Source organism: Methylotuvimicrobium alcaliphilum 20Z (genome assembly GCF_000968535.2).
GTDB lineage: Bacteria > Pseudomonadota > Gammaproteobacteria > Methylococcales > Methylomonadaceae > Methylotuvimicrobium > Methylotuvimicrobium alcaliphilum.
Window position 1 is genome coordinate 519,045 of sequence record NC_016112.1, and the last position, 57,671, is coordinate 576,715.

A 57,671-nucleotide genomic window follows, 5' to 3' on the forward strand; every position below is an offset into this window, starting at 1 on the left:
ATTTTCATCAAATCGCGGTGATGTTGCGTAGCGGTATCAGTTTATTGGAAGCACTGGAGTTGACGTTGGCGCATGCGCGGTTCGGCACCCGCAAGACTTGGCGCAAGCTGCGCGATCGGATTCAAGAAGGCAGTTCGTTTACCGAGGCGTTGGCGGAACATTCGATTTTTAGCCAGTTTACGATTCAGTTAGTGCGCGTCGGCGAGCAAACCGGTCATCTGGGGACGGTGCTGGATCAGGCGGCGCATGAGGTGAAAGCGAGCCGCAAGTTGAAAAAACAGATTATTTCGGCATTGAAATACCCGCTGTTTACGTTGTTGTTTGCGATCGGTTTGGTCGTTTTTATGTTGACCAGTCTCGTGCCGGAGATCAAAAAATTGCTGCAGATTACCGGCAAGCCGATGCCGCCGATTACGCAGGCGCTGATCGATGTGTCCGATTGGTTTTTGGCGAACGGTGTGTTTATCGGAATCGGTTTGGTATCGGCGGCGGCCTGTTTTATCGCGTTTTATAGTTGGCCGACGAGTCGTTGGTGGATAGACCGGTACGCGCTGCGGGTGCCGGTGTTCGGCTATGTTTTTCGTTTGTCCGGTACGGTGATGTTTTCGCGGGCGATGGGCTTATTGCTGCGTAGCGGCGTGGTGATCGTCGAAGCGTTGGAAACGATGGAAAAGCTGCATGTCAATCAATATATGGCTAGCTGCGTTGGTCATGCGCGAGACAGTATTTTGCACGGCGTCGCGCTGGGCGATGCGCTATCGCCGCGATCGGGTTATATGCCGTTGATGTTGCAAATGGTCCGTGTCGGCGAAAGTTCGGGCACATTGGATCAGCTCTTGCAGGAGATGGCCGATTATCACGATGAGCTGTTGCAAAAGGCCATCGCGACCTTGACCGGGATGATCGCGCCGGCGATGACGATTATCGTCGGCGGTGTGGTCGGTTTTGTGTATGCCGCTTTTTTGGTGGCGATGTTTTCGGCCGCCGGAGGCAGTCCGTCATGAGGTTTTGGTTAGGAGTGTCGATGCTGGCTGCGATATGCGGTTCGGCTTTCGGCGAAGTCGCCGGTGACGATCGGGCGCCGCAAGCGGATGTTGTGCGCAGCAAGGCGTTGACGCGAGGCAATATTGCCGAAGCGACCGAGGTTTTGCGCGACCCGACGCAAATGAGCGGTAATTTTCGTCAAGCGGTGAAAAATATGGCGCCGGCTCAAGCCCCCTCATCAAGCGCCGGAGCCGCCCGGCAAAATTTTCCGACGATAGAGTTGGTCGCCAAGGCGATGCGCACCGAAAAGGCGGGCAAGGTTGTGTTACGCGTCGGCAATAGCTTGCTGCATATGCGGTTGGATAATAGCGTGTCGATCATGCACAACGGCGCGCTGTTGACCTTGCGCATCGATGAAATAACGGCCGAGCATGTTCAAGTTCATCTACTTGAATTCAATCAAACGTTGATTTTGCAGTGATGCCCGGTGTTTAAAAGTATGCGAAGTAACGCTAGCGCTTGCCGTTATACAAAAGAAGAACCGGTAAGCTTGCTGAACAAAGGGTATCGAATATTTGGGAACTGGGCTGTTTGATAAAATTTCGGATATTAAAAGTCAGTGGCTTCGATAGTCGCGACGAAGGCGTCGCTCCCAGTGCGCCCAGGAGGGCACAAAATCAGCAGGGTGTAAGTCCCTGTCGGCGTAAGCCATAACGTCGTAGCTGAAAGTAACTGCGTCACCGCGAGGTGGGGTGGAGAGCAACTGGAGGCAAAAGAGCAGTCCGCAGTAAAGCGAATCCGATTCGGCAGGGTAAGGCGGCGAGTCCCCTGGGAGTCGACGAAGCCTGAAAACCATCATTTACGTTGTTGTGGCAGATAAAACGATAAATGGGCCTACCTTGTGGTTGGGAGTGGAATGTTCAGAAGGTATTGTGAAGAAACTGGGGAGACCTGTTACGGAGGTGACCGTGGCAGGAGTCAGAACCCTTATATTACCGTAAGTCGAGGAAGCTCAAGGCAAGGCGAGGATAGTGTGGCACCGCTGGGAAACCAGGCGGAAACAGAGAAAACAAACACGAGCCTAAACCGAGAGGGGAAAAGATGGTAAAAGCCGGCTAGCAAAACCGGCCATAGGAAAGAAGGGTAGGAAGGTGGAAACGAGGTAGCGTTCGGTGTCACGGCCATTAAGCCAACCTCAGGTAAAAGGCTTAAAGAGGCTCAGCCGTTGAAGGGAGCCGAAGGTAACGAATCAAACCGAGTTTGCGGGCTGACGTGGTAACGCGGAGTAATGGGGTTCACCAATTAATAACACCATTGCTCACCAGCTTGTCCCGATGAGGAAACCACCGACTGGAGAGCCGTGTGCGGGAGAACCGCATGCACGGTTCGGAGGGAGGGGAGAGAAATCTTCCCTACCCCTATCAGTGGGGCGGCGGGTGGCCTGTGGGAGCGATCCCCTGATCGCGATTTCGAAGTCGGGTACGTTAGGTAACAATAAATGGTATCGAAGTCACATTAGCTAAGATTTATCGTTCTCACGCTCCAGCGTCTCGTGCCGTTGGGGCGGTACTCAAGCGTTCTCACGCAGAACGGGGGAACGATAAAAGTGCGGGCGCGTTGGGGGAGGGTGCGGTCACTCGCCCGACAGGACGCCGTGAATACGTCCCTGTAGGCTCGACGGCGGCTTTCCCTGCCGCCGACGCCTGCCGGTCGAGCAACCGCACCCTCCTCGGAGCCGGCATTTCTGTCGTTCTCACGCAGAGCGTGGGAACGATAAAGTTCATCTGATTGAGTTTAATCAATCGTTGATTTTGCAGTGATGCTCGGTGTTTAGGTTTTTTTCGGATTTAAGAATGCTCAGGATTTTTCGTTTTTGCGTATTGTTGGCCGGTTTGTTTATCGTTCCCACGCTCCAGCGTGGGAACGAATACCGAGACGCTCCAGCGTCTCGTGCCGTTGGGGCGGTACTCAAGCGTTCTCACGCAGAACGGGGGAACGATAAAAGTGCGGGCGCGTTGGGGGAGGGTGCGGTCACTCGCCCGACAGGACGCCGTGAATACGTCCATGTAGGCTCGACGGCGGCTTTCCCTGCCGCCGACGCCTGCCGGTCGAGCAACCGCACCCTCCTCGGAACCGGCATTTCTATCGTTCTCACGCAGAGCGTGGGAACGATAAAGTTCATCTGGTTGAATTCAATCAGTCTTTGATTTTGCAGTGATGCTCGGTGTTTAGGTTTTTTTCGGATTTAAAAATGCTCAGGATTTTTCGTTTTTGCGTGTTATTGGCCGGTTTGTGGGCCGGGCTTTGCTTTCATTCTTCGGCGCATGCGCTAAGGAGTCCGGAGCAGAAAATCGCGCAATTGGATTTTCGCGATATCTCTGTCGGCGATGCGCTGAAAGTCCTGTCGGATCAATCCGGCTTGAATGTGATCGCTTCGCAGGAAGCGGCGCAGATTCACATCACGATGTATTTGCAAGACATTACGCCGATGGAGGTGATCGATGCACTCTCCAAAACCTACAATTTGTGGTATCAGCACGACGGCAGCGCCAACATCATTCGTATTTACACGATCAAGGAATATCGGATGGAGCAGGTGGAGTTTAAAAGGGAAGAAACCGAAATCTTCACGATGAAGAACGCAAAGAACGCGCTGGATTTGGCCGAAACGATACAGAATTTGTTCATGGAGCGGGTGCGCTTGAGCTACGGGCGCAACCAAAACGAACTGATGATGGATTTGAGTCAGCGTTTTCAACGCTTCAATATGTTGGATAGCCAGACGACGCTGGGCTCCGGCGGGTCGCGCGGTGGCGGTGGCGGCGGCGGAATGGGCGGAATGAGCGGCGGCATGGGAGGAATGGGCGGCGGCATGGGCGGCGGTATGGGAGGCATGGGCGGCAGTATGGGAGGTATGGGCGGCCAACAAAACATGCGCTCCAATCGTCAAGTCGAAATGGACGAACAAATGCGTCTCCAGACCGAGTTGATGCGTAAATATGCGGACGACCCGCAAACCTTTCTGGCGGGCGATTCCGAACGCGGACGTACGTTGTTGAGAGAAAGCGTGCAATTGCAGGCGCCGATCTATGTCGGCGTTATCAAGCACCAGAACCGTGTTTTGGTTCGCACGCGCGATTTCGATGCGATGCAGGAAATACGTCAGTTGTACAAAACACTGGATACCGAGAGTTCCATGTTGTTGATGGAGGTCAAGATCCTGTCTCTGGATTTGTCGGACGGTTACGACTCTTTGTTCGATTTCAAGATTCGTCAGGGCGATGCCAATATTTCGACCTTGAATGCGACCAGCGCGCTCAATAGCGCCATCAATACCGCGGCCGCCGTGTTCGATCCGAGTTTGCTGGCGACCGTGATCAGCGAAAAGTTCGAGATGCGTTTGCAGTTATTGGAAAAGGAAGGCCGCGTGACCGAGTTGGCGACGCCGATGTTGATGACCACCAACCAGGAAGTCAGCCGCGTGTTCGTCGGCGAGGAACGGCCGATCGTCAGCGGTTATTCGGCATCGAGCACGCCGGGCGGAACCGGTACCGTCCAGCAAATCGTTCAACCGATTCTGGTGCCGGAAACCGATACCCGCGCGATCGGCACGACTTTGTTGTTGACGCCGAATATCAATGCCGACCGCACCGTGACCATTCAATTGTTGGTCGAGCAATCCACGATCGCCAACGATCAAGCGACGATTCCGGTACAGGTGGCTAATGCGCTGGTCGAGGCGCGTATTGATTTGGTCCAGGAACGGACTTTCAGCGGCACGGTTGTCGCCAATGACGGTTCGTCGATCGCGGTCGGCGGCTTGATCGAGGAAGGCGCGCGCAGCCGGGAAAACAAGGTGCCTATCTTGGGCGATTTGCCCCTATTGGGTTTTTTCTTTCGCGAAGAGGCGCAGGCGCGCGAGCGGCGCGAACTGGTCATCGTCATCAAGCCGCATATCATCGGCACGCCGGCCGAAGCGCAAGACGTGAGCCGAGCCATGGCCGAGAAAAACAGCGTGCATCCGAACGCGCCGATGATGGACAACATGGATGTCTACAGCAATCCGGACCGGCGGCATAAAGGTTATGTGCTCGAACAGCCTTATAAGCAATACATGAAGCAAGATGCGACCGATAAGTATCGGGGGCGCGGGGATTCCAGAGAATTTCCTGGACGATCCGGCGCTTCGCGCTCGGAATCGACTTCGGCGCAGCAAACTTATATGGACTTGACGCGCTATGCGGCCGAATCGATTCGGGTATTGCCGGAACAGCGCCAACCCCATGCCAAAATTCAACCGGCCGCATTGCAACAACAAACACCGCTGGCATTGTTGCCGAACGAGTCGATTCGGATATTGCCGTTTGAAAGTTGGCGGCAAGGCGGGGTTTATGTCACGGCGCTGGAGGTTCGCAATGCGTCGCCGCAACCGGTCGCGATCGATCAAAGGCAGCTCAAGGGGCGCTGGCTGGCGGCGACTTTGGAGGGCGATCATCTTGCCGCGCAAGGCGATTTTGGCGATTCTACCTATTTGTATCTGATCTCCGCCGAACCGTTCGACGATATCATCGCCCATTTGCCGGTAGGCGGAGGTTAGGAATATGCACAAAATAACTTCGCGAAACAGTCAGATTTGTGGAGGTTCGGTAACTCGCTTGACAGGCCGCCGTGATTACATCCTTGTAGGCTTGACGGCGTCTGTCCCTGCCGCCGACACCTGTCAAGCGAGCCACCGAACCCCCTTCCTGCATTTGAAGAAGTTATTTCATGCTCGCTCTTTAATCGTAACAGGACCGGACAACATTCGACGGAGCCTTTTGGAAAAGCGGTGTCGGTTTCTTGCGCTAGTGGGATTGGTTTCCGTTTCGGCTTGGGGGCAAGTGCCCGAGCTTAACATGCATGTCTTCGAGACGCCGCCCGCGCCGATTTCGGTAACGAATATAACGGCCGGACTCGATCAAGATGAAATGACGTCCTTTCAAATGGTCATTTTCGACCCGGAGGCCGAAGCCGAAACCTTGGATGAATATCCCCGGCATCGGCGGCAGGTGGTCGACGATTTTAGCGTTTTGGTCGCCGGCGATATCGGTTATCAACGGGAAAGCCTGGCGTGGAGCGTCGCTTCGGCGGATGGTGCGATAGACCCGATTACGCGTGTCGAATGGCAAGACCTCGACACCTGGAAGTTAAAAGGCCGCATGGATATCGTTTCGCCGAGCGGCATTACGCTACGCGGCGATGCCGGTTACGCCTGGGTTTTGAACGGCAGCGGACAGGAAGCCGGCTTCGACGGCGCACCGAATTCCCAGAATGCCGGTGACGGTTATAGTTGGGATGTCTCGGTCGGACTAGGTTACCGCCTACAGGTCGGCGACACCGAATCGGTTGCCTTCGCCGCGACGCCTTTGGCGGGTTATGCCTGGCGTCGGCAACGTTATGTAATGCAAGGCGTGGAAGAAAACCGCTATGCCGCGAGTTGGCAAGGGCCTTGGGTCGGCCTGGATACGTCTTTGACCTGGCTCGACTATCACCAGTTGTTTGTTTCCGCGCAGTATCATTGGGCCGATTACGAGGCATCCGGCGACTGGCGGCAGTTGGCCGATGTGCGTCATCCCGATAGTTTCGAGCATGAAGCCGATGCAACCGGTTATCTGGGATCGTTGGGATACCGTTATATGCGTCCCGAGGGCTGGGGCTTGAGTCTGAGTTTCGATTATCAAAAATGGCAGGGCGATCCAGGGCAGGAGCGGTTTTATTTTGCCAACGGCGAGGTCGTGGAGTCGCGATTCAAAGACCTGTCGCGCGAGTCGGTCGGCGTGAATTTAGGCATTAATTTACAATTTTGAACCTGATTAGCAAGTTCCTTCAGCTAAAGCCCAAAAACCAGCATGTCCCTAGCAGGACGGGGTTTGCAACCCCGTCCCGCAGAAGTGGCTACGACTGGTCACTGCTCGGACAATTGGCTTCAGCAAGCTGAAGCATCTTGCTAATCAGGATTTTGAATGCGTATGTTGGGAGCGATCCGGCTCCTTGTGGGAGCGACGCCTTCGTCGCGAATTCGAAGCGCTGCAGGATGGTTTTCCGCTTCGCTGCTACCCATCCTGCAAGGCGGCTCTTGCGTAGGATGGGTAGAGGCGAAAGCCGAAACCCATCGTTGTTCGCGCCGCCGACGGATATTTTGCCGGATAGAGGTCATAAACTCGTCCGAAACGTTTTAATGGTCCCCACGCTCTGCGTGGTAACCCAGGCGGGGACGCTCCAGCGCCCCCGAACCGCGGAGCGGTTCGGGCTGCATTCCCACGCCGGAGCGTGGGAACGATGGCATGTTGGGAGCGATCCGGCTCCTTGTGGGAGCGACGCCTTCGTCGCGAATTCGAAGCGCTGCAGGATGGGTTTCCGCTTCGCTGCTACCCATCCTACAAGGCGGCTCTTGCGTAGGATGGGTAGAGGCGGAAGCCGAAACCCATCGTTGTTCGCGCCGCCGACGGATATTTTGCCGGTTAGAGGTCATAAACTCGTCCGAAACGTTTTAATGGTTCCCACGCTCTGCGTGGGAACCCAGGCGGGGACGCTCCAGCGCCCCGAACCGCGGAGCGGTTCGGGCTGCATTCCCACGCCGGAGCGTGGGAACGATGACATGTTGGGAGCGACACGGCTCCTTGTGGGAGCGACGCCTTCGTCGCGAATTCGAAGCGCTGCAGGATGGGTTTCCGCTTCGCTGCTACCCATGCTACAAGGCGGCGCTTGCGTAGGATGGGTAGAGGCGGAAGCCGAAACCCATCGTTTCACTTAAATTTGAATGCTTATGATGAATCGATACCGTTTAGTGTTTTTATTGATGGTCTGTTGCGGCGTGTCGGCACAGGGCGCGGACATACGCTTGAGCAGTCATCTGCAACGCTTGCAAGCCGAATTCCGTCAGCATAGCGCTGCCGGCAAATCCGTTCAGAGTTTCGTTTCCGCCGACCGAACGCTGTCGGTGATCGATCATCGCTATGTCGTGATCGACATTTCGGCAGCCGATTCGGCACAGGCCGAAACGCTGCTCGAACACTTGCAATCAATCGGCATGATGCACGCGGTCCGCTATAAACAACTCGTTTCCGGCGTGTTTCCGATTGAAAGCTTGCATGAGCTCGAAGGATTGTCCGGCGTCAATTGGGTGCAAGCATCGAGCGCATCCCGCCATGCGCTGGGACCGCCCGGCGGCTTGGCCTACAACGCGGCCGATGCGGCGATGTTCACCGATGTCGTGCGCAAACGCTATAACGTCGACGGAAGCGGCGTGACGATCGGCGTCTTGTCCGATAGCTACAACTGTTTGGATGGCGCGGCGGACGACGTGCTAAGCGGCGATCTGCCGGACGATGTCGTCGTGTTGCAGGACTATCCGTTTTGCGATGAGGGTTTAAGCGACGAAGGCCGGGCGATGATGCAATTGGTTTACGACATCGCTCCGGGGGCGAAACAGATGTTTTATACCGCATGGATGGGCGCGGCCGGCTTTGCCCAAGGCATTCAGCGTTTGGCCGATGCCGGCGCCGATATCATCGTCGACGACATCGCATACCTGACCATGCCGATGTTTCAGGACGGCCCGATCGCGCAATCGGTCGACGAAGTCAAGGCGCGCGGCGTCGCTTATTTTTCTTCGGCGGGGAACATGGCCCGCTTGTCTTACGAAAACGATTTCGTGTCGGGCCGCGAGCCCTTGTCGTCCGATACTGCGCATGATTTCGGCAAGGCGGCGGGGCAGGCTTCCGATTTTTATCAGAAAATCACAATACCTCAAAACACGGGTGTGCGCATCGTGTTGCAATGGGACGACCCGGCTGAAATCGCCGGCGGAGCAGGCGCGAAAACCGATCTGGATTTGTTTTTATTGGATCATAGCAAACGGCGCATCGTGACCAGCAGCCAGGACAGCAATATCGGACACAATCCGGTCGAGATTCTTGGCATCGAACACTCGATGGAAACGACCGAGTTTTATTTATATATCAGCCATCGGGCCGGGCCCGCGCCCAAGCATGTTAAATATGTAATGTTCGGCCCGCCCGCGCCTTGGCCGGACGATGAAAGTGGCGTTGATAACGAAAATGTTGGGGCGATCGGTATCGATACCTACCCCACCCACAGCGGCACCGTTTACGGTCATGCCAACGCGGCCGGCGCAATGGCGGTCGGCGCGATTCCCTACGAGGAAACGCCGTGGTTCGGAACGCCGATTACAGACAGCAAAATTCAGTATTTTTCATCGGCGGGCGGCACGCCGATTTATTTCAATCGGAACGGGATCAGGCACAATCAGGCCGAACAGCGCCTTAAACCCGATATCGTCGCGCCCGATAATAGCGACACGACATTTTTTGGCAATGACAACGACGGCAGCGGCTTTCCCAATTTTACCGGCACCTCGGCGGCAGCCCCGAATGCCGCCGCCTTGGCCGGCTTATTGAAACAGGCGTTTCCGTTTTTAAGCCCCGATCAAGTTCATCTGGCGATGCGTAAAGGCAGCCTGCCGCTACACGATCCCGCAGGCAATGTTTCACAACCGGCTCCACCCAATCCGGACTGTGAATTCGCGGACGACTTCAACTGGGGGACCGGTTGCGGTCTGGTAAAGGCGGACCGGATTTTTAGCGAAGCCGGTAATGCGGCCGACTCCGTGTATTTAACCCTAAAGGCAATCGAGCCTCTCGTCATTGCCGGCCGCGAATTCGCCTATCGCTTCGAAGTGCACAATTTCAGCGGACAAACCTTGACCAATTTACAGGTAAGCGCCAAGCGTCTGCCGAAATTCCTCCGCTATCGCTACGTCGACGGCTGCCCGAGCTTCAACAGAAAGAAAGTCGAATGCAAACTCCCCGACTTGCCTTCCGGCGGCACGGCGGCTTTTAGCATCGGCGTGATGCCGAGAAACAACCCGACCCGGCGCTTACTGCTCGAAGCGGAAGTGTCGACCGACGCGCCGGTCGATTTAAGCGGCGCGCAAGCCGTGCTGGATATCGAACTACTGGCGGTGCCCGGCGATATCAACGGAGACGGCTGCGTGGACAAAGCCGATTGGCGCCGCCTGTTCAGCGCCTATCGACGGGGCGATCATAAACCGGCCTACGACTTGGACGGCGACGGCCTGGTCGGACAAAGCGATTTGCAGATATTGAAAACGCTCTACTCCAGACCAGGAGGTAGACGATGCCGTTGATAGCGACCGACAGAATCGACCGAATGCCCGCCCCGAAACGCCGCCAGCGAGGACTCACCCTAGTCGAACTGACCGTAACGCTGTTGATACTAACCGTACTGGCAACCATCGCGATACGCTCGACCAACGACCTAGGCTTTCAAGTGCGTTACGAACAAACCAAAGAACGCCTGGAAATGATCCGAAACGCAATCCTCGGCAATCCGAGGTTGATTATTAACGGCCAGCAAGCGATTAGCGGGTTTGTGGCGGATATGGGGCGGTTGCCGGTTAATATTCGGGAGTTGATTCAAAGGAAAGGAGATTGTGATGTTGATGCCGGTGATGTTAGTGAAACAGAATGTTTGGGGCTTAGTGGCACATGGAATCCCGATGCCTGGAATAGTAATCCGGTGACTAGGATTCATTCTACTGGTCTTAGATATGGCTGGAATGGGCCGTATTTGAATATTTCCGGCAATCCGGCAGATGAATATGCGTTCACCGATGGCTGGGGGCGAGAAGCGAAAGGTTACTGCGAAACGTCTATCGATACAGATCAAGGTGCATGCGACGTTTCGGACTGGATTGGCGTAGCAAATGATCACAACTATGGGTGGTATTTCAATCAGCTTCCATTGGAAGAAAAAACTCTAACCATTTTGAGTTACGGCAAAGATCAAATTAGCGGCGACGGTGATGATTATTACGATGCCGATTATCCTAGCCCGGCTTCCCAGCCTGTAGTGCGAGGCAATGATTGGTTAGTAAATATATCGGGGGGTATAAGCGTAAGTTTTTTAAAGCCGGGCGTTGAATATTTATCAATGTTTTCACGATGCTCCGACCCTCAGAAAACCTCAAGGGACGAATGCGAAGAGCCCAATCTTTGGTACGGTGGATGCGATATCGCAGGATTTTACAACAAATCGAGTTGCGAAGCCCATACAACGGGAAGCTGGTCCAATTGTTCCGATGACACAGATAAAAACAAAGAAGACTGTCACAGTGCGGGATTTACCTATTACGGACAGGGCTATGGTTGTTCCGACCAATTCAAAACAACAAAAACGGATTGCGAGAGTCCCGCAGTCTGGCGAAACTGCAGTGATGACGGAACGATTGACAATGAAAGCGATTGCTTGAGCGCCAATGAAGTCTGGTTTGGTGATTTGATTTTCGCGCCGAAGAGTAAATCGATTTGTATGAAAATTTATTACAGAAATCTCAACTCACTGATCGGAACATTGGTTAGCGATGCAAAAACGATTTCGGCCGAAAGCGGTTTGAAAACGATCCGATTTACTCATTTCAGAGACGAGGATGACGAGGATACTGAAATTGTAGATAAAATCCCGCTCGGAACGATTGCGATCGGTATTTATAAGCATAATGGTTCAGTTTGCACGAACGATCTATACCCAGTAGGGCGGCAACCGGTAGCCGTAAATCTTTATTCGAAGGCACATTTGCCTGTAATTAATTGGTAATTGTAACGATGGGTTTCGGCTTCCGCCTCTACCCATCCTACGCAAGAGCGACCTTCCATCGTTCCCACGCAGAGCGTGGGAACCATTAAAACGTTTCGGACGGGGTTATGATCTCTAGCCGGCAAAATATCCGTCGGCAAGGCGAAAAACGATGGGTTTCGGCTTCCGCCTCTACCCATCCTACGCAAGAGCGGCCTTCCATCGTTCCCACGCAGAGCGTGGGAACCATTAAAACGTTTCGGACGGGTTTATGATCTCTATCCGGCAAAATATCCGTCGGTGGGGTGCAAAACGATGGGTTTCGGCTTCCGCCTCTACCCATCCTACGCAAGAGCGACCTTGTAGGATGGGTAGCAGCGAAGCGGAAACCCATCACGGGTACCCGCAAACGGCAAAAAAACATTGCGACCGGATTGATAACACCCGTCCGGCGGGAAAACCGGCGGCGAGGCGAAAAACGATGGGTTTCGGCTTCCGCCTCTACCCATCCTACGCATGAGCGACCTTGTAGGATGGGTAGCAGCGAAGCGGAAACCCATCATGGGTACCCGCAAACGGTAGGCAAGCCGTCCGGTGGCGGTGTCTCGTTCGATCGATGAGTGGAGATGAATATGGCTAATTATCGGCGTTATCGGGTTAAAGGCGGAACGTATTTTTTTACGGTGGCTATATACAATCGGCGACAGGCGTTATTGGTCGATTATATCGATGCGCTGCGGGACGCTTTTGCAGAAGTCAAACGTGCGCATCCGTTCCATATCGATGCCATTGTGATCTTGCCGGAGCATATGCATTGTATTTGGACCTTGCCGGAGGGCGACGATGCTTTTTCGATGCGTTGGCGGCAAATCAAGTCTGCGTTTACCGAGCAGTTGCCGGATGTCGAGCCGCGTTCGGCAAGTCGAAAACGGAAGGGTGAACGGGGTATTTGGCATCGGCGATTTTGGGATCATGTCATTCGGGACGATAACGATTTTGCTCGGCATGTGGATTACATTCATTTTAATCCGGTTAAGCATGGTTGGGTCAAGCAAGTAGCGGATTGGCCTTATTCGACATTTTTTCGTTATGTCGAACGAGGGGTTTATCCCTTGTCTTGGGGGAGCGATTACAGCGATGACCTAGAGGTGGCGGGAGAGTGACGGTAGAAACGATGGGTTTCGGCTTCCGCCTCTACCCATCCTACGCAAGAGCGGCCTTGTAGGATGGGTAGCAGCGAAGTGGAAACCCATCCTGCAGCGCTTCGAAATCGCGACGAAGGCGTCGCTCCCACAGAGGGCTGCGGACGCTCTGTGGGAGCGATCCCCTGATCGCGATCTCGAGGCCGAGAGTGTTAAGTAGCAATAAATGGCATCAAGGTCTCATTGGCTAAGATAGCAAGATGGTAATAAACAACTTATGTATAACGATGAGCGCAGAGCGTGGGAACCATTAAAACGTTTCGGACGGGTTTATGACCTCTATCCGGCAAAATATACGTCGGCGGGGTGCAAAACGATGGGTTTCGGCTTCCGCCTCTACCCATCCTACGCAAGAGCCACCTTGTAAGATGGGTAGCAGCGAAGCGGAAACCCATCATGGGTTCCCGCAAACGTCAGGAAACCCGTTCGGCAGCATGTATTTTGAGGATTTGAGCGAATGAAACGATGTTCTTGTTTTTTGCAACGCGGTTTGACGTTGTTGGAGTTGAGTGTTGTCTTGCTGGTGTTGATTGCGCTGGCCGGGTTGATGGTGCCTTATGTCGTCGGCACCGGGCAAATGGCGATGTGCCGGGCGACCGATGCGTCGATGACGGTTGTGAAAGAGGCAATCATGGGTGGTTCTGCGGGGCCGGGTTATTACATGGATACTTTGGGCCATTATCCTTCACCAAAAGACAATCCCGATCATAAATATGGCTTGCATTATTTATTCGTGGCTGGAGGTCGGGATAAATATAATCCCAAGACCGCAGTCGGTTTGCGAGATCCGTATTTATCGACCGGTGGCAGATCAACTGATCAATATCATGCCAGCTTCGGCGCTGTTTTTGATTCGTCGAGCAATCCAAACGGTACGGTGCATATCGATCACAATGATCTGGACCTAGATTTGTATCATGTATTCGACGCCTGGGGCAGACCGATTGTTCTACAAGTTCCAATCGATACCAGCGACTCAGAAGATCCCTTTAAATACGCGCGGTTGGTTTCGGCGGGACCTGGGCATGGGCTTGGGCCAAAAGACGCCGCAATTGATACCACGATTAGCAATCTAGATGCCTCCGACCGCAACGACGACCGGGTGCTTTATCTACGCATGCCCGATCCCGGTCGTAATGAGCCTTGCGATAACTATTAACACTGTTGCGGGTTCTGACGGCACTGACCTGCGCGACATTATTTTCGACCGAGAAGGATTGACAGTATGGAACATGACTTAGAAGCGTTAATTAACCAAGCGAATCAAATTATTCTGGGTAAGGATCGGCAAATTCGATTGGCGGTGTGTTGTTTGCTGGCCAAAGGGCATTTGTTGATCGAGGATTTACCCGGCGTGGGGAAGACGACTTTGTCGCATGCGCTGGCTAAATTATTCGGTATGGATTATCAGCGTTTGCAATTTACCAGCGATCTGTTGCCGGCGGATATTATCGGTTCGTCGGTGTTTATGGCGAATGAGCATGCGTTTAAGTTTCATCCCGGCCCGATTTTCAGGCAAATGATCTTGGCCGATGAAATCAATCGGGCTTCGCCGAAGGCGCAAAGCGCTTTGCTCGAGGCGATGGAGGAGCGGCAAGTAACGGTAGACGGCGAAACGTATGCTTTGCCCGAGTTGTTTTTTGTGATCGCCACGCAAAACCCGAATCATCATGTGGGTACGTTTTCTTTGCCCGAGTCGCAATTAGACCGGTTTTTGATGCGGATCGAGCTGGGTTATCCGGATCATCGCGCCGAGTTGTCGTTGTTGTCCGGCGAGGCGCGCTATCGCTTGCTTGAGGATTTGCCGGTGATGATGCCGGCAGAGCGTTTGTTGCAGTTGCAGGATCAAGTGGCGCGCGTGTATGCCTCGCCGGCTTTGTTGAATTATGTATTGGCGGTCGTGACGTTTACTCGGCAATCCGATCAGTATCATTGCGGTTTATCGCCTCGGGCCGGTTTGGCTTTGCTGAACGCGGCTAAGGCTTGGGCGTTGTTGGCCAATCGCGACGCGGTGTTGCCCGAAGATGTGCAAGCGGTATTGCCGGCGGTTGCGGGGCACCGGATTCGTTCCGGGGTGGGGAATTCGGAGGCTATCGTGGCGCCGATTTTACAAAACGTGCCGGTGGTTTGAGTGCGGTCTTTTCCTGCCGCCGACGCTCCGGTAAATGAAAGTTTGAGACGTGGGGGAGGGTGCGGTCACTCGCCCGACAGGACGCCGTGAATACGTCCATGTAGGCTCGACGGCGGCTTTCCCTGCCGCCGACGCCTGTCGGTCGAGCAACCGCACCCTCTTCGGAACCGGTATCTGAGCAGGACGGGGTTTAAACCCCGTCCTAAACGTTTCGCCCGTGGCCAAAGTAAACCGAAAGTAACTATTCAGTCCCCCGGAAATTATCGTTCCCACGCCGGAGCGTGGGAACGATAGGGGCTGTGAATAATTACAACCGAAATGTTTGGAGCAAATCGAAACGTTCGGAGCGGGTTGAATAACCCGCCCCGCGCTCATCGTTATACATAAATTGTAGGGTACGCTGCGCGTACCAAAGCCGTGCCCTGACGGTTCGGCTGGCACATGAACATCGAGGGGTTACCATGGTACGCACAGCGTACTCTACGCGGATCAACGAGCGTTAGGTGTGGGATATCCAAGGGTGTTAAGTGACAATAAATGGAATCGACGTCTCATTGGTTAAGATTGCGAAAGGTATATTTTGAAACGAATTACGGTTAGAGGTGTGGGATGAACGCAGATCTAGCGTCATTGAAACAAGGTTTCGGGTTCGGGCGTTTTTTCAGGCGGGACGAGTCTGCGAGCGGTCCGTTGGAGTTGACGCGGCGGCGGGTTTTTATTTTGCCGACGCAGCGGGGGCTGAGCTTGGTTTATACCATTGTGTTATTGTTGTTGGTCGCTCTGATTTATAACAATAATTTGGTGTACGGCTTGGCGTTTTTTCTGGCTAGCCTATTTTTTGTGTCGATTTTGCATACCTATCGGGCGCTGGCCGGGTTGGTGGTAAAAACCGGTTATGCGGCCCCGGTTTTTGCCGGCGAATCGGCGGGTTTGTCATTGACGGTGAGTAATCCGACGGACACTCGACGCCATGCTTTGTCGGCGCATCTGGAAAACGAGTCGGTTTTCGATTTGGAGGCTCGGCAAAGTAAAACGCTCACCTTATATATGCGTACTCAACAACGCGGTTGGCATTCGATTGGCGCGATAACGCTGGCCAGTCATTATCCGTTGGGTCTTTTCCGGGCCTGGTCGCCGCTGCGCTTTAGCGATCGGATTTTGGTTTATCCGAAGCCGGCTCGGGATGTCGTGCCTTTTCCAGACGCAAGCGGGTCTGACGCAGCCGGGCAGAGCGTTAGCGACCGCGGCGGGCAAGACGATTTTATCGGCACTCGCGAATATCAGGCGGGAGATTTGTTGCGCCAGATTCATTGGAAGGCTTATGCCAAGGGTCAAGGCTTGTTGTCTAAACAATATGCCGGCGAGTCGGTCGGCACCGAGTTGTGGTTGGATTATGGGCAGGCTTTCGGGGAGCGAACCGAAGATCGTTTGAGCCGTTTATGCCGCTGGATTTTGGATGCCGATACGGCCGGTTTGCGTTATGGCTTGCGTTTGCCGGGCTGCCGTATTCCGCCGGATCACGGTGCTTCGCATCGAGCCCGCTGCTTGAAGGCTTTGGCTCTTTTTGAGGGCGAGCGATCATGAATGCAGGTATCTTGCGAGGCTTGTTATTTGCGGTCGCTTTGATCGTGCTGCCTCACGTCGGTCATATTCCGCCGCTTTTATCCGTATTTTTTGGGGTGTTGTGGGTTTGGCGTTTTTGCGGTATTCGTTATCCGAATTGTCTGCCTAAGGGTATGGCCGCTTCGGTGTTGATGTTGGTCGGTATTGGTTTGCTGGTCGCTCATCATCAAGGCGAATGGGGGATCGGTAGCGGTACGGCCTTGTTTGTGACGGCCTTGGGCTTGAAGTTGTTGGAGTTGAATAAGCCGCGCGATGTTTATTTGATTGCTTATTTGGGCTTTATCGTCATTGCCGCTCAGTTTTTGTATTGGCAAAACATCGTTGCCGCCGTTTATGGTTTGTCGGTCAGTTTGTTGTTGTTGGCCTGTTTGGTCGCCGTGAATCAGCATGGCCGTCTGTTTCGCGTCGATGTATTGCGCAGGATTTCGTATTTGTTTTTGCAGGCCCTGCCGATGACGGCAATTTTATTCATGGTGTTCCCTCGGGTGCAGGCGCCTGCCTGGGCATTTTTGAATGACGAAAAGCATCGGGCGCAGTCGGGCCTCGGCGATATTTTGGAGCCGGGCGCTTTCGATCAATTGGCTTTGTCGCCCAAACTGGCGTTCCGGGTCAAGTTTGACGGTGCGATGCCGCCTAAGGATCAATTGTATTGGCGCGGCCCGGTGTTTAGTTTTACCGACGGTGTTCGGTGGCGCAGGTCTACTAATGCTCATGCCAAGTATTATCAAGAACCCTTGCAGGTATCCGGTCAATCGTATGCCTATCGCTTGTTGCTGGAACCGCAAGCTCACTCATGGGTGTATGGGCTGGAGATGCCCGTCGAATACGATGATTCGTTGCGGCGCGATGCCAATTATCAGTTGCTTAGTCGGGTTCGGAGCGAGGAGGCCGCCGAATTTAAGCTGGTGTCTTATTCGCACTATAACACCGGTCGCATTACGCGTTCGGAGTATGCGGAAAACCGGCAATTACCCGGCGAGCCTTCCGTTGAAGTCGAGTCTTTGGTTCGGCAGTTACACGGTTTTGACGAGGCGCCCGAGCGGTATTTGAATAATGTGTTGGCGTGGTTTCGGCGGCAGGGTTTTCAATACAGTCTGACACCGCCTTTGATGCCGGATCGTCCGATTGAAACATTTTTGTTCGAGGCCAAAACGGGTTTTTGTAATCACTATGCGACGGCGTTTGTTTATTTATTGAGGGTCGCCGATATTCCGGCCCGTGTGGTTACGGGTTATCAGGGCGGCGAGTTCAATAAAATCGGCCGGTTTTTAGAAGTCCGGCAATCGGATGCGCATGCCTGGGCTGAGGTTTGGCTGGACGGCAAGGGTTGGGTTCGGGTCGATCCTACGAGTGCCGTTATGCCGGTTCAGACCTCGCAAGATTCGCTTAGGGATGAGCGTTCGGACTTCGGAGAGGCGGGCTCGGCGCCCATTGACCGGGAAATTCGAGATTCCTGGTCCGATTTGAAGCCGGTCGAGCAGTTTTGGAATAGTTTGGAATATTACTGGCAGCGCTGGATCGTGAGTTATGGCAGCGGGACGCGTAGCGATCTGTTGAATCGCCTTCATCTGAAGCATTGGCAAGAGGTGTTGTTCGGCTTGCTGGCCGTATGGCTTGCGGTGATGTTGATTTTGGCGGGTATGTTGTTGAGGCCTTGGGGCAAGCGTGACGATCCGGTGGTGAAATTGTATCGGAATTTTTGCCGGAAAATGACCCGGTTGGGCGTGGAGAGAGCAAGCAGCGAAGGACCGATCGATTTTGCGCAAAGAGCAAAGGTGCATTGTCCGGAATTGGCGCGCGATATCGATGAGATTACCGAGATATTCGTTAGATTGAAATATCAGCGTGCGGATTCGGACGGCGATTTTAGGCGCTTGAGAAGGAAGGTTTCGGGGTTGCGATGTTGAATTCGGAAGGGCCGATGGGTTTCGGCTTCCGCCTCTACCCATCCTACGCAAGAGCCACCTTGTAGGATGGGTAGCAGCGAAGCGGAAACCCATCACGGGTACCCGCAAGCGGCAAAAAACATTACGGTCGGATTGATAATACCCGTCCGGCGGGAAAACCGGCGGCGGAGAAAAACGATGGGTTTCGGCTTCCGCCTCTACCCATCCTACGCAAGAGCGACCCTGTAGGATGGGTAGCAGCGAAGCGGAAACCCGCAAACGGCAAAAAAGCATTGCGACCGGATTGATAACACCCGTCCGGCAGGAAAACCGGCGGCGGCGAAAAACGATGGGTTTCGGCTTCCGCCTCTACCCATCCTACGCAAGAGCCACCTTGTAGGATCGGTAGCAGCGAAGCGGAAACCCATCACGGGTACCCGCAAACGGCAAAAAAGCATTGCGACCGGATTGATAACACCCGTCCGGCAGGAAAACCGGCGGCGGCGAAAAACGATGGGTTTCGGCTTCCGCCTCTACCCATCCTACGCAAGAGCCACCTTGTAGGATGGGTAGGAGCGAAGCGGAAACCCATCATGGTCTCCCGCAAACGGCAGGAAATGTTACGGACGAGTTTATAATATCTGTCCGGCGGGAGAATCGGCGATGGGGAGAAAAGCGATGGGTTTCGGCTTCCGCCTCTACCCATCCTACGCAAGAGCGACCCTGTTGGATGGATTGTTACCTACCGACTTCATGCCAAATAAATCCTCTCCAATGCACTGCGCGAGACATTGCCGCGTGAGTCTTCGGCTTCGATGTAGTAGCGCACATTGCCTGCCCCGACCGGTAAGGACGCGGTGCAATAATCGGCCGATACCGAGGCGCCGGTGTGGCTTGGATATGGGCCGTGATTGTTGAGATCTAGGCGTTTCTCGCCGGAAGCTGTGCGCAGTACGAGTGTCGAGCGCTTCAGGCCCGATAGATCGTGGATGAAAGTATGCAACGTGGCTTCTCTCGGCGCGGCTTTAAGGCAACCCTGTCCCCAGCAATCGCCGCCTGGGTTTTCCGGCGTAACCCAGGGGGCGAAAATGGTAGGTCCGGTGCTGTCGCCGACTTGTTTAACGGCGCTGCCGAGTAATTGCCAGCCTTTATTGGCCGCTTCGGTGACTTGTTTATCCCAGACGTCCTGACCGGTCCAATACCAGTAACAGCTGGTTTCGGCCGTGAGCATCAAGCGCGAGGCTTCTTGCAGCGCGGCATGTTCCGGCGCGCTGTCTTCGATCGTATGCACGAGGTTTTGCAGTGCCGTTAGAACGGCCCAGGAGTTGAGGTCCGGTGAGTAGGGTTGGTCGTAGCGGCTGAACCATTTCATGAACTGCGGATCGCCGTTATCGGCGCCGCTCCAGGAGCCGGGTTCGATATGCACGGCCTGAGCTGGGTCGGGCGGGAAACGCTGCAAATAATCCTCGCTGGTGGTCAGTTCGAAGCGCGGGTCTTGATGCAGCCAGCGCACCAGTTCGCCGGTGTTGTGATGATAATAGCTGTCGGCGCCGCCGCCGTGGTTATCGCCGTCGGAATGCAGCAGAAAAAATGGCGGATGTTTCGGATCGAAACTGCCGGTTTCGACGATTCTGTCGTAAACCTGACCGAGTACGTCGGGATATTGCAAGGCGCCGAAGCCGCCCCGGGCATCTTCGTTGCCGATGTAGCGCTCGGCCGGAATGCCGATGATTTTATGAATCTTGCCGTCAGGGTCTTCGTAGGCGATATATTCGGGCCGCATCAGGCTTGGAGAAATTTTCGAGCCGGCCCAGATGTTGTGCAGTTGCAGCCAATCGTCGACCGGCGGGTTGACTTGTTCCGCGGGGTTGGGCGGCAGCATGCCTTCGTTGATACCGGCGTAAGGATAGTCGCGGCAGGCGCGGTAGCGGTGGATGGAATCGTAGATCACCGCCTCGATGCCTGCCTCCTTCAGTGCCGGAATCATGCGTACATGGAAGGCGGTCTCCGGGGGAAACAAGACTTTGGAGGCTTCGGCTCCGAAGTGGGCGCGTATGGCGTCTTGGTGCCACTGAATGTGGCGCACGATGTTGCGCTCCGGGATCAGCGCCATCAGCGGATGAAAGTAGCCGAACGCGGAAAAAGCCATGCGGGGATTGCCGAGTGCGGTTTTGGCGCCGGCGATGCCGCGCAACTCGTTTTTCCAGCCAGAGAAACGGCCGCCGCACAAGCCTTGCGCTTCGCAGCGATCGAGTTGTTCGATCAGCGAACCGCTCCAGCTGGTGGATAGGCCGGCATGCGGCAAGTTTCCTTCGTCATATTGGCGTACCGCGGCCGGTAGGAAACCGGTGTAATTGCCGACCCGAGATCCGAAGATCTCGTCTTTTTCGCCATCCCAATAATCGGGGTCGGCCGCGCGGTAATAGGGTTGGTGCATGTGTTTGTGAATGCCGAAGTACACCTTGACGCCGTCTGCAATCTCTATTTTTCGTGCGGCGCGGGGAGGAGCTTCTAGCCGGAGATCTCGGTAGACTTTGATCCAGTCGTCTCCGCCGGCCCGGCTCAAGTCGGCCTGGCGGCAACCTTCGATCTGTATATGGATATGGTTTGCGGCAAATAAACCGGCCGGTATCTTTGCGGTATAAATATAGCCGCCTTTGTCGTCGGCCCGGCTGTCGATCGCCTCATCCTTTATGATTTTTTGCCGGCCTTCGCCATGCAATATCACTTGCGGAAACGGGATTATGCCGTCGGCGCGAAAGCTGATCTCGAATGATGGATTTTTTCCCGAGGCATCGCAAGCAAGCGATTCGGGGCAATTGATATCCGATAGTTTGGAAAAAATACTCATCTTTATGTCCTATGATTTCAACGACCGAGAATGATAAAAGTGTAGGTCTTCTTAATCAATCTGTCGACTGTGTCGGGGGCTTTAGGGTTCCTAATTAGCAAGATGCTTCAGCTTGCCGAAGCCAACTGTCCGGGCAGGGGCTAGTCGTAGCCACTTCTGCGGGACGGGTTATTTAACCCGTCCCCAACGTTTCGGTTTGCCCTAAACAATTCGGTTGACTTCGGCCAAAGTCAAAACGTTTAGGACGGGGTTGCAAACCCCGTCCTGCTAGGGATACGCTGGTTTTTGGGCTTTAGCTGAAGAAACTTGCTAATCAGGTTATATTCTTAGACGGTTTTTCAATCAAAAGGGAGTAATGTATGGTCTGTTATTAAAGGGTTTTTTAAAATTTAACGGGGGCGGGGTATGAGTGAAGATATTCGAATGGGTCCGGTACGTTTGATTCAAGGTATTGAAGTCCCAAGTTTCTTTTATGGGACGGCCTGGAAGGAAGAACGGACCGAGGCATTGGTTTTGGCCGCGATCGAAGCCGGTTTTCGGGCCGTCGATACCGCGAATCAGCGGCGGCATTATTACGAAGAGGGCGTCGGACATGCGCTAAGCAAGGTGCTGGGGGAGGGCCGACTTAAACGCGGCGAGCTGTTTCTGCAAAGCAAGTTTACCTATGCGGCGAGTCAAGATCATCGGCTTCCTTACGATCCCGATGCGGATTACGCCACGCAGGTCGAGCAGTCGTTCAGCCGCACGCTAAAGCATTTGGGCACCGATTATCTGGATTCCTTCATTTTGCATGGGCCTTCGCTAGGCCAAGGTCTGGCCGAAGCGGATCGCGAAGTATGGCGAGCGATGGAAAGTCTCTGCAAATCCGGTTCGGTTCGATTGATCGGCGTTTCGAATATCAGTGAGGATCAATTAAGGCTCTTGATTGAATTTGCCGAGATTAAGCCGGCATTCGTGCAAAACCGATGTTTTGCTCGGACGCAATGGGATTCCGAGGTTAGAAAGCAATGTCGCGATCATGGCATCGTTTACCAAGGCTTTTCGTTGTTGACGGCGAACGTTTCCGAATTGAACCGCCCTATCATGGATCAGGTTACAAAGCGTCACGGCTGTACCAAGGCGCAGGCCGTGTTTCGTTTCGCGTTGCAACTCGGTATGATTCCGTTGACCGGCACGAGCGATCCGGAGCACATGAAACAAGACTTGTCGGTATATGACTTCGCGTTCAATGCAGATGAAATAGCTATGATTGAAAATGTTGCGGCTTGAATCGATGATTCGAGTCATTGTTCAATGATCCTCGTTCCCGCATGCCGGCAGTGGTGATGAGTTTCCGCTTCCGCCTCTACCCATTCTAGGCGAGAGCCATTTGATAGGGGCGGCTCGGCGTCGGGGGTAGCAGGGTAGTAGGATGGGTAGTAGCGAAGCGGAAACCCATCATGGGGAGCGGCAAGCGCTAGGCGATGCAGCTTGCACCGCTCCCCGTCTGGGAATGCATACTGATCTTGTCTCGGTAGCCAAGGTAGGGATTCCCACGGAGGACCGCGCGAAGTATATATAAGTTATAAATTATCCTTATGCAATCTTAGCTAATGAGGCCTCGATACCATTTTATGTCACTTAACATTGTCGGCCTCGAAATCGCGATCAGGGGATCGCTCCCAGTGCGCCCAGGAGGGCACAAAATCAGCAGGGTGTAAGTCCCTGTCGGCGTAAGCCATAACGTCGTAGCTGAAAGTAACTGCGTCACCGCGAGGTGGGGTGGAGAGCAACTGGAGGCAAAAGAGCAGTCCGCAGTAAAGCGAATCCGATTCGGCGGGGTAAGGCGGCGAGTCCCCTGGGAGTCGACGAAGCCTGAAAACCATCATTTACGTTGTTGTGGCAGATAAAACGATAAATGGGCCTACCTTGTGGTTGGGAGTGGAATGTTCAGAAGGTATTGTGAAGAAACTGGGGAGACCTGTTACGGAGGTGACCGTGGCAGGAGTCAGAACCCTTATATTACCGTAAGTCGAGGAAGCTCAAGGCAAGGCGAGGACAGTGTGGCACCGCTGGGAAACCAGGCGGAAACAGAGAAAACAAACACGAGCCTAAACCGAGAGGGGAAAAGATGGTAAAAGCCGGCTAGCAAAACCGGCCATAGGAAAGAAGGGTAGGAAGGTGGAAACGAGGTAGCGTTCGGTGTCACGGCCATTAAGCCAACCTCAGGTAAAAGGCTTAAAGAGGCTCAGCCGTTGAAGGGAGCCGAAGGTAACGAATCAAACCGAGTTTGCGGGCTGACGTGGTAACGCGGAGTAATGGGGTTCACCAATTAATAACACCATTGCTCACCAGCTTGTCCCGATGAGGAAACCACCGACTGGAGAGCCGTGTGCGGGAGAACCGCATGCACGGTTCGGAGGGAGGGGAGAGAAATCTTCCCTACCCCTATCAGCGCTTGCAATCCTCTGTGGGAGCGACGCCTTCGTCGCGACTATCGAAGCCACCGATACTCGGCAGCCGGGGATTTTATCGAAGCTCCCGATGTCACTTGCCGGACGGGTTTTATAAACCCGTTCGTAACGTTTTATCACCCTAAGATGGGTTTTCGCTTCGCCTCTACCCATCCTACTGCTTTTTTTCCTGGTTCTCACGGTCCTCCGTGGGAACCCATACACATTTAGGGATGTTATTTTTTACCGTATCTTAAGAGGAATTTGCGATGCCTTATTTAAAACTCAATACCAATACGCCCATCACCGATGAAAAATCTTCGCCATTACTGGCTGAAATGTCGCAACTGATGGCCAAAGAGACCGGTAAGTCGGAGCGCTATGTCATGGTCGAGCTGGCTTCCGGCAAGCCGATGTTGTTCGGCGGGAGCGATAAGCCATTGGCTTATCTCGAATGTAAAAGTATCGGCTTGAGCGGCGCTCAGGCGCGTTCGTTGTCGACGTCATTAAGCCGCTTGCTGGAAAAGGAATTGTCGATACCGCCCGATCGCGTTTATATCGAATTCAGCAATTGCCCGGCGGAATTATGGGGATGGAACGGTTCAACATTCGGATGAGCGAGTGATAGGTTGCGCGGCGACTGTGCAGATTTGCCCTGCGATTCAGCCTTCGATAATTGTGATCACCTAACGTACATGAAGGTGCTATTATCACTCCGGCAAATGAAGGCTCGACGGCGGAATCTGATTGCCATGGATGGCGTGAATGCCGATTTTGCATGGAGCAAAAATCGGCCCTGCCGCCGACGCGCTTGTCGATCGAGCAACCGCACTCTCTTCGGAGCCGGCATTTTCGTTGCTGAGTTTTTGTATATCGAAAATTAGATAAAGAGTCTAAATCTACGAACTTTCACAGTAAGGAGAAAGGAGGTTTTATGTTATTTAAATTGATTATGGTCTTTGTCGATGAGGACAAGGTTGAAGACGTTATGGACGCGTCGAGAAACGCCGGTGCGACTGGTGCGACGATCATCAGCAAGGCTCGTGGGCAAGGTCTCGAAAAAGTCGTCGGTATTTTGGGTTTCGAAATATTGAGCCCGCGTGCGGTCGTGCTGATACTGGCCGAGGCGAGGCGGGCCGAACGTATTTTGGAGGCGGTTACCGAAGCCGGCAATCTCGATGAAAGTCTCGGCACCGGCATCGCGATTCAGCTCGATGTCGACAAGGCCTTGGGGCTCAGCGAGCATGTCAAAGAACTGGAAAAAAAGAAGCCGTTCGTATGAGCGACTGCCGTTGCTTTGAGTTATTTAACATTTTATTCGAAAACAAGCGCACCAACCGATGATAGAACAAGCCTTTGTGCAGATATTATTGATGCTCGGCACGTCCGTGGCTGCCGTCATCCTGTTTCAGAAACTGCACATTCCCTCAAGTCTCGGCTATCTGATGGTCGGGGTGCTGTTCGGCGCGCATACGCCGGGGCCGGTCATCGACGTTCAACAGATTCGGGAAGTTGCCGAATTCGGTATCGTGTTTTTGCTGTTCACGATCGGTCTGAGTTTTTCGTTGCCACAGATCCATGCCTTGCGCGGTCAAGTTTTGAGTCTCGGCACCGGGCAAGTCGTTTTGACGACAGCGTTGATCGGCACGGGCTGTTGGTTGCTCGGTTTGCCGCCGGCGACCTCGTTCGTGATCGGCGCGGTGTTCGCACAATCGTCGACGACGATCATCAGCAAACAACTCGCCGAGCAGGGGGAGGAAAATAGCCGGCACGGCCGATTGGGTGTTGCGATGTCAGTGTTTCAGGACGTGACAGCCGTGCCTTTGATTGTTGTCATTCCGGTGCTCGGCGTGCTTGATGACGATGCCGGCGTGTTGTTCGAATCGCTCGGCTGGGCAATGGCCAAGGCTATTGTCGCATTTTTGCTGGTTTTCATGCTGGGCAGATGGTTGCTTCGCCCGTTGTTTCATAGCGTCGCGGCAAGGCGTTCCACCGAGCTGTTCACGCTGACGGTGCTGTTCGTATCGCTGTTGGCTGCGTGGACGACCAGCCAGCTCGGTTTGTCGATGGCGTTTGGCGCGTTTCTGGTCGGCATGATGCTCGGTGAAACTGAATTTCGGCATCAGGTTGAATCGACGATCAGGCCGTTTCGCGATGTCTTGATCGGTTTGTTCTTCGTCAGCATCGGCATGCTGTTCGATCCTGCAGCGATTCCTCAGAATTGGCAATGGGCAACGATCGGCACCATCGCGATGCTCGTGTCGAAAACGGTCTTGGTCGCGCTGATCGTGCGCTGGTCGGGTCTCGACGGTCTGACTGCATGGCGTACCGGGTTCTTGCTCGCGGTCGGCGGAGAGTTCGGCTTTGCGTTGCTTGCGATCGCGCTCGACGTCAATGCCATTGCCAATCAATATTCACAGATCGTCTTTACTTCGGTATTGTTTTCAATGATAGTGGCGCCTTTTCTGATTCGCTATAACCATGTTCTGGCCGGCTTGTTGGTACGACGGTCGGTAAGGCGTCAAAATGATCCCGAAACGTTGCCGGTTAGTGCCGATGCGACGCAACATCTACACGATCATGCGATCATTTGCGGCTACGGTCGTATCGGACAGAGTGTCGGTCATTTTCTCGAAGAGGAAAAAATTCCTTATGTCGCGGTCGATCTCGATTCGGCGCGTATCAAAGAGGCTCATGTCGCTGGTGAACCGGTCTATTACGGCGACTCGTCGGAGCGCGACATTCTCGAGGCCTTGGGCATCGATAGCGCCAAATTGCTCGTGATCAGTTACGACGATGTGTTGTTGGCGAAAAAGATTTTGCATCACGTTCGCGCATTGCGTCCGGATTTGCCGGTCATGGTGCGAACGCGCGACGAGGCCCATGTCGATGAATTGCGGCAAGCCGGCGCGACCGAAGTCGTGCCCGAGGTGCTCGAAGCTGGACTGATGATTGCGTCTCATGCGTTGTTGTTGCTAAACGTGCCGTTCAAGCGTGTCGTGCGCAGGATGCAGCAGCAGCGGGCCGGCCGTTACCGGCTGCTGCGCGAATTGTATCGCGGCGAGGATGTGTTTTCGGATAATCCGAATATTCTGACGGAGGACGGGCTGCGCAGCGTTTTGATGTTGCCGGGTAGTCGGGGAATCGGCAAAAAACTTTCCGAGTTTGCTTTCGACGGCGTGACGGTTTCGTCTTTGGTCAGGCAAGGGAGCAGAGAGGAGGATCCGCTCGATGTGTTCATCGTCGAAGGTGATGTCGTCGTGCTGTTCGGAGCGCCCGGCACTTTGGACCGGGCCGAGCGGCTTTTGCTCGGTTGATGGCGCAAGCCTTGTTAGCCGAACGTTTTGCCGCGGCTAATATCTGACAGAAAATTGGACACTCCGATATAATAGCGCGCTTTTAGGCTAAATCTGCCGGAACTTCGCTCGGCTTTCTCATTTTTGATATGCAATTCGATTTACTCAATACGGACGGCCTTGCGCGGCGCGGCCGCCTGACCTTTGCGCGCGGCGTTGTTGAAACGCCCGTTTTTATGCCTGTCGGCACTTATGGTTCAGTCAAGGCGATGACGCCGGAAGAATTGAACGATGTCGGTGCGCAAATCATTCTTGGCAATACCTTTCATTTGATGTTGAGGCCGGGTGTCGAGGTCATGAACGCGCACGGCGATTTGCACGATTTCATGCATTGGGATAAGCCGATTTTGACCGATTCCGGCGGCTTTCAGGTGTTCAGTCTCGGCGCCTTGCGCAAGATCACCGAGCAGGGCGTGACCTTCAAATCGCCGATCAACGGCAGCTCGATTTTCATGGGGCCGGAAGAATCGATGTCTGTGCAACGGCATTTAGGCTCGGATATCGTGATGATTTTCGACGAATGCACGCCTTATCCGGCTTCGGTCGATCAGGCCGCCGATTCGATGCGTCTGTCTTTGCGCTGGGCCGAACGCAGTAAAAAAGCGCATGGCGATAATCCTTCGGCCTTGTTCGGTATTGTGCAGGGCGGCATGTATGAACACTTAAGGCGAGAATCGTTGGCGGGTTTGGTCGATATCGGTTTCGACGGTTATGCGATCGGAGGGCTATCGGTCGGCGAGCCGAAAGAGGAAATGCTGGCGATGCTCGATGCCGTGCAGCCGATGATGCCGTCCGATAAACCGCGATATTTGATGGGCGTCGGCACGCCCGAAGATTTGGTCGAAGCGGTCCGGCGCGGCGTCGATATGTTCGATTGCGTGATGCCGACTCGTAACGCGCGCAACGGCCATTTGTTCACGCGGAGCGGCGTCATTAAAATCCGCAACAGTCGTTACCAGTTCGATACCGGGCCGCTCGATGAAAATTGCGGCTGTTATACCTGCCGGCATTATTCGCGCTCTTATCTAAGGCATTTAGACAAGTGCGGCGAAATGCTCGGCTCGCGGCTCAATACGATTCATAACCTTTATTATTATTTGCAATTGATGCAGGAACTTCGGCAGGCGATCGAAACTCGGAGCTTGGATGATTATGTCAAGCAGTTTTATCAACAACGAGGTAAAAACGTTCCCGATGTGGCATAATGGCGGCCTTTTTGTATAACAACTACTATAAAAGAGGATAACAATGAGTTTCTTAATTTCCGATGCCATGGCGCAAGCCGCGCCGGCGGCTCAGCAACCCGGTTTTGAAGGATTGCTGTTTCCGCTAGGAATTCTGGTGTTTTTCTATTTTTTGTTTCTGCGGCCGCAATCTAAACGCAATAAAGAACACAAGCAGATGATCGCGTCGTTGACTAAAGGCGTCGAAGTCGTGACGAATGGCGGTGTTTTAGGTAAGGTCGCGGATTTAGACGATAACTTTGTCAAGCTTGAAATTAGCGAGAATGTCTTTATTCAGGTTCAGCGCCATGCCATTGGCAGCTTAATGCCGAAAGGCACCTATAAAGCAGTCGCCAAAAAACCGAAAGTTTGATAGCGGGTTAAAAGTCGGAATAATAAAATGCAAAATCGTTTCCCACTCTGGAAAAATCTATTAATCCTGATCGTCTTTTTGATTGGGCTTATTTATGCCTTACCCAATCTTTTCGGCGACGATCCGTCGGTTCAGGTGTCCTTCTCGAATGCCACTACGGTCGAGACCGCCCAGGTTCAGCAGATAGAAGAATTGGTCAAGCAAGCCGGAATGATCATTAAAGAAGTTGAAACCGGTAATGGAAATGTCTTGGTTCGTTTCAACGATACCAACGACCAATTGAAAGCGGCGGATTTGCTGAGGGATAGACTGGGAAACGATGCTACTGTCGCGCTTAACTTGGCGCCCGCGACGCCGGGTTGGCTGCGGGCGCTTGGTGCAAGCCCTATGTATCTAGGTCTTGATTTGCGCGGCGGCGTGCATTTTATGCTTGAAGTCGATATGGATGCCGCGGTTAAGCAAGCCGAAGAGCGTTATAACGATGACGTTCGTTCCGCCTTGCGCGATGCCAAAATCCGTTACCAGTCTGTGTCGCAAGAGACCGGCTATATCCGTGTTAAGTTGAGAAGTGAAGAAGACACCAATGCCGCGGTTGCGGTGCTGGACAAGGATTTTTCGACACTGAATATCGAACGCCCGAATGTCGAGAACGAGCTTTGGCTCAGGATTACCGACGCCGAGCAAAAAGAAGTCAAAAAATTCGCGCTGGCGCAAAATATCACGACCTTGCGTAACCGGGTCAACGAGTTAGGTGTCGCCGAACCGGTCATCCAACAGCAAGGCAACAACCGTATCGTTGTGCAATTGCCCGGTATTCAAGACACGACCCGAGCCAAGGATATTCTAGGTACGACGGCGACATTAGAATATCGCTTGGTCGACGTCGAGCATGACGTGCAAAAAGCATTGAAAGGACGCCCGCCGGTCGGCAGCCGCATCTATTACGAGAAAAACGGTAATCCGATTCTATTAGATAGACGCATCATCGTGACCGGCGATCAGATCGTCGACGCTTCGTCCGGTTTGGATCAAAACAGTTCGCCTGCAGTATTCGTGACTTTGAACGGTATCGGCGCGAAGAAAATGGGTAAGGTGACCAGCGAGAATATCGGTCGGCCAATGGCGGTCGTGTTCGTCGAATATAAAGTAAAAACGCGTGAAGTTAACGGCGAAAAAGTTAGGACCAAGGAAAAGGTTGAAAAAGTGATCAGCATCGCGACGATTCGCGATGCGTTTAGTAAGCGTTTCCAAACCACCGGTCTCGATAGCACTACGGAAGCCCGTAATTTGGCTTTATTGCTTAGAGCAGGCGCCTTGGCAGCTCCGGTCGATATCGTCGAAGAGCGCACTGTCGGTCCGAGCCTCGGTCAAGATAATATCGATCAAGGGATGAGGTCGGTTATGGTCGGTTTTGTTCTGGTGTTGTTATTCATGGCGGCTTATTACCGCGTGTTCGGTCTGGTCGCGAATCTGGCGCTGGGTTTCAATCTGGTTCTGGTTGTCGCGGTGCTTTCGATGTTGCAGGCCACGCTGACTATGCCGGGCATTGCCGGGATCGTGCTGACCATCGGTATGGCGGTCGATGCGAACGTGCTGATTTTTGAGCGCATTCGCGAGGAAATCAAAAACGGCAACACGCCGCAATCGAGTATCTTTGCCGGTTACGAAAAAGCCTTCGGGACGATTTTCGATGCCAATATCACGACGCTTTTGGTGGCCTTGGTCTTGTTCGGATTCGGCACGGGGCCGGTCAAAGGTTTCGCGGTGACACTGTCGATCGGGATTTTATCGTCGATGTTCACGGCCATTTTAGGCACTCGCATGGTAATTAACTGGATTTACGGCAGTCGCCGTGTCGAGAAATTGTCGATTTAGGCGCATTTCGGATTAAGAAGACTGATTATGAATAATAAAACGATAGATTTTTTGGGAAAGCGTCAGTGGGCCTATATTTTTTCCGCGTTGCTGCTGCTGGTTTCGATCGGGTCGCTGGCGGTTCAAGGCTTAAAGATGGGCATCGACTTTACCGGCGGTACGTTGGTTGAAGTCGCTTATCAAGATGCGGCCGATTTGACGGTGATGCGCGCGGCGCTTGCCGATGAAGGGTTTGGAGAAGCAATGGTGCAGCATTTCGGTAGCGCCAGGGATGTCTTGATTCGTTTGAAGCCCGATGAGGCTGTGTCGAGTGCCGAGCTCAGCGCGCGCGTGGTTGCAGCGATCAATAAAAAAACGGCGGAACCAGCCGAGTTGCGCCGTGTCGAATTCGTCGGGCCGCAAGTCGGCGATGAATTGGCCGAAGACGGCGGTTTGGCGATGCTGTATTCGATGTTCGGGGTGCTGATCTATATCGCGTGGCGCTTCGAATATAAATTTGCGTTGGGGTCGGTTGCGGCCTTGATTCACGATGTCATTATAACGCTTGGCTTTTTTTCGCTGTTCGGGCTTGAATTCGACTTGACGGTATTGGCTGCCGTTTTAGCGGTCATCGGTTATTCGCTAAACGATACGATCGTCGTATTCGATCGAATTCGCGACAATTTTAGGATTTTAAGGCAAGTCGGTTCCGAGGAAGTGATGAATACTTCCTTGAATGAAACTTTGAGCCGTACTCTGATGACCTCGTTCACGACGATTTTAGTGTTGATCGCATTGGCTGTACTCGGCGGCGAAATTATTCATAATTTTTCAGTGGCTTTGTTGGTCGGTATTTTGATAGGGACGTATTCTTCTATCTATGTTGCGAGCCCAATCGTGCTGGCCTTAGGGATTACGCAAAAAGATTTGATGGTGCCGATCAAGGAAGGTACCGATGTCGATGATTTGCCTTAGCATTGTTAGCAGTTAGCAGTTAGCAGTTAGCAGTTAGCAGTGAATAGTGAATTGGTCCTTGCTTAGAAAAGGCTATGTTTTGTCTCGTTCCCAAGCTCCAGCTTGGGAACGCCTACCTTCAAGCTCTGCTTGACGAAGCTCGTAGGATGCGGTGAGGCACGAACCGCATCGATCGCGACCTGTGCGGTGCACGTTGTTTAACGCATCCTGCACGCCTTCACAGGCTCTTTGGTTTGGGAAACTTTTTAGTTAAGCTCTTGCTTACCGGTTTCGAGAAGCTGGAGCTTGGGAACGAGTGAAACAGCGGTATATGTCAATGATTTTGAGACACCCATAATAAAAAATTAGTGTAGATTGTGAGTTTAGTTTTCCTGGTCGAGAGCCTCATTTGCCGTCCGTGAAGGGGGCGGGTTAATCCAAGCGGCTTCAGGTACGGCTTGGGCATGGGGTTGGCGGTTTTTGAAGCGTTCCGGATTGCGCTCGAATGCGGCATGCAGGACTTGCGTGCGCTGCGTAACTATCTCGACGGCTTGGCCGCTGTGAACGCTGGCCGGGGTTAACAGTGCAATGCCGGAGTGATAGTGGTCATGGTTGTACCAGTCGAAGAACGTTCCGCAAAAGCTTCTGGCATCTTCGATAGCGCCGAATTGAGCCGGAAAGCCCGGTCGGTATTTCAAGGTCTTGAACTGCGCCTCGGAATACGGGTTGTCGTTGGAGACATGGGGCCGTGAATGGGTTTTGGTCACGCCCAGGTCAGCCAGCAGTTGCTCGACGCCTTTGGAGGTCATACTGCTGCCGCGGTCGGCGTGAATAGTCAATTGGCCTTCACGGATAGTTTGCCGAGTACAGCTTTCGCCAATCAGTCGCTTAGCCAGCTCGGTGGATTCGCGGTGCGCTACCATCCAGCCGACCACGCAGCGGCTGAAAATGTCGATAATGACGTAGAGGTAGAAATACGTCCATTTGGCCGGGCCTTTGAGTTTGGTGATATCCCATGACCATACTTGGTTGGGCGCAGTGGCGAGTAACTCGGGCTTGGTGTAGTTGGGACGACGAAGCTGGTTGCGGCGCTCGCGCACTTCCTGGTGGCGCACCAGGATGCGATAGAGGGTGCTGATGGAGCACAGGTAAACGCCCTCGTCGAGCAGCGCCGCATAGACCTGATAAGGCGAGCAATCCATGAAACGCTCGCTGTGCAGATGCGCCAGGACGTGTAGCTCTTCGTCCGTACTCAGTGCCAGCGGCGGGCGCGGACGTTCGACCGGCCACGAAGAGCGATCTTGTTGTGCGCGATAAAACGAGGCACGGTTGAAGTTGAGCGCCTCGCAGGCGGCCTTAACGCCAACCTCACGGCTGAGTTCAAGCGTGGCCTTCATGATGCTCTCCCGGTGTGGGCTGGAATCTCGCACAAGCCCAGCAGTTGCGAAAGTTTTTTTTGGACATCGATGATAGCCTCCGCCTGTGTTAGGCATGCCTGCAAACGCTGAATTTCGGCTTGCAGACGAGCATTTTCAGCGGCTAACGGATTCTTGTCCGAAGGTTTGCGGCCACGCGGCTTGGATAGACCGGCGCGGATGGCCTGCTCACGTTCGCTGCGCCATTTGCTGAGATGTGAGGAATATAATCCCTCTGTGCGCAGCAACTTGCCGATGCAGCCCGGTTCGCTACACGCATCAGCCTGGGTCAAGATGCGCTCTTTGTATTCGGCGGTAAACGTCCGGCGGGCGGCCTTTTCAAGCACTTCGCTGGTGATGCGGGAAGGTTCCGCGGCGAACGCGGAGGACACTTCAGCCGCCCTACGGGCGTCTTGCGTGTCCTCCGCGTTCGCCGCGGCATGAGGAATAGCTTGTACGGTTGTGTCAGTCATGAGATTTTCTCCGAAAATGTTCCCTAATTAATGCATGGGGCGGTGTCTCAGGTATATTGACACAGAGGGAACGATAGAAAAGCGATCACACTATCGGATAGTTATTCGTTAGTTTAATTTTTTTTAATACAATTTGGAGTTATTTAAGAATGGCAATAGAACGTACTTTTTCAATCATTAAGCCTGATGCAGTTGCGAAAAACGTCATTGGCGAAATTTACAGCCGTTTCGAAAAAAACGGTTTGCAAATTATTGCCGCGAAAATGCTGCACATGACCCGTGAGCAGGCCGAAGGTTTTTATGCCGTTCATAAAGAGCGTCCTTTCTTTAAAGACTTGGTCGATTTTATGATTACGGGTCCTGTTATGATGCAGGTTTTGGAAGGCGAAGATGCGATTGCGAAAAACCGCGATTTAATGGGCGCGACCAATCCTAAAGAAGCGGCGCCCGGAACGATTCGCGCCGATTTCGCCGACAGCATCGACGCTAATGCCGTACACGGTTCCGATGCTCCTGAAACCGCTCAGCAAGAAATCGCTTTCTTTTTTACAGAAAATGAACTTTGTCCTCGCACCCGCTAAGCTGAATAGAACCAATTTGCTCGATTTCGATAGAAAGGGCCTAGAAGCCTTTTTTGTCGAGATCGGCGAAAAGCCTTTTCGCGCGACCCAGTTGCTCAAATGGGTTTACCAGGAAGGCGTCGAGGATTTTTCGCAAATGAGCAATCTGAGTAAGGCTTTGCGCACGCAGCTAGCCGAACAATGCTCGCTCGATACGCCCGAAATCGTGCTCGAACAAATCGCTTCGGACGGCACATGTAAATGGGTCTTGGAGACTTCTTGCGGAAATCGGATCGAGACGGTATTTATACCGGAAGAAGGACGGGGTACCTTGTGCGTATCGTCGCAAATCGGCTGCGCATTGGCGTGTACCTTTTGTTCGACCGCCCAGCAAGGGTTTAATAGAAACCTGACGACGGCCGAGATTATCGGGCAGTTGTTCGCCGCGCAAAAGCGCTTGGGTTCGGCGCAAAAAATCACCAATGTCGTAATGATGGGCATGGGCGAGCCCTTGCTTAATTTCGACAATGTCGTGGCCGCAATGAATCTGATGATGGACGATTTCGCCTATGGTTTGTCGAAGCGGCGCGTGACGATCAGTACATCCGGCATCGTACCGGCGATGTATCGTTTGACCGAAGTTTGCGATGTTAGTCTAGCGGTGTCTTTACATGCCGTGACCGACGAGCTTCGTAACGAATTAGTGCCGATCAATAAGAAATACCCATTAAAGGAATTATTGGCGGCTTGCCGCGACAATGTTATACGTTCCCCGCGTCGTAGGATTACTTTCGAATATGTGATGCTCGATGGCATTAATGATTCAGTGCAGGATGCAAAGGCAATGGTCAAGCTTTTGAAAACCGTGCCGTCGAAAATCAATTTAATTCCTTTCAATCCTTTTCCGAATTCGTCCTATCGTTGTTCGAGCAGCGATGCGATCGATCGTTTTCGTGCGGTTTTGCATAATGCCGGCATGGTCACGACGATCAGAAAGACGCGCGGCGATGATATCGATGCCGCCTGCGGGCAGTTGGTCGGCAAAGTTCAGGATAAAAGCCGCCGGCACTTGAAATTACAGTTGGTGGAATCTGAACGTGCCGCATAGGATGTCGCTGTTTTGTCGTTTGGCTGCGGTAGCAAGTTTGTTGCTTTCACTACAGGGATGTTCCTTGTTCGGTTCTCGAGCGGACAACGTAGAAGCCGCCGATACTCAATTGCAATTGGGGGTCCGCTATATGAGCATGGATAAGCTGGCCATTGCTAAGGAGCATTTGGAGCGATCTATCGATTTAAATTCAAAAAATGTCGAGGCATATAATGCCTTGGCATTTTTATATGAAAAGATTAATGAAGAAGAGTCGGCCCGGGAAAATTACGAGTATGCCTTGAAATTGAATGCCGAGGATTTGAGCGTATTGAACAATTTAGGGCGCTTTCTTTGCGAACGCGGCGAGTACGAGGAAGGCATGGCTTATTTGGATAAGGCGGTGCGCAGTCCTTTGAATAACCGCCAGTGGCTTGCGGCCACGAATGCAGGGCGTTGTGCATTGGCGCAAAAGAAGTCTATGAAAGGCGAAGCCTATCTGAGGCAGGCCTTACAGCGGCAACCCGATTATGCGCCGGCGCTTCAAACGATGCAAAAGCTCAGCTATCAAAATGGCGACTATTGGGCGGCAAAGGGTTTTTATGAGCGCTATAGTAGCGTTTCCCGGCAAACTGCCGAAGCGCTGTGGTATGCCTACCAAACCGAACGGGCGCTCGGTAATAAAGAGGCCGCCGAGCGATACAAAAAACAATTGATGGAATCATTTCCGTTGGCGGAAGAAACCAAACGGATTTATTCAACGCAAGAAAAATTAAAACATGGCAAATAATATTCAGGCAATCCGTGGAATGCATGACATTCTGCCGGATCAATCGCCGCTTTGGCAGTATGCCGAACGGATAATTTCGGAAGTGCTAGGATCCTACGGCTACAGCGAAATAAGGCTGCCGATTGTCGAAAAAACCGAGTTATTCAAGCGCTCGATCGGCGAGGTGACCGATATCGTCGAAAAAGAAATGTATACCTTCGACGACCGTAACGGCGATTCGTTGACACTACGTCCCGAAGGCACGGCAGGTTGTTTGAGAGCCTCGCTCGAACATGGCTTATTGCATAATCAAATGCATCGGTTATGGTATTACGGGCCGATGTTTCGGCATGAACGTCCGCAGAAAGGCCGTTACCGCCAGTTTTACCAATTGGGCGTCGAAGCTTACGGTATGTCGGGGCCCGATATCGATGCGGAATTGATTTTGCTGAGCCATCGTTTTTGGCAGCGCTTAGGGATTGCCGATAAAGTCGAATTGCAGCTCAATACGCTCGGCACAATTGAAGAAAGGCTGGTTTACCGCGAGAAGTTGGTCGATTATTTCAGCGAGTATCTTGAATTACTCGACGAAGATAGTCGCCGGCGTTTGCACACGAATCCGCTACGGATTCTTGACAGTAAGAATGAAGGGATGCGCGAGCTGATCGCTAATGCGCCCGAATTGAGCGACTTTTTAGGCAGCGATAGTCAAGCGCATTTCAAGTCGTTAACCGAGACTTTGAAGGTATTGGGTATCGATTTTGTTCTGAATACTCGTTTGGTGCGAGGCCTCGATTATTACAGTAAGACCGTTTTCGAATGGGTGACGGCTGAATTAGGCGCGCAAGGCACGATCTGTGCAGGCGGTCGTTACGACGGTTTAATCGAGCAATTGGGCGGAAAAGCCAATCACGCGGTCGGTTTTGCGATGGGCATGGAGCGTATTTTGGCTTTGATGGAAACTTTGCCGAATTTGCCGATCAAACCGGTAGTTGACGTTTATATGATTCGAGTCGGCGAACAAGCAGAGCAAATTAGCATGGAATGGGCCGAGACTATTCGCAACGAGTTGCCCGGATTAAGACTGCAAATTAATTGCGGCGGCGGCAGTTTTAAAAGCCAATTCAAGAAAGCCGATAAAAGCGGCGCCGAATATGCTTTGATCATTGGTGACGATGAAGCGATGCGAGGCGAAGTGGGTATTAAAGCGCTGCGTCAGAATCAGGATCAGCAAAATCTGCCGCTACAGCAAGCTTTGGAATTTTTAAAAAGTCGTTTTTGAATTGCTGGTAAGGCAGTAATCGGATAAGACAAAGTTTACGGATCGGGTCCGTTGTCTCGTTCCCAAGCTCCAGCTTAGGAATGCCTACCTTCAAGCTCTGCTTGACGAGGCTTGCAAGATGCGGTGAGGCGCGAACCGCATTGAACGCGACCGATGCGGCGCACGTTGTTTACCGCATCCTACGCGCTTTCACAGGCTCTCTGGTTTGGGGAATCCTTTAGGAATATGCACAAAATAACTTATACAAGTAGTAGGCTTTGTGGCGGTTTGGTGACTCGCTTGACAGGACGCCGTGAACCCAGCACCTAAATTATGCGAGATAGTTATCATAGCTAAAGGGCTATGGAATTTAGGTGCTGGGTGAATACGTCCCTGTAGGCTTGACGGCGGAATCTGATTGCCATGGATGGCATGAATGCAGATTTTGCAGGAGCAAAAATCTGCCCTGCCGCCGACACCTGTCAATCGAGCCACCAAACACCCTTCCGACAGTTGTCTAAGTTATTTCATGCTCGTTCCTTAGTTAAGCTCTTGCTTACCGTTTTCGAGAAGCTGGAGCTTCTTGTACTGCATTCCCAAGCAAGGGCTTGGGAACGAGTGAATCTGAATAATCACTAATTTTTAGCAAAAGCACGATAGAGTATTTATGGCAATTTACGAAACAGAAGAAGAACAGGTCGAAGCCCTTAAGCGTTGGTGGAAAGAAAATGGACGCTCTACGATTACCGGCGTGATTGTCGGTATTGTGATTATCGTCGGCTGGAATATCTGGCAGAATTATAAGGAAAACCAGGCATTGCAAGCATCGGCTTTGTATGCGCAATTATTGAATGCGCAAAACGAAGGTAATTTGGAGTCTGCCGAAAAAATCGCCGAACGGATACAGGACCAATTCGGTGGTACTGCTTACAGCGATTACGCCGGTCTATTCGATGCGAAAATCAGGGTGCAGCAAGGTGATTTAGCCGCTGCGCAACAGAGTCTCGAAGCCGTTGCAAAAAAGGGCAGCGACGAAATTGCTCAAGTTGCAAGGCTCGGTTTGATTCGTATTTTGCTGGCAAAGGGCGAGTATGAACAAGGTTTACAAATGATTGCCGAAGCAAAATACAGTGAGGGATTCTCCGGGGCTTATGAAGAGCTGAAAGGCGATTTGTATGTTGCGCTCGATCGCTTGGGAGAAGCGCGTACGGCTTATCAAGCCGCATTGCGTAGCGGACATAAATCGCCGTTGTTGCAATTTAAGCTGGATGACATAACCGAAGCTGAAATCATTGTTAATCAATAAATGAGACTATTACTTGCCGTTCTGTTGGCTTTGAGCGTGGCGGGGTGTACTGCCCTGGAATCGTTAAGCGGGATTACCGATTATTTTTTAGGCGGTGAGGACAACACCGACCCGCCGAGCGAACTGACCCAGTATGAGTCTGAAATTGAAGTGGAGTATCTCTGGAAAGAGTCGGTCGGTTCGGGTGCCGGCGAGAAATTTTTAAAGTTGATTCCGGCTGTTCATGACGGAAAAATTATTGCCGCCGATACGAAAGGACTGGCATTGGCATTGGATTTGAAAACCGGCGACGAGATTTGGGAAGCCGATACCAAGGCTAAATTTGCCGGCGGCCCAGGCGTTTCCGATTCGACCGTCGTGCTCGGTACCAGCGACGGCAATGTTGTGGCGCTGAATATGTCCAATGGTTCGGAACGCTGGACCGTTCCGGTGTCGAGCGAAGTGATTTCGGTTCCGGTCATCTCTCAAGGCGTTATCGTCGTCAGAACTACGGACGGCAGAGTGATGGCTTTGAATGAAGCCGATGGCGCCACGCTTTGGGAATACGAGCTGAGCGTCCCGGCGTTGAGTATCCGCGGCACCGGCGCGCCAATCGTGCTCAATGAAAATGTCATCTGCGGTTTTGCGAACGGAAAATTATTGTCGTTGAGGCTAACCGACGGTAAGCATATTTGGGAAACCAGTATTGCAATTCCGGGCGGGCGAACCGAAATTGAAAGATTGGTCGATTTAGTTGTCGACCCGGTCGCAACCGATGGCGTGATTTTTATTGCCAGTTATCGCGGTGGAACGAGTGCGGTGCTGGAGCAAAATGGCGATGTTATTTGGCGTAATGCCGATGTTTCGTCTTATACCGGTATGAGTCATGATTGGCGTTATCTTTATGTTAGCGATGTGAGCAGCGATGTATGGCAACTCGATCAGCGTAACGGCGCTTCATTATGGAAGCAAAGCGATTTACATCAACGAAAGCTAACGGCGCCGGTAGCCTACGATAATTATGTCGTGGTCGGCGATTTCGAAGGTTATCTGCATTGGTTGTCTAAAAGCGACGGCAGGCAGATGGGGCGCATTCGGATTACCGATGCGGCGATCGACGCGCAGCCGGTCGTCGTTGACGACGTGCTGTATGTCTATGCAAAAAACGGCGTTCTTGCCGCATTAAAGGCACGGTTATTATAAATATGTTACCTGTGATTGCCCTAGTAGGGCGCCCCAATGTCGGTAAATCGACATTGTTCAATTATTTAACACGAAGCCGCGAGGCTTTAGTCGCCGATTATCCCGGGTTGACTCGCGACCGGCAATACGGTCGAGTAAAGCGCGGTCAGCGCGATTGTCTGGTCGTCGATACCGGCGGGATTGCCGATGACGCGGAGGGTATCGATAGCTTTGCCAAAAAACAAGTGCAAGTTGCGCTCGATGAGGCCGACGTGGTTTTTTTTATCGTCGATGCCCGCGAAGGGCTCAATGCCTCCGATCAAAGCATTGCCGAAAATCTTAGAAAACTCGATAAGCCGGTTGTCTTAGTCGTCAATAAAATCGACGGTGTCGACGCGAATGCGGCTGCCGCCGACTTTTATGCACTGGCGCTTGGCGAACCTTGTAAGATCGCCGCGACACACGGGCGAGGCGTTTTCGAGTTATTGGCGCATGTCGATGAATTGTTGCCAATGGCCGAGGCGGACGAAGCCGAGATCGATGGCGGAATCGGCATTGCAATCGTCGGACGGCCAAATGTCGGTAAGTCGACGCTGGTCAATCGGTTATTAGGAGAAGAACGAGTCGTCGTTTTCGATGAGCCGGGTACGACTCGCGATAGTATCTATATTCCGTTTGAACGCAACGGTCAAAAATTTACGCTGATCGATACGGCCGGGATGCGTCGACGGTCTAAGATTGCACTAACCGTTGAAAAGTTCAGTGTCATTAAATCATTGCAAGCGATCGAAAAAGCCAATGTGGTCATTTATTTGATCGATGCCGCCGAAGGCGTGACCGATCAGGATGCGCATTTGTTGGGGCTAGTCTTGGAAGCAGGGCGAGCATTGATTATCGGCTTGAATAAATGGGACGGCTTGGGTGTCGATCAAAAGGATCTGATCAAACGCCAGATGGACATTAAACTCTCTTTCGTCGATTTTGCGCAAAAGCATCCGATTTCCGCTTTGCACGGAAGTGGAGTCGGTAAATTATTCGATGTCGTGCATGAGTTATACGATGCGGCGATGATCGACATGTCGACGCCGGTGCTGACCAACTTTTTGAAGGATGCGGTGACTACACACCAACCGCCGCTGGTTCATGGAAGACGCATTAAGCTGAAATATGCGCATCAAGGCGGCAGAAACCCGCCGGTCGTGGTGATTCACGGTACGCAAACCGATGCCTTACCGGGATCCTATAAACGGTTTTTGATGAATTATTTCCGTGATCGTTTGGGGCTCAAAGGGACGCCGATCCGTCTCGAATTCAAGTCGCCGGTCAATCCGTTCGCCGGAATCAAGAATAAGTTGACCGATCGTCAAGTCAAGAAAAAGCAAAGACAGGTCAAGCATGCGAAAAAAAAATAGCCCCCGCGTCATAATGTTGTCCATAACCTATGTTTTGGCGCCGATTGCGATCCTATTGACCTGAAGATGCTTTCATTATCTCGGAGAATTAAAATTGCTTGTATACCCGTCGTAGATCAAAATTCGGCGCCTGGGTGTCCGCTAAAGGCCCAGCATCTAAATTATCCAAGATAGTTAACCATAGCCAATGGGCTAGGGAATTTAGGTGCTGGGTGAACCCATCCTTGGGGGCTTGACGGCAGCTCAAACGCCAAGGATGGCGTGAATGCAGATTTTGCAGGAGCAAAAATCTGCCCTATTGCCGACATCCTCGCTAGCCACACCCCATACCTTCATAAAGTTAACTATTTTTTGAGTATAAAGGGAGTAGTGCTGTTGTCCCGCCTTAAGTGGGAAGCCTGTAATGTCAACCCATGCCGAAAAAAATCAATCATTGCTGGTTTTTTTGTCGTAAAAAATGTACAAAGTGGCATTTGAAATAACCATGAGAATGTTGCTTTAATTTATTTATGGACGATTTACATTCAGTAAGAGCGATAAGCGATCAGGAGCTTTCCGATCGTCTAGCGCTTATCCAATTGTCGGCTCGCGATATCGAGTTGCTAAAAAACTTGCATGTTCGGTTGAAAGACATTCGCATGGACTTTCTCGATGACTTTTACGTGCAAATGCTCCAGTTTGACGAAACGAGCAAGCTTTTATCGGATCCCGAGCAAGTCGAACGCCTAAAAACAAAACAAGCTGCCTACTTCGAACGTTTAATCGAAGGTCGGTACGATCATGATTATGTTAAGGATAGGGTGCAAATCGGCGCAACGCATCATCGCATCGGCTTAAAGCCACAATGGTACATTGGCGCTTATCATTTTTACTTGGCTTGGCTTTTCGAACAAATGCAGCGCACTCCTCTTAACGAAGACAAGGAGTGTTATGAGGTCTTGCTGGCCGTTATCAAAGTTATTTTGTTCGATATTGAATTGGCGATCGATGCCTATTTTCAAGCCGATCACGATATGCTCAGGCTCATGGCTCAAGTGTTCGAAAGCAATGTCGAGGGGGTGCTGATCAGCGACACCCGAGGGCGAATTTTGCATGCCAATCGTAAAGTTTCGTCGATAGCGGGTTATTCGCATGAGGAATTATTGCGTTTGCCGGTGACAACCTTATTGGCGCCGCAAGAGCGGAACATGTTTGTCGACTACTGGCGGGGAATTAAAGTCGGATCGCCTTGGCAAGGCGAAACGTATTTGCAAAAACGTGACGGAAAATCGTTTCCAGCCTGGGTTAATGTGAGCGCAGTGATGGATGATAATAATCAAGTGACTCATTTTGTCATCGAATTTTCCGATATTAGCGCCTATCGCTTAGCCCAAGAAGCATTACAGCAACGTACCGAGGAGTTGGCAAGATCCAATAAAGAATTGGAGCAATTTGCCTATGTTGCATCGCATGACTTACAAGAACCGCTGCGTATGGTGGCCAGTTTTACGCAATTATTGGCGCGCCGATATGAGGGTAAGCTGGATGCCGATGCCGACGAGTTTATTCGTTATGCGGTCGATGGCGCGACACGAATGCAAACCCTGATCAACGATTTGTTGGCATATTCCAGGGTCGGAACGCGAGTGAAACCGTTTGAGGCGATGAGTCTCGAAATCGTGTTGCAAAAAGCCTTGGATAATTTACGGCTTGCTGTCGAGGAAAGCGGCGCGGAAATCGTTCGGCCAACCCTGCCTGCCATCATGGGCGATGCTGTCCAGTTGACTCAATTGTTTCAAAACTTGATCGCCAATGCGATTAAATTCCGTGGCGAAGCGTCACCGAAAATAAATATTTCGGTATCATGCTCGGACGATTTTTGGCGAGTCGAATTAAACGATAACGGAATCGGAATAGCGCCTGAATTTTTTGAGCGTATTTTTGTGATTTTTCAACGCTTGCATACGAAGGAAGATTATCCCGGAACCGGAATCGGCCTTGCGATTTGTAAAAAGATCGTCGAGCGCCACGGAGGAACGATTAGCGTCGAATCGGAGCCCGGTCAGGGCGCTACTTTTATTGTGATATTACCTAAAATCAAAAGCGAGGAAGTGAACCAATGAGTCTGGAAGAGATCGGCCGTGCTGCAGAGTTTTTACTGGTAGAGGATAATCCGGGCGATGTGCGTTTGACCAAAGAGGCTTTAACCGAGAGTAAAGTCAAAAACAATTTGAACGTGGTCGGCGATGGCGAGGAGGCAATGGCCTTTTTGAAACGGCAGGGAAAATATGCCGAAGCCCCTCGGCCCGATGTCATTCTGCTCGATCTTAATTTACCCAAAAAAAACGGCCGCGAAGTCTTGGAAGAAATTAAAGCCGACCCGAGTCTAAAGCGAATTCCGGTTGTCATTATTACTTCCTCCGAAGCCGAACAGGACGTTTTGAAAACTTATGACCTGCATGTCAATTGTTATGTCAACAAGCCGGTGGATTTAGAGCAATTTATCAAGGTGGTGCAATCCATCGAAACGTTTTGGTTGACCATCGTCAAGTTGCCTTCTGAAATAGCGTAACAATCATGAACCAGGCTGCCGCTAAAGTACTGTTGATCGAGGATAATCCGGGCGATGTTAAGTTAGTTCAGGTATTGCTGGAGTCGAGTGATGAGCATCAGCAGCCTTTTGAATTGATTAGAGTCGGGCAGCTAAGCGATGCTTTTCCTATTTTGGCGAAAGGCGGCATCATGGCAATATTGCTCGATTTAGGGCTGCCCGACGGTAACGGGATCGATACCTTGATTCGAGTACATGCTGCCGCACCTATGATTCCGATAGTCGTGCTCAGCGCCGAGGAAGATGAAATGCTGGCGATACGCTCGGTACAATTGGGTGCACAGGATTTTCTGGTCAAACAGGGTATCTCGGGCATGCTGCTCAGACGGGCGATCTGTTATGCGATGGAACGAAAACGCTTGATGGAGCAATTGCAATATTTGGCTCATTACGATGTATTGACAGGACTGGCCAATCGAAAGTTGTTTTACGATAGGTTGAAGCATGATGTCATCGGGGCAAAGCGTTCGAAAAAATCACTGGCATTGATTTTTCTCGATCTGAACGACTTTAAACAAGTTAATGACTCTTTGGGGCATCATGCCGGCGACGAGTTGCTCAAAAATGTTGCGAAACGCTTATCCGGTAGTGTGCGGGCTAGCGATTGCGTGGCCAGAATGGGCGGCGATGAATTTACGATTATCCTCAATGGCTTAAATAATGCCGAGGAAGCCGCCTTGATTGCCGATAAAATTTTGAAAGCTTTGGTCGAGCCGTTTAAGTTTGGCGGCTCCGTGATGGTCATTCGCGCCAGCTTGGGAATCGCAACTTATCCCGATGATAGCGATGAATTGGACAAGCTAATCGGGGCGGCCGATTCGGCAATGTACAAAGCCAAAGAGTCGAGCAGTGAAAAAATTAGCCGGTTTTGTTTTTATTCGGCGGCAATGACTGCCAAGGTTCAGTATGAGGTAAAAAAGCTTCATCAACTTAAGCGAGCCCACGAAAACGGCGAGTTCGAGTTGTATTACCAGCCGGAAGTCGACGTGCATAGCGGAAAGATCATTGGTATGGAAGCTTTGTTGCGTTGGCGCCATCCCAATCAGGGAGTTTTGACGCCGTCTTCGTTTATGCAGGATTTAGAAGATACCGGCCTGATCGTTCCCGTCGGCGAATGGGTCATACGAAAAGCCTGCGAGCAATGCAAAGTATGGCAAAACCAAGGTTTTCCTAAATTGACGATGTCGATCAATATATCGACAAAACAATTTCGTCATAATGGGTTTGTCGATAGTGTGTTGGCTGTCATTGACCAGCTAAGTGTGGATCCGGCTTTGGTTGAGTTGGATTTTAACGAAGAGACGCTATGGGAAGAGGAGGATCGTTCCGTTATCGTTCTAGATCGATTAAGCCAAGCCGGTGTGAAACTGTCGTTGGATCATTTCGGCAGCGGATCGATTTCTTTAAAAACGTTGACACGCTTCCCGATTCACGCCATTAAAATTGATCATGCGTTGATTGCTCAGTCGGCTGCTGATTCTGCTGAAACGGCGATAGCCAAGGCCGCTATTGAAGTTGCTCACGTATTCAATATTAGAGGCTTAGCTGGAGGCATTGAAACTCAGGATCAACTCGAGTGGGCACGCCAAATCGCTTGCGATGAGGTGCAAGGATATCTCTATAGTAAGCCGCTTCCGGTAGACGAGGCGACCGAATTAATGGCTCGGCATGATTTCTTGAGTCCGCAAGACTAATATGGCGATCCGTTGAGATGAAAATATTACTAATTGAGGATCATAAGCCGGATGCGATATTGCTGCGTGAATTGTTGAGCGAAAATAGCACTGATCAGATTCATTTATTTCATTTGGAGCGACTGGGCGATGCGCTTGAAGCTCTGAAAAGTAGAGCGTTCGATATTGCATTGCTCGACTTGTCGTTGCCGGATGCCTTTGGACAGGAAACCTTTCGACGCTTGAATCGAGTCGCGCCGAGTCTGCCGATCATTGTCTTGACCGGGATCGACGATCAAGAGCTGGCAATGGATTTGGCGCAGGCGGGGGCTCAAGATTATCTAGTCAAGAGCGAATTGAGCAGCGGGCTTTTGCACCGTTCGCTGCATTATGCGATAGAACGTAAACGGACCGAATTAAAACTTCGTTTGGCGGCCACGGTATTCGAAAGCACGCTCGAAGGCATCATGATTACAGATGCCAAGACCAATATCATCAGCGTCAACGAGGCATTTTGCGAAATCACAGGCTATGTCAGCGAGGAAATAATCGGTTGTACGCCTACGATGTTCGAGTCGGAACGTCATAGTAAGGCTTTTTTTCGTCAATTATGGGATGTTCTTAATAAAACCGGTCAATGGCGAGGAGAAATATGGAATCGCCGTAAAAGCGGTGAGGTGTTTCCAGCCTGGGTTAATATTAGCGCGGTACCTAATATAGTGGACGATAAAATCGGACATTATGTCGCGGTATTTACTGAAATTACCGAACTTAAATTATCCGAAGAAAGACTGAATTATCTGGCGCATCACGATCCGTTAACCGGACTGCCTAATCGGCTGTTGTTTCAAGACCGGTTGGCGCAAGGTATTCTGCAAGCGCAGCGCAGAAAGAGCATGATTGCGGTAATGTTTTTGGACTTGGATCGGTTTAAATTAATCAACGATACGCTCGGTCACCCGATTGGCGACGAGCTTTTGGTTGCGGTTGCCGAGCGTCTGCGTCGATGCGCGCGCGAAACCGATACGATTGCCCGTTTGGGCGGCGATGAGTTTGCGGTTATTTTGTCGAGCATGGCGCGTGAAGAAGATGTCGAGCATGTGGCGCAAAAGATTATTCAAGCCTTGTCTTCTGTATTTTGCGTGGGCGGGCACGAGGTCTTCGTCACCACGAGCATCGGAATTACGTTTTATCCGGGACTCAATAATGATCGAAGTAAATTGTTAGAGCAGGCTGATGTCGCCATGTATCATGCGAAAAAGCATGGCCGCAATAACTATCAATATTATACGGCGGATATGAATGCCGCAGCATATGAGCGGTTGATGCTCGAAACGAATTTGCGCAGAGCTTTGGAAAGGGAAGAATTTAGGCTGTACTATCAACCTCAGATTGATGTCCAAAGCGGCGCTGTGACCGGTGTCGAGGCCTTGATTCGTTGGCAAAGTCCGGAACTTGGCTTGGTTTCTCCAGGTGAATTCATTCCTTTGCTGGAAGAGACCGGTTTGATCGTTCCGGTTGGCGAATGGGTTATAGAAACCGCTTGCCGGCAAATGAAAGAATGGCTTGATGCCGGTTATCCGTCCATGACGATGGCGGTTAATTTATCCGCAAGACAGTTTCATCAAGTCGATTTAGTAGAAAGAATCGCGCAAATTTTACAAGAGCTTAATTTACCGCCTGAGTTGTTGGAGTTGGAATTGACCGAAAGCATGGTTATGGAGAGCGTCGATTCGGCAGTTGAAATTCTGCATAAGTTAAAGCGGATGGGCGTCAAGGTTGCAATCGACGATTTCGGCACGGGGGTTTCATCTCTAGGGTATCTAAAGCATTTTCCGGTCGATACTCTAAAAATCAGTCATGATTTTGTGTTGAATCTGCCTCGCGATTCGGTAGATGCCTCCATCGCTTCGGCGGTCATTAATCTTGCGCGCAACATGCAGTTGAGTAGTGTCGCTGAAGGCGTGGAAAATGCCGAGCAAATGGATTTTTTGAGCGGCCAAGATTGCGAACGTTTACAAGGATATTTATTCAGTCGCCCGGTTCCGGCGGAAAAGATAGCTGAGTTGCTGGGAACATGGCAGGCTATGCCGAAAAAATCGGGCTGAGTTGGGTTTGGGGGGATTAAAAATTAATGCCGAGCGAGTAAACAAGTTATGTGGACCCAAAAGCAAATTAAAATAAGTTCAAAAAAACGCGGCTTTCATTTAATCACGCCTGAAATCCGTCAAGGCTTACCCGAGATAGGTGCGATCAAGTGCGGGTTATTACATCTATTTATACAGCATACCTCGGCGTCTTTGGCGATTAATGAAAATGCCGACCCCGATGTTAGAATGGATGTGGAGGCTTATTTTTCCAAAACGGTCCCGGAAAATGAACCTTATTATAGGCATACGCTCGAAGGGAGTGATGATATGCCGGCGCATATAAAAAATATTATGATCGGTTGCCAGTTGACGATACCGGTGGGTTCGGGGCGGTTGCTGTTGGGAACATGGCAAGGTGTTTATTTATGTGAGCATCGGGAAAATGCCGGTACGAGAAATATCATTGCGACGATGACAGGCGAGCCGCTTCATCATTAGCAGTAAGGGCAATCTTTGTTATACCCGTCGTAGCTCAAAATTCGGCGCCTGGGTGTTCGCTAGAGGACGCCTTGAGTACGTCCATGCTGGCAAAGCCTTTATCCTAAAAATAGCATTTGAGAGCCTCAAACTACCGTTCGCCCTGAGCCCATCGGCTACGCTCAGGAGAGCCCTGTCGAAGGGTGAGCGGTAGTTTGAGGCGGTGAAAGTGTTGTAGACCCTTCATGCTTCGACTTTACTCAGCACGAACGGTCTACAACACATGCTAACTGCTCTTTCTAGGTTTATCGGACACCCAGGCGCCTCTTCTGGCACTGCCGAAATTTCAAGTGCGAAAGGTATAATCGGTCGAGTTCTCCGGTCATCGTGCAATTTCACAGTAACGATCATGAAGATTTGCCCATCGCCCCGGCAAATTAAAGTGCGAGGCGTGGCGGAGGGTGCGGTCTCTCGCCCGATAAGGCCTCCGGTGCCGAATTTTGATCTGCGATGTGTATAGTCAAGGGCCGGGTGAGGTTTTCACTATAAAATGATTTCATGTCGATTCTATAGGAGTAATGAATGAAAAAAATATTAACGATAATGATGATGGTGTCTTTTGTTTTTGCCGGGCGCTTAGCTCTGGCCGAGATTGGAGGGATTAAGGATGTTGTGGTTTATCGAAGTCCTTCGTGCGGGTGTTGTGGAAAATGGGTCAAACATCTTAAGGATAATAACTTTAATGTGGTTGATAATGTTGTTCACGATGTGGACTCGGTTAAGCGTAAATATGGGGTTCCTAGCGAGTTGGCTTCCTGTCATACGGCGATAGTGGGCGATTATGTGATCGAAGGTCATGTGCCTGTCGAAGATATCGAAAAACTCTTGAGTTTAAAGGCCGATGTTTTAGGTGTTGCTGTACCGGGGATGCCTGTCGGGACACCAGGTATGGAAATGGGCGATCGCAAAGACGCTTATAAAGTCATTGCGTTCGATAAGGAAGGCCGCAAGCAGGTCTTTGGTGTGCATGAAGAATAAAATTATCTATTGTGCTAGCCAAGTTTCGGCATCGGGAGGCCAAGACGGCGGTAAATGCCTCCATCAAAGAAAGTTATGATTCTAGGCGCGAGGCTGAATTCTTTGCGAATTGCCCCGATGCTGTTTTGCCAATGTCGAAATTTTACGTGCGATAGGCATGACTTATACCTATCGCAGATCAAAATTCGGCGCCGGGGGGGGCGTCAAAGGGCGCAGTGAACCCAGCACCTAAATTATCCAAGATAGTTAATCATAGCCAATGGACTATGGAATTTAGGTGCTGGGTGAATACATCCCTGTAGGCTCTATGCCAGCTCCATGCTGGCAAAGTCTTGCCGCACACCCCGACGCCTCCTCAGGCACTGCCGAAATTTGAAGTGCGAAAGGTATAAAAATCGCCGCAAAAAAAATGCCCTCTATAAGAGGGCATTTTTTTTGCGGCGATTAGGGCCGAGGATGTGCTTATCGGTTTATAGCTCGTCAATGCCGGATAATCCGTCAACCGACCAATTGTCGGTATTCAAAAGGCCCGATTTATCATCGCCTTTTTTGTATTTAATCCGGCAGGCATATCTTCGAGTGATGCTTGCCGTTTCGGGGCCTGCTATTTCAACCTCTGCGTTAATGACGTATTGGTGGTTGCCGATACCCCATGCGTTAATCGGCTGTGCCGAAAAGAATACTGAATACTTATTATCAAGCTCTTCCTTGATGTAGTTGTTACAGAAGGTAAATGCCAGGTCGGTCATTTCATTGGAAATACTTTCTAGATCGCCGATGTCATCTGAGTCAACAAGAAAAAGATCGGAACTGGCTACTTTATGCACAAATGGCATGATGGCTTCGCGCTGAAATAAAATAAGTCCGATGAAGCCGATGATAAAAAACAAGAATTTAAAATTTTTCATTGTTGTTATTTATAGTTTGGGGTTGTGAACGCAAATGAGATTTTAACAGAATTCCGGATGCAGGAAACTCAATTTGTTAATTTAAAAAGTATTGTAATTTTAAGTTGTTAGCATAAAAGAAGGGCTTGTGTTGTTAAGTCGTTGGTAAGGTAGGCGGTTGATGCAAATCCATCGCAAAGCAAAATTCGGCAGTGCCTGAGGAGGCGCTAGGGTGTCCGGTCGATTTTCGCTCCTGCAAAATCGACATTCACGCCATCCATGGCGCTCACACAGGCTTTGCCAGCATGGAGCTGGCATAGAGCCTACAGGGATGTATTCACCCTGATGCCGAATTTTGATCTGCGATGGGTATATCGGCATCTTATGTTCGGAATGGAATCAAATAAATCGATAATAGACTTTGAGTGACGGATGATAAATAAAAGTTTAAGGACCGTGAAGGCAGGAAAAAAGCAGGGTCGCTAGCAATTGCTTAAATAGTAGCGTACTAGATTGGTCATAAATTTTGTTGACAAGCCTTTTCGAAATGATAAACTGAGCAGCACCAAATTGGACTGGTGGAGCTTGAATAAAGCGTTATAGGGATGTTCTAAAGCAACCGCCCTTCGGGGTTTTATAAATTTTTTAGGAGGTAGAAATGGCTGCTACAACTGAGTCAGTTAAAGCTGATGCTGCAGAAGCACCACTTTTGAACAAAAAAAATATCATTGCCGGCGCATCTTTGTATCTGGTTTTCTATGCGTGGGTTCGTTGGTATGAAGGTGTTTATGGTTGGTCCGCAGGTCTGGATTCATTCGCACCTGAGTTCGAAACATACTGGATGAACTTCCTGTATATCGAAATGGTATTAGAAGTATTAACAGCTTCTGTATTATGGGGCTACATCTGGAAATCTCGTGATCGTAAAGTAATGTCAATCACTCCACGTGAAGAGTTGAGAAGACATTTTACTCACTGGACATGGTTAATGATGTACGGTATCGCGATCTACTTCGGTGCTAGCTACTTCACTGAGCAAGATGGTACTTGGCATCAAACTATCGTTCGTGATACTGACTTCACTCCAAGTCACATCATCGAGTTCTACTTGAGCTACCCAATCTACATCATCACTGGTGGTGCTTCTTTCTTGTATGCTAAAACAAGACTTCCAACTTACCAACAAGGTTTGTCTCTGCAATACCTGGTTGTTGTTGTAGGTCCGTTCATGATCCTGCCTAACGTTGGTTTGAACGAGTGGGGTCATACTTTCTGGTTTATGGAAGAATTGTTTGTTGCTCCTCTGCACTATGGCTTCGTCTTCTTCGGATGGTCTGCCTTGGGTGTATTGGGTGTAATCAACATCGAGCTGGGCGCGTTGTCCAAGCTGCTGAAAAAAGACCTGGCTTAATCGCTTAGTCTGAAAAAAACTATCTCCTGGTCGCTTCTTCTTAACCGAAGAAGCGATTCAGAAAATAGTAAAATAAATAATAATTTTTAAATCCTTTAGGAGGTAAGCTAATGAGCGCATCTCAATCAGCTGTTCGTTCACGCGCAGAAGCTGTCAAAGTTTCTCGTACGTTCGACTACATGATTCTCTTTACGGTGTTTTTTGTTGTTCTCGGTGGTTATCATATCCACTATATGTTGACCGGCGGTGACTGGGATTTCTGGACTGACTGGAAAGATAGACGTCTATGGGTAACTGTAGCACCAATCGTTTCAATCACTTTCCCTGCTGCTGTTCAAGCTGTACTTTGGTGGCGCTATCGCATCGCTTGGGGTGCAACTTTGTGTGTCTTAGGTCTGTTACTCGGTGAGTGGATCAACAGATACTTCAACTTCTGGGGATGGACATACTTCCCAGTTAACTTTGTATTCCCTTCAAACCTGATGCCAGGCGCAATCGTATTAGACGTCATCCTGATGCTTTCTAACAGCATGACTCTGACTGCGGTTGTTGGTGGTTTGGCTTGGGGCTTACTGTTCTATCCAGGTAACTGGCCAATCATTGCTCCATTACATGTTCCTGTTGAATACAACGGCATGATGATGACTCTGGCTGACCTTCAAGGTTACCACTATGTTAGAACTGGTACTCCTGAGTACATTCGTATGGTTGAAAAAGGTACATTGAGAACATTTGGTAAAGACGTTGCTCCAGTATCAGCGTTCTTCTCTGGTTTCGTAAGTATCTTGATTTACTTCTTGTGGCACTTCTTCGGAAGCTGGTTCGGAAGTGAAAAATTTGTACAAGCTGCTTGATACAAACTTAATAATCAAAAACCTTGGTATATTCATTTAGAATCTACCGAATGCTTACAAAACTATTAATTCTCTGTAATAGAGGAGGATATATGAAAATAATAAAAGACAAAGTTGCTAAATTGTCCTTTGTCGCACTGCTGGTAACTGTAACAGCAGCGATGTTTTACACTCCGACAGCATCTGCTCATGGTGAGAAATCACAGGCGGCATTCATGCGTATGCGGACTATTCACTGGTTCGACTTGAACTGGTCTAAAGACCAAGTTTCTGTCAATGAAACTATGTCAATTTCGGGTAAATTCCACGTTTTCGCGGGATGGCCTGAAACTGTCGATAAACCAGAAGTTGCTTTTTTGAACATCGGTATTCCTGGTCCTGTATTTATTCGTGCAGGTTCTTGGATCGGTGGACAATTAGTTCCTCGTTCAGTATCTTTAGAGCTGGGCGAAACTTATGAGTTTAAAGTTTTGTTGAAAGCACGTCGTCCAGGCGACTGGCACGTTCATACAATGATGAACGTTCAAGGCGGTGGTCCAATCATTGGTCCAGGTAAATGGGTAACTATTACTGGTTCTATGGGTGATTTCAAAAATCCAATCACTACATTGACTGGTGAAACCATTGATCTGGAAACTTATGCATTAGACGGTGTCTATGGTTGGCATTTGTTCTGGTACCTTTTGGGTGTAGCTTGGATGGTATACTGGTGTCGTAAACCTGTATTCATTCCACGCAGAATAGCTGTTGACGCTGGCAAAGCCGATTCTTTGATCACTCCAACTGACAAAAAAGTTGGTATGGCTTTCGCTGCCGGTACTTTGGCAATCGTTGCTGTCTCAATGGGTCAAGCCAACGAGAAATATCCTGTTACGACTCCATTGCAAGCAGGTTTGATGCGCGGTATTAAATCTTTGGAACTTCCACAACCTACAGTTTCTGTAAAAGTTGTTGATGCTTCTTACCGTGTACCAGGTCGTGCAATGCAAATGACTTTGGAAATCACTAACAACGGTGATTCTGCAGTTCGTTTGGCTGAGTTCAACACAGCTTCTGTTCGTTTCTTGGATGCTGATGTATATGAAGACGACACTAACTATCCAGATGACTTGTTAGCTGAAGAAGGTTTGTCTGTTAGCGATAACAGCCCACTTGCTCCAGGCGAAACAAGAACTGTTGACGTTACTGCTTCTGACGCAGCATGGGAAGTTTACCGTTTAGCTGACTTGATCTACGATCCAGACAGCCGTTTCGCGGGTCTGTTGTTCTTCATCGACGAAGACGGCAACCGTCAAATGACAATGGTAGATGCTCCATTGATCCCAACATTCATCTAATGAATAGCTTGGTCTAGTTATATAGACTAAGTAGGGTTAAAAGCCCCCGTGTTGAAAAACACGGGGGCTTTTTTATGCGTGTTGTTATCGTATTGGGTGGCTGTTTTTAGGGGTGATCGTGAATGGAGGAAGTAGGGCGTCAGCAGTTGGCGCTTTAGGCGGCAATGAGTCTGATACTAGGCAGCGAAACTCTCCTGCATTTACTGCATTCTGACGCTTTTTTCACTCAGGGGAGGGGTAAATAAAGGCTTTTCCAACATGGAGCTGGCACAGAGCCTGTGTGGAGGTATTCGCCCAGCGCCTAAATTAAGCCATGATTTTGAATCATTGCCAAAGACCTATGGTTGGGGGGTTCACGGCGTCCTTTAGTGAGCACCCAGGCGCCGAATTTTGAGCTACGACGGGTATATACATTGCTGTAGGGCTTTGCGCGAACAGTTACATAGTCGGGTGCATTTTATGCGGCTTGAATTCGAGCAAAAGTCGTGGCGTTAGTTGTCTGTCTGTCTTATGTGGGGCTATAGGATCTTATGATCACTAGCTGAGGTTAGGAGATGGCAGTGTGGTGAATGCTAAAAGAAGAGCGGAAAATATAAGCTAGAAAAAGAAGATTTATGAATAATCAAAGAGGCTGGAAAAAAATAAATTTTCAGCAAAAAATGAGGGGGAGTAACGCGGAGGGATTAAAAGTAGTAGATTGGGTTGCTAATATGAACCCGGCTTATTAGAAAATAAGCCGGGTTCATAAATTCAGACCTTACAATCTAATAGTTGTATTTTCAACTTTTTGTTTTGAGCTATCGGGATCGTCCAAGCAGCCTGTTAAGCCAACAATCATTAATGCCATAGCTAAAAGTGATAAAACTTTTTTCATACTATCCTCCAAAAGAATTTATTTTTATATTAATAAAATTACAGTACTAAATGCTTAGCACGGTATTTTTATATCATGGTAAAAAAATCTATGCAACATTTAAATTAAAATGAGTGTAGCTGTTATAAATGAAATGGAGCGGAAGATTTTAAAAAAATAGACAGGTATGTTAATAAGTTGTTGTTATAAAAAAATAAAAAATATTGCTAATTGTGTCGATTGTTGATTAATCAAGGGGTATGGTCAGTTTATAAATCACGCAACAGTTTGAAGGGAGCTCTTGCGCTTAAGAATAGATGAGTTCAATGTTGCGATAGCGAGTTGGTCAGAGAGAAGGGGCTAATTCATAGGTGTCAACTTATGCTCTTCATTGATTAAATTCGGTGCCGGGGGCTGCCAAAGGACGCCGTGAACCCAGCACCTAAATTCCATAGGTCTTTGGCAATGATTCAAAATCATGGCTTATTTAGGTGCTGGATGAATTATTCAAGATAGTTAACCATAGTCATTGAGCTATGGAATTTAGGTGTTGGGTGAATGCGTCTATGTAGGTCCCTCGCTTAGCGTTCACTGCCATTAAGTTAAGGGCTTTTTCGTTCGCCCTGAGCTTGTCGAAGGGTGAATGAAAAAGTCCGACAATCGATAAGTTAAGCCGTCCATGGTTCGACACGCTCACCACGAACGGCTTAACTTAATGGCAGTGTCTCCTAGCGTTAAGTGAGGGATCGAACAACCCGGCTCCTTTTTGAGCGCTGCCGAAATTTGAAGTGAAAAAAGTTATGGTTCGGTCGCAATGGCAAAGGCTTGTCGTTATTCGGGTGTTGAGGTGGGCCAATAACTTGATTGAACGGAGATATTATCTAGCAACGTTTGGTTTAAATTGCTATGAAATTGCTGTTGTTTCCACTGAACTGTGCCAAGGTTTGACCATTCTCCGCTGAGGTTTTTATTGAGCAAATCATAAACCCAGTAGGGCGGCGCTGTATTTTTTTTAATCTTGATAGTGAATAAGGTGTTATCAAGGTTTAGTTGGAGTCTATGTGACCAGTATGCAGTAATTTTCATCATCAGCTTGTTGAGTCTGATGGCGTCGATATTCGGTGTGACGGCGATATTGGCCCACATTGAGTGGACGCGCCCCCAGTGAGGGGCAAGTATCCGTCCCTCTTGGTTGATGAACGGTAACCAGGCTTCATCTCCGTCATCGTTGGTGTAGGTGATGGCTAGTAGCGAGTCATACCCCTCAAAATGGTCGTGTAAATAAAGGGCGTGGGGTGTTATACCGATGAATGAATGGGATAGTAATAAAACTGAATTGCTGGCTTGAGTCAGGGCAAGCATGAAGGGGTTGCTGCGTGTGTCGACATTAAGCCTGTATAGTAGTCCGTAGTGGATGGAGTTATTGATTTGTAATATGCAAATGATTAAGAAGGCTTTGGTCAGTGTTTTTAAGTTTCTTCGTGATTGAAGGTTGTCGGTCTCAAAAAAACGGCTGTAAAAGCTGTGTAATTTAAATTGGGTTGTGTTTGGGATAATGCAGTCTTGATTGCATGGTATGCGCTGTCTGTTGTCGGCTATGTTGCGATAAATAGCTTTGGCTAGATGATGAATGCCCGGGGTGCGTAGTAGCCAGCCAATTAAAAACGGATAGCGCATTTTAATTAGAATCTGGATATAAGTATTGATGCCGTGATAAACCTTACCGTTTTCGTCGACCGAATAAAGGTCGGTCAATAAGGTATTCAATGGCAAGGCAGATAGTGCGGGTTGTTTATCCGAAAAAGTTTGAGCGTCTTTAAAATCAATGCATTTAAAAATATCGAAATGATTGACGGTTAATGCGGTGCGATTGCATAAAGGGCAGTCTTTGTCGTAGTAGACCAGTAATAAAGGCTGAGTGGGTCTAAGGGCTTTGGCTAGGCAGCGCCACCATGAAAAAGGAACGAGCAGGCAATAAAAAACGAGCATGCCGAGGCCAAACGGATAGATATTTAGAGAAATCGTTATGCCTAGGTGTAAGCCAATGCCAATGAATAAGTAGATAGGGCGTAAGTAGCGGTTTGAAAAAAAGAATATAAAGCTAAATTGGAACGCAATAATGATATAGCCAATCGTCTTTTGTAGTATTTCCTGATTAAGAAACCAGGACATATTGATCGCGGATACATAATATGGCTGTGTGGAGGGAAGCCAGGCTCCTAGGCCGTTTCGCCAGTGTTCGGCAAATAATTTATGAATCGCCGAGTCGAAATAAAGAAAGCCTAGGCAAATAAAAACGGGAAGGTGGTAGCTCAGGCTTGAAACAGTAGGTTTCGGGTGTTGAGAGTAATGGCGAAAGGGTGTGCTGAGTTTTAGCCTTAATTGATCGAGCGCAAAGACTTTGTCGGTCGGCATGAAAAGTAAAAAAAAACCTGATCCAGTCATGAATGCATCAAATCCGCCGTCAAAGTCGCGTTGCATGGGGGTGAATTGTACAAAGACGATCCAAAAAAGGTAGCTTACAATTAATGCGTTTTGGCATTGGTAGCCAACGATTATGAATAAAGCGGCAACCGCCCAGAGGCAAAGAAAAAAAGGAATGAGCGGGTATTCAACGTCAATGTATGGAATCGGGTCGAAAATTAGATGATGGAAATATAATAAGAAGCAGATTTCTTGAAATAATACAATGCCGTAGAGCAGTCGGAATAAGCCGATGCCGGTAGCTGGGGCAGGTTTATTGTGCAGTTGGTAGAGCTTGGTGAAAATAAAATGATACATTTACTAAAGCATTATGCTGAATAAATGTATAAATTATAGGGTATTTAGGTGGGGGATGGGTAAAAAAAACAAAGGCCGCCTCTAAAACTTGTCAGAATTAGCAGGGGCGGCCTTGTGATCTTTTTTAAACTAACGGGGCTGTTAGTTTATTTGTCTTCGTCGTTAGGCTCAGCAAAAACCCATTTTACTAAGAAGTAACCGGCTGCGATAACGACAATCGCGCCGACCATGCCAGCTGGTTCTTTTAACATTTCAGTCAAATCTAAGATCGCACCCATGAGTGTCCTACCTGTGTTTTTATATTTTAGAAAATGCTATAGACATAGCAAATGAGCCATCAATGATACTTTAGACACGGCTAATGTCAAGTTTAATGTTGATATTTTAAAGTGATGCACGATACGTTAGGAGAAGGTAAAAACTAGAGTAGCACTGGGTGTGTGTTATAATCCAAAAGACTTATAAAATCAAAGTAAAAAGGTGGGAAGATGAATATAAAAAAGAGAATACATGTAATATGGCCCGCTGTTTTATTGGCTTTTGCTGTGAATGCGGAAGTCTTATTAAAAGATCAGTCTGAAATTCTGGGGAAATGGAATCTCTATGCGGAAGCCGCCAAATTGGAAGGAGAGAAAAAAGACTTGAGTATCGAATGGGACTTTAAAAGTGACGGGGTATTGAACACTAAATCGATCGATACGTTTGGCCGAA

At 50.4% G+C, this 57,671-nt stretch carries 41 protein-coding genes (2 of these 41 cut by a window edge); 36 read left to right on the forward strand and 5 right to left on the reverse strand.

Annotated elements, in window-relative coordinates:
- The 11 genes from MEALZ_RS02335 to MEALZ_RS02400 all read left to right on the forward strand — a co-directional run.
- A protein-coding gene (locus MEALZ_RS02335) for a type II secretion system F family protein (protein ID WP_046060945.1) crosses the window boundary here: on the forward strand, nt 1–1,004 show its 3' portion. It extends 214 nt beyond the left edge of the window; the window shows 1,004 of its 1,218 coding nt (coding positions 215–1,218); the start codon falls outside the window, past its left edge; its stop codon occupies nt 1,002–1,004.
- The gene (locus MEALZ_RS02340; RefSeq protein WP_014146984.1) at nt 1,001–1,465 is read left to right on the forward strand and encodes a hypothetical protein; all 465 of its coding nucleotides are present in this window, start codon (nt 1,001–1,003) and stop codon (nt 1,463–1,465) included. The genes MEALZ_RS02335 and MEALZ_RS02340 overlap by 4 nt, the downstream gene beginning before the upstream one ends.
- Before the next feature lie 1,770 nt (nt 1,466–3,235).
- Complete coding sequence (locus tag MEALZ_RS02350; protein WP_014146985.1) at nt 3,236–5,581, forward strand: DUF3438 family protein; 2,346 nt, start codon at nt 3,236–3,238, stop codon at nt 5,579–5,581.
- Between the two features lie 283 nt (nt 5,582–5,864).
- Nucleotides 5,865–6,830, forward strand: a complete 966-nt coding sequence (locus MEALZ_RS02355; protein ID WP_162472906.1) for a hypothetical protein — start codon at nt 5,865–5,867, stop codon at nt 6,828–6,830.
- Nucleotides 6,831–7,789: 959 nt separating this feature from the next.
- A complete protein-coding gene (locus MEALZ_RS20545; protein ID WP_014146987.1) occupies nt 7,790–10,192 on the forward strand; it encodes a S8 family serine peptidase in 2,403 nt (800 codons plus the stop codon).
- The gene (locus MEALZ_RS02370) at nt 10,183–11,661 is read left to right on the forward strand and encodes a type II secretion system protein (protein WP_014146988.1); all 1,479 of its coding nucleotides are present in this window, start codon (nt 10,183–10,185) and stop codon (nt 11,659–11,661) included. The genes MEALZ_RS20545 and MEALZ_RS02370 overlap by 10 nt, the downstream gene beginning before the upstream one ends.
- Nucleotides 11,662–12,272: 611 nt before the next feature.
- Nucleotides 12,273–12,803 carry an REP-associated tyrosine transposase gene (locus MEALZ_RS02375; RefSeq protein ID WP_014146989.1) on the forward strand — a complete coding sequence of 177 codons (531 nt, stop codon included), beginning with the start codon at nt 12,273–12,275 and terminating at the stop codon, nt 12,801–12,803.
- A gap of 496 nt (nt 12,804–13,299) precedes the next feature.
- On the forward strand, nt 13,300–14,001 hold the full coding sequence (locus tag MEALZ_RS02385; protein WP_014146991.1) for a hypothetical protein: 702 nt from the start codon (nt 13,300–13,302) through the stop codon (nt 13,999–14,001).
- A gap of 66 nt (nt 14,002–14,067) precedes the next feature.
- On the forward strand, nt 14,068–14,973 hold the full coding sequence (locus MEALZ_RS02390) for an AAA family ATPase (RefSeq protein ID WP_014146992.1): 906 nt from the start codon (nt 14,068–14,070) through the stop codon (nt 14,971–14,973).
- Nucleotides 14,974–15,582: 609 nt separating this feature from the next.
- Nucleotides 15,583–16,557, forward strand: coding sequence for a DUF58 domain-containing protein (locus MEALZ_RS02395; protein WP_014146993.1), 975 nt, complete (start codon nt 15,583–15,585; stop codon nt 16,555–16,557).
- Nucleotides 16,554–18,503, forward strand: coding sequence for a transglutaminase TgpA family protein (locus tag MEALZ_RS02400; protein ID WP_014146994.1), 1,950 nt, complete (start codon nt 16,554–16,556; stop codon nt 18,501–18,503). Before MEALZ_RS02395 ends, MEALZ_RS02400 begins: the two co-directional genes overlap by 4 nt.
- Before the next feature lie 730 nt (nt 18,504–19,233).
- Here the strand turns inward: MEALZ_RS02400 and MEALZ_RS02405 are convergent.
- Nucleotides 19,234–21,333 (reverse strand): polysaccharide deacetylase family protein, encoded by a 2,100-nt coding sequence (locus tag MEALZ_RS02405; RefSeq protein WP_014146995.1) that lies wholly within the window; start codon nt 21,331–21,333, stop codon nt 19,234–19,236.
- Between the two features lie 405 nt (nt 21,334–21,738).
- On the opposite strand from MEALZ_RS02405, the gene MEALZ_RS02410 reads away from it, so the two are divergent.
- The 8 genes from MEALZ_RS02410 (at nt 21,739) to secF (ending at nt 31,546) form a co-directional block, all read left to right on the forward strand.
- Nucleotides 21,739–22,602: an aldo/keto reductase family protein gene (locus tag MEALZ_RS02410; RefSeq protein ID WP_014146996.1), complete on the forward strand. Its 864-nt coding sequence runs from the start codon at nt 21,739–21,741 to the stop codon at nt 22,600–22,602.
- 1,432 nt (nt 22,603–24,034) lie between these two features.
- Nucleotides 24,035–24,382: a phenylpyruvate tautomerase MIF-related protein gene (locus MEALZ_RS02415; RefSeq protein ID WP_014146998.1), complete on the forward strand. Its 348-nt coding sequence runs from the start codon at nt 24,035–24,037 to the stop codon at nt 24,380–24,382.
- A gap of 317 nt (nt 24,383–24,699) precedes the next feature.
- On the forward strand, nt 24,700–25,047 hold the full coding sequence (locus MEALZ_RS02420; protein ID WP_014146999.1) for a P-II family nitrogen regulator: 348 nt from the start codon (nt 24,700–24,702) through the stop codon (nt 25,045–25,047).
- 58 nt (nt 25,048–25,105) lie between these two features.
- Nucleotides 25,106–27,082 (forward strand): monovalent cation:proton antiporter family protein, encoded by a 1,977-nt coding sequence (locus tag MEALZ_RS02425; protein ID WP_014147000.1) that lies wholly within the window; start codon nt 25,106–25,108, stop codon nt 27,080–27,082.
- A gap of 128 nt (nt 27,083–27,210) precedes the next feature.
- On the forward strand, nt 27,211–28,326 hold the full coding sequence (gene tgt, locus MEALZ_RS02430) for a tRNA guanosine(34) transglycosylase Tgt (RefSeq protein ID WP_014147001.1): 1,116 nt from the start codon (nt 27,211–27,213) through the stop codon (nt 28,324–28,326).
- A 43-nt stretch (nt 28,327–28,369) separates the two neighbouring features.
- Nucleotides 28,370–28,717, forward strand: a complete 348-nt coding sequence (gene yajC, locus MEALZ_RS02435; protein WP_014147002.1) for a preprotein translocase subunit YajC — start codon at nt 28,370–28,372, stop codon at nt 28,715–28,717.
- A 27-nt stretch (nt 28,718–28,744) separates the two neighbouring features.
- Nucleotides 28,745–30,592, forward strand: a complete 1,848-nt coding sequence (secD, locus tag MEALZ_RS02440) for a protein translocase subunit SecD (RefSeq protein WP_014147003.1) — start codon at nt 28,745–28,747, stop codon at nt 30,590–30,592.
- A 27-nt stretch (nt 30,593–30,619) separates the two neighbouring features.
- On the forward strand, nt 30,620–31,546 hold the full coding sequence (gene secF, locus MEALZ_RS02445) for a protein translocase subunit SecF (RefSeq protein WP_014147004.1): 927 nt from the start codon (nt 30,620–30,622) through the stop codon (nt 31,544–31,546).
- A 362-nt stretch (nt 31,547–31,908) separates the two neighbouring features.
- On the opposite strand, the gene MEALZ_RS02450 is transcribed toward secF, so the two are convergent.
- Nucleotides 31,909–33,413, reverse strand: a protein-coding gene (locus MEALZ_RS02450) for an IS3 family transposase (protein WP_408607020.1) whose coding sequence is annotated in 2 segments (ribosomal slippage) — nt 31,909–32,975 and nt 32,975–33,413 — 1,506 coding nt in all. Because the reading frame shifts where the segments join, the coding sequence is not laid out codon by codon here.
- Nucleotides 33,414–33,562: 149 nt separating this feature from the next.
- On the opposite strand from MEALZ_RS02450, the gene ndk reads away from it, so the two are divergent.
- The 13 genes from ndk to MEALZ_RS02525 all read left to right on the forward strand — a co-directional run bounded on the left by ndk (nt 33,563) and on the right by MEALZ_RS02525 (nt 48,837).
- Entirely contained in the window at nt 33,563–33,994 is a 432-nt protein-coding gene (gene ndk / locus MEALZ_RS02460; RefSeq protein WP_014147006.1) for a nucleoside-diphosphate kinase, read from the forward strand.
- The gene (gene rlmN, locus MEALZ_RS02465) at nt 33,969–35,081 is read left to right on the forward strand and encodes a 23S rRNA (adenine(2503)-C(2))-methyltransferase RlmN (RefSeq protein WP_014147007.1); all 1,113 of its coding nucleotides are present in this window, start codon (nt 33,969–33,971) and stop codon (nt 35,079–35,081) included. The genes ndk and rlmN overlap by 26 nt, the downstream gene beginning before the upstream one ends.
- Before the next feature lies 1 nt (nt 35,082).
- Complete coding sequence (gene pilW, locus MEALZ_RS02470) at nt 35,083–35,850, forward strand: type IV pilus biogenesis/stability protein PilW (RefSeq protein WP_014147008.1); 768 nt, start codon at nt 35,083–35,085, stop codon at nt 35,848–35,850.
- Nucleotides 35,840–37,111, forward strand: a complete 1,272-nt coding sequence (gene hisS, locus MEALZ_RS02475; protein ID WP_046060952.1) for a histidine--tRNA ligase — start codon at nt 35,840–35,842, stop codon at nt 37,109–37,111. Before pilW ends, hisS begins: the two co-directional genes overlap by 11 nt.
- A 646-nt stretch (nt 37,112–37,757) precedes the next feature.
- A complete protein-coding gene (locus MEALZ_RS02485) occupies nt 37,758–38,396 on the forward strand; it encodes a tetratricopeptide repeat protein (protein WP_014147010.1) in 639 nt (212 codons plus the stop codon).
- Complete coding sequence (bamB, locus tag MEALZ_RS02490) at nt 38,397–39,578, forward strand: outer membrane protein assembly factor BamB (protein WP_014147011.1); 1,182 nt, start codon at nt 38,397–38,399, stop codon at nt 39,576–39,578. It abuts the gene before it with no gap.
- Nucleotides 39,579–39,580: 2 nt separating this feature from the next.
- Entirely contained in the window at nt 39,581–40,969 is a 1,389-nt protein-coding gene (der, locus tag MEALZ_RS02495; RefSeq protein WP_014147012.1) for a ribosome biogenesis GTPase Der, read from the forward strand.
- 509 nt (nt 40,970–41,478) lie between these two features.
- The gene (locus tag MEALZ_RS02500) at nt 41,479–43,071 is read left to right on the forward strand and encodes a sensor histidine kinase (protein WP_014147013.1); all 1,593 of its coding nucleotides are present in this window, start codon (nt 41,479–41,481) and stop codon (nt 43,069–43,071) included.
- Nucleotides 43,068–43,520, forward strand: a complete 453-nt coding sequence (locus tag MEALZ_RS02505) for a response regulator (protein WP_014147014.1) — start codon at nt 43,068–43,070, stop codon at nt 43,518–43,520. Before MEALZ_RS02500 ends, MEALZ_RS02505 begins: the two co-directional genes overlap by 4 nt.
- Nucleotides 43,521–43,525: 5 nt before the next feature.
- Complete coding sequence (locus tag MEALZ_RS02510; protein ID WP_014147015.1) at nt 43,526–45,253, forward strand: GGDEF/EAL domain-containing response regulator; 1,728 nt, start codon at nt 43,526–43,528, stop codon at nt 45,251–45,253.
- A 17-nt stretch (nt 45,254–45,270) separates the two neighbouring features.
- Nucleotides 45,271–47,340 (forward strand): putative bifunctional diguanylate cyclase/phosphodiesterase, encoded by a 2,070-nt coding sequence (locus MEALZ_RS02515; RefSeq protein WP_014147016.1) that lies wholly within the window; start codon nt 45,271–45,273, stop codon nt 47,338–47,340.
- A 48-nt stretch (nt 47,341–47,388) separates the two neighbouring features.
- Nucleotides 47,389–47,820 carry a secondary thiamine-phosphate synthase enzyme YjbQ gene (locus MEALZ_RS02520; protein ID WP_014147017.1) on the forward strand — a complete coding sequence of 144 codons (432 nt, stop codon included), beginning with the start codon at nt 47,389–47,391 and terminating at the stop codon, nt 47,818–47,820.
- A 561-nt stretch (nt 47,821–48,381) separates the two neighbouring features.
- Nucleotides 48,382–48,837, forward strand: a complete 456-nt coding sequence (locus MEALZ_RS02525) for a DUF411 domain-containing protein (RefSeq protein ID WP_014147018.1) — start codon at nt 48,382–48,384, stop codon at nt 48,835–48,837.
- A gap of 470 nt (nt 48,838–49,307) precedes the next feature.
- Here MEALZ_RS02525 and MEALZ_RS02530 read toward each other — a convergent pair whose 3' ends face one another.
- Entirely contained in the window at nt 49,308–49,745 is a 438-nt protein-coding gene (locus MEALZ_RS02530; protein WP_014147019.1) for a hypothetical protein, read from the reverse strand.
- A gap of 637 nt (nt 49,746–50,382) precedes the next feature.
- On the opposite strand from MEALZ_RS02530, the gene amoC reads away from it, so the two are divergent.
- From amoC to amoB, 3 genes are all read left to right on the forward strand, one after another.
- Nucleotides 50,383–51,135, forward strand: a complete 753-nt coding sequence (gene amoC, locus MEALZ_RS02535) for a bacterial ammonia monooxygenase, subunit AmoC (protein WP_014147020.1) — start codon at nt 50,383–50,385, stop codon at nt 51,133–51,135.
- Between the two features lie 110 nt (nt 51,136–51,245).
- Nucleotides 51,246–51,989: a bacterial ammonia monooxygenase, subunit AmoA gene (gene amoA, locus MEALZ_RS02540; RefSeq protein ID WP_014147021.1), complete on the forward strand. Its 744-nt coding sequence runs from the start codon at nt 51,246–51,248 to the stop codon at nt 51,987–51,989.
- Between the two features lie 92 nt (nt 51,990–52,081).
- Nucleotides 52,082–53,326 (forward strand): bacterial ammonia monooxygenase, subunit AmoB, encoded by a 1,245-nt coding sequence (amoB, locus tag MEALZ_RS02545; protein WP_014147022.1) that lies wholly within the window; start codon nt 52,082–52,084, stop codon nt 53,324–53,326.
- 1,684 nt (nt 53,327–55,010) lie between these two features.
- On the opposite strand, the gene MEALZ_RS02550 is transcribed toward amoB, so the two are convergent.
- Both MEALZ_RS02550 and MEALZ_RS23685 read right to left on the reverse strand, forming a co-directional pair.
- Nucleotides 55,011–56,960, reverse strand: a complete 1,950-nt coding sequence (locus tag MEALZ_RS02550; RefSeq protein WP_014147024.1) for a DCC1-like thiol-disulfide oxidoreductase family protein — start codon at nt 56,958–56,960, stop codon at nt 55,011–55,013.
- Nucleotides 56,961–57,106: 146 nt separating this feature from the next.
- Nucleotides 57,107–57,238, reverse strand: a complete 132-nt coding sequence (locus MEALZ_RS23685) for a hypothetical protein (RefSeq protein WP_014147025.1) — start codon at nt 57,236–57,238, stop codon at nt 57,107–57,109.
- A gap of 210 nt (nt 57,239–57,448) precedes the next feature.
- Here MEALZ_RS23685 and MEALZ_RS02555 point away from each other — a divergent pair, with 210 nt between their 5' ends.
- Nucleotides 57,449–57,671, forward strand: partial view of a hypothetical protein gene (locus tag MEALZ_RS02555; protein ID WP_014147026.1) — the 5' portion only. It continues 167 nt past the right edge of the window; the window shows 223 of its 390 coding nt (coding positions 1–223); it begins with the start codon at nt 57,449–57,451; its stop codon lies off the right edge, out of view.

Coding starts and splice junctions, on each gene's coding strand:
- MEALZ_RS02375 (WP_014146989.1), top strand. CDS start 12,273: ATGGCTAATTATCGGCGTTATCGGGTTAAAGGCGGAACGTATTTTTTT.
- MEALZ_RS02370 (WP_014146988.1), top strand. CDS start 10,183: ATGCCGTTGATAGCGACCGACAGAATCGACCGAATGCCCGCCCCGAAA.
- der (WP_014147012.1), top strand. CDS start 39,581: ATGTTACCTGTGATTGCCCTAGTAGGGCGCCCCAATGTCGGTAAATCG.
- bamB (WP_014147011.1), top strand. CDS start 38,397: ATGAGACTATTACTTGCCGTTCTGTTGGCTTTGAGCGTGGCGGGGTGT.
- MEALZ_RS02405 (WP_014146995.1), bottom strand. CDS start 21,333: ATGAGTATTTTTTCCAAACTATCGGATATCAATTGCCCCGAATCGCTT.
- tgt (WP_014147001.1), top strand. CDS start 27,211: ATGCAATTCGATTTACTCAATACGGACGGCCTTGCGCGGCGCGGCCGC.
- MEALZ_RS02530 (WP_014147019.1), bottom strand. CDS start 49,745: ATGAAAAATTTTAAATTCTTGTTTTTTATCATCGGCTTCATCGGACTT.
- MEALZ_RS02410 (WP_014146996.1), top strand. CDS start 21,739: ATGAGTGAAGATATTCGAATGGGTCCGGTACGTTTGATTCAAGGTATT.
- MEALZ_RS02390 (WP_014146992.1), top strand. CDS start 14,068: ATGGAACATGACTTAGAAGCGTTAATTAACCAAGCGAATCAAATTATT.
- MEALZ_RS02525 (WP_014147018.1), top strand. CDS start 48,382: ATGAAAAAAATATTAACGATAATGATGATGGTGTCTTTTGTTTTTGCC.
- MEALZ_RS02500 (WP_014147013.1), top strand. CDS start 41,479: ATGGACGATTTACATTCAGTAAGAGCGATAAGCGATCAGGAGCTTTCC.
- MEALZ_RS02420 (WP_014146999.1), top strand. CDS start 24,700: ATGTTATTTAAATTGATTATGGTCTTTGTCGATGAGGACAAGGTTGAA.
- ndk (WP_014147006.1), top strand. CDS start 33,563: ATGGCAATAGAACGTACTTTTTCAATCATTAAGCCTGATGCAGTTGCG.
- secF (WP_014147004.1), top strand. CDS start 30,620: ATGAATAATAAAACGATAGATTTTTTGGGAAAGCGTCAGTGGGCCTAT.
- MEALZ_RS02340 (WP_014146984.1), top strand. CDS start 1,001: ATGAGGTTTTGGTTAGGAGTGTCGATGCTGGCTGCGATATGCGGTTCG.
- amoB (WP_014147022.1), top strand. CDS start 52,082: ATGAAAATAATAAAAGACAAAGTTGCTAAATTGTCCTTTGTCGCACTG.
- amoC (WP_014147020.1), top strand. CDS start 50,383: ATGGCTGCTACAACTGAGTCAGTTAAAGCTGATGCTGCAGAAGCACCA.
- MEALZ_RS02505 (WP_014147014.1), top strand. CDS start 43,068: ATGAGTCTGGAAGAGATCGGCCGTGCTGCAGAGTTTTTACTGGTAGAG.
- amoA (WP_014147021.1), top strand. CDS start 51,246: ATGAGCGCATCTCAATCAGCTGTTCGTTCACGCGCAGAAGCTGTCAAA.
- hisS (WP_046060952.1), top strand. CDS start 35,840: ATGGCAAATAATATTCAGGCAATCCGTGGAATGCATGACATTCTGCCG.
- MEALZ_RS02415 (WP_014146998.1), top strand. CDS start 24,035: ATGCCTTATTTAAAACTCAATACCAATACGCCCATCACCGATGAAAAA.
- secD (WP_014147003.1), top strand. CDS start 28,745: ATGCAAAATCGTTTCCCACTCTGGAAAAATCTATTAATCCTGATCGTC.
- MEALZ_RS02510 (WP_014147015.1), top strand. CDS start 43,526: ATGAACCAGGCTGCCGCTAAAGTACTGTTGATCGAGGATAATCCGGGC.
- MEALZ_RS02425 (WP_014147000.1), top strand. CDS start 25,106: ATGATAGAACAAGCCTTTGTGCAGATATTATTGATGCTCGGCACGTCC.
- MEALZ_RS02400 (WP_014146994.1), top strand. CDS start 16,554: ATGAATGCAGGTATCTTGCGAGGCTTGTTATTTGCGGTCGCTTTGATC.
- MEALZ_RS02395 (WP_014146993.1), top strand. CDS start 15,583: ATGAACGCAGATCTAGCGTCATTGAAACAAGGTTTCGGGTTCGGGCGT.
- pilW (WP_014147008.1), top strand. CDS start 35,083: ATGTCGCTGTTTTGTCGTTTGGCTGCGGTAGCAAGTTTGTTGCTTTCA.
- MEALZ_RS20545 (WP_014146987.1), top strand. CDS start 7,790: ATGATGAATCGATACCGTTTAGTGTTTTTATTGATGGTCTGTTGCGGC.
- MEALZ_RS02515 (WP_014147016.1), top strand. CDS start 45,271: ATGAAAATATTACTAATTGAGGATCATAAGCCGGATGCGATATTGCTG.
- MEALZ_RS23685 (WP_014147025.1), bottom strand. CDS start 57,238: ATGGGTGCGATCTTAGATTTGACTGAAATGTTAAAAGAACCAGCTGGC.
- yajC (WP_014147002.1), top strand. CDS start 28,370: ATGAGTTTCTTAATTTCCGATGCCATGGCGCAAGCCGCGCCGGCGGCT.
- MEALZ_RS02550 (WP_014147024.1), bottom strand. CDS start 56,960: ATGTATCATTTTATTTTCACCAAGCTCTACCAACTGCACAATAAACCT.
- rlmN (WP_014147007.1), top strand. CDS start 33,969: ATGAACTTTGTCCTCGCACCCGCTAAGCTGAATAGAACCAATTTGCTC.
- MEALZ_RS02485 (WP_014147010.1), top strand. CDS start 37,758: ATGGCAATTTACGAAACAGAAGAAGAACAGGTCGAAGCCCTTAAGCGT.
- MEALZ_RS02385 (WP_014146991.1), top strand. CDS start 13,300: ATGAAACGATGTTCTTGTTTTTTGCAACGCGGTTTGACGTTGTTGGAG.
- MEALZ_RS02520 (WP_014147017.1), top strand. CDS start 47,389: ATGTGGACCCAAAAGCAAATTAAAATAAGTTCAAAAAAACGCGGCTTT.
- MEALZ_RS02350 (WP_014146985.1), top strand. CDS start 3,236: ATGCTCAGGATTTTTCGTTTTTGCGTGTTATTGGCCGGTTTGTGGGCC.